We start from the raw sequence: 51,025 nt of genomic DNA, 5'->3' as shown, positions 1-51,025 counted from the left end.
CGCAAGACGGCAGCAAAACTCGGGCGAATCAAGCCGCGAGAAAGCGAAGGTGCGTGTGCACCACACACTCACCGTCATCGCCCGCGAAGGCGGGCGATCCAGTATTCCAGAGACCATCGTGATTGAACCGATAAGCCGCGGCGTACTGGATTCCCCGCCTGCGCGGGGAATGACAGCGTCCCTTGGAATTGCTTCCGCTGTCGCTCGCAATGACGGTGCGTGAACAACGGCCGCCCCTCAGGGCCGCGCGATCACCCCGCCCGTCATCGGCATCGGCACGCCCGTGGTCGCGGGATAGGACAGCGGCAGGCCCTTCAGGCCGCGAGCGGCGAGAAAGCCAAAGGCCTGGGCCTCGATGGCGTCGGAGGCCCAGCCGAGCGTCTCGGCGGCCTCGACGGTGGCCGAGCCCACCCGCTCCCGGAGCATCCTGAGCATGGTGAGGTTGCGGGCGCCGCCGCCGCAGACGATCCAGCTCCGCGGCCGCCGCGGCAACAAAGGGATGACGCGCGCGATCGCCGCCGCGGTGAAGGCGGTGAGCGTCGCCGCGCCGTCGGCCGGCGCGACGTCGCCGAGCCTCAGCGCCGCAAAATCGTTGCGGTCGAGCGATTTCGGCGGAGGCAACGCAAAGAACGGCAGCTCCAGCGCGCGAGCGATCCAGGCTTCGTCGATCTTGCCGAGGCTCGCGAACTTGCCTTCCGCATCGAACGCCTGGTTCATGGTGCGGTACATGAAATCGTCAAGCAGCGCGTTGCCGGGGCCGGTGTCGCAGGCGATCAGCGTGTCGTTGCCGTCGATATAGGTGATGTTGGAGACGCCGCCGATATTGACCACGACGATCGGCCCTTCGCGGTCCAGCGAATTAGCGAGCGCGCGGTGGTAGACGGGTACGAAGGGCGCGCCCTGCCCGCCGGCCTCGACGTCGGCGGCGCGGAAATCGTGCATCACGGGAATATGGATCGCTTTGGCCAAGGCTGGCGCATCGCCGATCTGCACCGTCAGGCGCCGCTCGGGGCGGTGCAGCACGGTCTGGCCGTGGAAGCCGACGATGTCGATATCCTCTGGCTTCATTCGGTTTTGGGCGACGAAAGCCGCCACTGCCTCGGCATGGGCCCGCGTCACCGCGCGCTCGGCCTCGGCCAGGATGCCCGGCCGGGCATCGCGTTGCGGCAGGTGCACGGCCTCGGCAAGCGCCTGGCGCAGCAGATGGCGCTCAGCCGGGCTATAGGGTCGATAACCGGACGGCCCGAACGCCTTCACCTGCTTTCCGTCGGTTTCGATCAGCGCGACGTCCACCCCGTCCAGCGAGGTGCCGCTCATCAAACCGAGTGCCGTCAACATCATGGGATCAGCGTCCTCAAAGACCCTCTCCGGCATGCCGATCTTGTGCCAGAGGGACACATCTTATAATGCCACAGGCCAAAGTAGCGGGCGGCACGCGAGTTCCAACGTAAGACCTTTAAATTGCCCCCAAAACAGTAAACCAAGAATTGTCAGGCGCGCCGACAGATGACTGCATTTAAATCGGATTTCCTCAATATCCTGCAGGAACGTGGTTTCATCCACCAATGCTCCGATTTCGAGGGGTTGGACGCACTCGCCGCCAAGGGCGAAGCGACCGCCTATGTCGGCTACGATTGCACCGCCCGCTCGCTGCATATCGGCAATTACCTGACCATGATGATGCTGCACTGGCTGCAGCAGTCCGGCAACAAGCCGATCACGCTGATGGGCGGCGGTACCACCATGGTAGGCGATCCCTCCGGCAAGGACGAGACGCGCGCGATGCGCACCGTCGCCGAGATCGAGGCCAACAAGGAATCGATCCGCGGCGTGTTCGCCAAGGTGCTGCGCTATGGCGAGGGCAAGAGCGACGCCGTCATGCTCGACAATGCGGAGTGGCTGACCAAGCTGAACTGGATCGAGATGCTGCGCGACGTCGGCCGGCATTTCTCGGTCAACCGCATGCTGACCATGGACTCCGTGCGGCTGCGCCTCGAGCGCGAGCAGGAGATGAGCTTCATCGAGTTCAACTACATGGTCTGCCAGGCCTACGACTTCGTCGAGCTCGCCAAGCGCACCGGCTGCAAACTGCAGATGGGCGGCTCGGACCAATGGGGCAACATCATCATGGGCGTCGATCTCGGCCGCCGCATGGGGACGCACCAGCTGTTCGCGCTGACGACGCCGCTGTTGACCACGGCATCGGGTGCCAAGATGGGCAAGACCGCGCAAGGCGCGGTGTGGCTCAACGCCGACCAGTTCAGCCCTTACGATTTCTGGCAGTACTGGCGCAATACCGAGGATGCCGACGTCGGCAAGTTCCTGAAGCTGTTCACGACGCTGCCGATGGCCGAGATCAGGAAGCTCGAAACGCTCGGAGGCTCGGAGATCAACGAGGCCAAGAAGGTGCTCGCCACCGAAGCGACCGCGCTGCTGCACGGCCGCGACGCCGCGAACGAAGCCGCCGAAACCGCGCGCCGTACCTTCGAGGAACGCGCACTCGCCGAGAGCCTGCCGACCGTGGAAATTCCGCGCGGCGAGCTGGACGCCGGCCTCGGCGTGCTCAACGCCTTCGTCAAGGCAGGCCTCGTCGCGTCCAACGGCGAAGCCCGGCGGCAGATCAAGGGCGGCGGCCTGCGCGTCAACGACGAGCCCGTCACCGACGAGAAGATGGCGCTCTCGGCAGCCAATCTGACGCCGGAAGGCGTGATCAAGCTGTCGTTCGGCAAGAAGAAGCACATCCTGATCAAGCCTGCATAGGCGTATGAGCTTTTCCCTGCTTGTCAGGGCGCGCAGATGCGCGCTCCCTGATGGGCAATGGATCAGAACACGCCCAGGGAAACGTCAGCGGAAGCAAACAAGGAACACGGCTCTGCGTCGCAGCAAGGCGCTGTGCGCACCGCGCTCGTGGTGCTCGGGCTATGCTTCACGCTCGCGGTGCTCGGCCGCGGCCTCAGCGATAGCTTCACCGTCTTCCTCAAGCCAATCTCCGAGAGTTTCGGCTGGGACCGTGCACAGGTCGTCTCGATCTACTCACTGACCTGGCTGGTCAGCGGGCTGACCGCGCCGCTGGTCGGGCGCCTGTTCGATCATTCCGGACCGCGCATCGTCTACGCCCTTGGGCTGTTCCTGCTCGGCTCGGCCTTTCTGATCGCGGCGCACGCGCAATCGCTCTGGCAATTCCAGATCTCGATCGGACTCTGCGTCGGCATCGGCGTCGCCTTTATCGGCAACGTGCCGAACACGATCCTGCTCGGTCGCTGGTTCGGCCCCAAGCTGCCGACCGCGATGGCGGTGGTGTACTCGGCGATGGGCGGCGGCGTGCTGGTGCTGCTGCCGGCCTCGCAGCTGCTGATCGATCACCTCGGCTGGCGTGAAACCTATCAGCTGTACGGCTTCGCTGCGCTGGCCCTGCTGGTGCCGCTGATGTTGCTGCCATGGCGCATGTTCGCGGCCGGCTCACCCCAAATGACCAAGAGGACCGATCCCGACTTCATCGACAATGGCTGGACGCTCGCGAGCGCGATGCGCCACCACGCCTTCTGGGCGCTGTTTTCGACCTTCTTCTTCACCGCCGTCGGCATGTATGCGATCGCCGCCCAGATCGTGGCCTATCTGATCGATGCCGGCTTCCCGCCGCTGCAAGCTGCGACGGCCTGGGGCTTTTCGGGCGTCGTGCTCGTGTTCGGAATGCTCGGCGTGTCCGCGCTCGACGGGATGATCGGGCGACGACCGTCGGTGCTGCTCAGCTACGCGATCTCGATCGTCGGGATTCTCCTGCTCTGGCTCCTGCAGTACTACCCGAACATCATCCTCCTCACCGGCTTCGTCGTCTGCTTCGGCAGCATGATGGGCTCGCGCGGCCCGCTGATCACGGCGACCGCGATGAAGATCTTCCGCGGCAAGCGCGTCGGCACGATCTTCGGCACCATCTCGATCGGCAGCGGATTGGGCTCGGCGTTCGGCTCATGGAGCGGCGGCCTCATCCACGATGTCACGCACGGTTACAATCTGCTGCTGGTTTTCGCACTTGCGAGCGTGATCCTCGGAATGATCCCGTTCCTGATCGTCCCCGCCTTGCGGGAGTAAGTCTCCCCGACGTAACCTGCATCCCTCGATGTCACCGGGAAATTACGGACGGCATGCGGGGCACGGCGCGCGAAAAATTCGGACGTAACCGGCGTGAACGGGCGAACTGCGGTGTTTTGTCCGTCATGACAAAAATGTCAGCGCAAATTGACGCGGAGCCGCTTGCGGGGTCGAACTGAATGCGGTCCTAGTCGCAGCATTGGATGGAGGGCAAACCAATGAACTTTCCCTATCTCACTCGCTTTCAACCGGTTCTCTTGAGCCTGTTTCGCTTCATCACCGGCCTCTTGCTGTTCCAGTACGGCGTCGCCAAGATCTTCAAGTTTCCGGTGCTTCCCTACTTCGCGAACATCCCGCCGCTGATCTGGACGGCTGGCGCGATCGAGCTCGTGCTCGGCGCGCTCCTGATGCTCGGCCTGTTCACCCGCCTCGTCGCTTTCATCCTCGCCGGTGAAATGGCCTTCGCCTACTTCATGGGCCACATGTTCAAGGGTGAAACGCCGGTGTTCCTGCCGCTGCTCAATGGCGGCACCGCGGCGATCCTGTTCTGCTTCGCCTGCCTCTATCTGTCGGCAGCCGGCGGCGGCTCGGTCAGCGCCGATGCGGCGATGGGCAAGGACTAGCGGCGCGCACGCACGGCGCTGAGCGCTCGCGGATTAACCTGAAAGCAAGAGACGGCACCGGCGGATCTGCCGGTGCCGACTCAGCGCGTCCCCAGCACGTTCCAGATGAGAATGAGGGCCGCGACGAGCAGCACGGACATGATGATGCGGTGAACGAATCGGTTCATTGCCGCTCCGATGGCGCTCGATCAGCACCAAAGTCCGGGTCCGAGATCCTCCCGCAAAAATACGGGCGCGAGGTCATGCATGGCATTCTGCCTGCACGCTTGCGCATGAGGCTGCGGAGCGTCGCCCGCGCGGCCGGCACCGACAGGCCTATGTTCATGATTGGTAAGAACTTCATGCTACCCATGCGAGCAATAACAACCATTCCGTAGGGGCTGTGATGAAGCTGTTGAGCCATCTGACGATCCGCACCAAGCTTACCAGCATGGTCTGCCTTGCGGCTCTCACAGTCACGGCCATCATCGGCGTCTCGTCCGTTCTCAGCAAGAGCCGCATGATGGAGGACCGGGTCCAGCAGATGCGGACCGCCGTCGAGCTGCTCTACAACTACGCGCAATCGCTGCAGGAAGAGGTTACCGCCGGCAAGCTGGCATTGGCCGATGCCAAGGCCCAATTCCACCAGCGCGGACGCCGCATGAACTTCAACGGCAACCAGGGCTACCCGGTCGTCTACAACCCCGACACCTCCATCCTGGTGAACGGCGCCAATCAGCAGCTCGAAGGCAAGATCACCGGGGCCAAGGACTCCAACGGCGTCCTGATCGCCGACGCCATCATCAAGGCCGGCGCCGAGACCGCGCAGGGCGGCGTGACCTCCTATCTCTACCCCCGCCCCGGCCAGACCGAGCCCGTCCGCAAGACTGTCTTCGCGCGAAAATTCGCGCCCTGGAACGCGACCATCAGCTACGGCCTCTATGTCGACGACATCGACGCCGACGTCCGCGCGCTGACGCTGGAGCTCGCCGCGATCGGCATCGGCCTGATGCTGCTGATGGCGACGCTGTCCTGGCTGATCGCCCGCGACGTGCTCAGCGCGCTCGATCGCCAGAAGAACCGCATGCAGGAGATTTCCCAAGGCGCCATCGACAAGCCGGTCGAGGAAACCGACCGCGGCGACGAGATCGGCCGCATGGCCGAGACCCTCGAAGTGCTCAGGCAGACGGCGCTCACGGCGCGTTCGCTGGAAGCCGAACAGGCCGCCACCAAGACCCGCACCGAGCAGGAGAAGCGTGACGCCCTGATCGCGCTCGCCGACCGCTTCGACGCCTCCGTCGGCCAGCTCGTCGGCCTGATGGCCTCCGGCTCCGGCGAGCTCGAGCATACCGCCAAGTCGATGTCCGCGACCGCCGAAGGCACCAACCGTCGCGCCGCCGTGGTCGGCTCGGCCGCCACCGAAGCCAGTCAGCGCGTCCAGACCGTCGCGGCCGCCGCCGAGGAGCTCTCCTCCTCCATCACCGAGATCAGCCGCCAGGTCGCCCAGTCCGCTGAGGTCACCGGACGTGCGGTCGACAGCGCCCGCCGCACCGACACCATCGTCCGCGCGCTCTCCGACGGCGCCCAGCAGATCGAGCACGTCGCCGAGCTGATCTCCAGCATCGCCGCCCAGACCAATCTGCTCGCGCTCAACGCCACCATCGAAGCCGCGCGCGCCGGCGAAGCCGGCCGCGGCTTTGCCGTCGTCGCTTCCGAGGTGAAATCGCTGGCGAGCCAGACTGCGGAAGCCACCCGCGAGATCGGCGACAAGATCGCGCAGATCCAGGGTGCCACCAAGGAGGCTGTCGACGCGATCGGCGGCATCACCGCCACCATCGAGGAGGTCAGCCGTATCGCCACCTCGATTGGGGCTGCCATCGAGGAGCAAGGTGCCGCCACCGCCGAGATCGCCCGCAGCGTCTCGCAGACCGCGGAGGCGACCAAGGAAGTCACCACCAATATCGGCGGCGTCTCGGCCGCAGCAAACGAAACCGGCAACGCCGCCGGCATGGTGCTCGCCGCCGCCAGCAGCCTCTCCAAGCAAGCCGAGCAGCTCTCCGGCGAAGTCGGAACGTTCCTGAAGGGCGTGCGCGCGGCGTAAGCGGCGCGACGTCCGCACCGGTCAGAGCACGACGCATCGTCGGCGAATCAATGCGTCGACTGACGGCCTGAGCACGCACACGATCCATCTTTCCTCGGACACGTCGCCCCGCGCGACGGCTGTCGTTCTGCACATGCGTGCTCATGGCTGCGCGGGTTGCGCCGCGCCAGCACGCGATGTCCTGCGTTCAAGATTTGTAAGAACTTCCTGCTACGGCTGCGCGAGAACAAGCATCCTACAACCGTTCCCGAGGCCGTCATGTCGCTGCTCAGTCACTTGAAGATCCGCACCAAGCTCACCAGCATGGTTGTACTCGCAGCGCTGACCGTCACCGCCCTCATCGTCGCGTCGAGCCATCTCAGCAAGACCCGCATGCTCGAAGACCGTGCGCGCCAGATGCAGACCGCGGTCGATCTGCTGCACGGCTTCGCGCAATCGCTGCAGGACGAGGTCGCGGCCGGCAAGATGACGCTCGCCGATGCCCAAGCCCAGTTCAAGCTGCGCGGCCGGCAGATGAAGTTTGGCGGCGGCCAGGGCTATCCCGTCGTCTACACCGCCGATTCAACTGTCATGATGAACGGCGGCGCACCTCAGCTCGAAGGCAAGAACAACGGGATCAAGGATGCCAATGGCATCGTGATCAGCGATGCCACCGTCAAAACGGCCAGGCAGGCCGCTGAAGGCGCCATCCTGTCCTATCTCTTCCCGCGTCCGGGCGAGACAGTGCCGGTCCGCAAGCTGGTATTCGCACGCTACTTTGCACCCTGGAACGTCGCGATTGCATACGGCCTCTATGTCGACGACATCGACGCCGATGTGCGCTCCCTGACATTGGAGCTCGCCGCGATCGGCATCGGCCTGATGCTGCTGATGGCGACGCTGTCCTGGCTGATCGCCCGCGACGTGCTCAGCGCGCTCGATCGCCAGAAGAACCGCATGCAGGAGATTTCCCAAGGCGCCATCGACAAGCCGGTCGAGGAAACCGACCGTGGCGACGAGATCGGCCGCATGGCCGAAACCCTCGAAGTCCTCAGGCAGACGGCGCTCACGGCACGTTCGCTGGAAGCCGAACAGGCCGCCACCAAGACCCGCACCGAGCAGGAGAAGCGCGACGCCCTGATCGCGCTCGCCGACCGCTTCGACGCGTCCGTCGGCCAGCTCGTCGGCCTGATGGCCTCCGGCTCCGGTGAGCTCGAGCATACCGCCAAGTCGATGTCCTCGACCGCCGAAGGCACCAACCGTCGCGCCGCATTGGTCGGCTCGGCCGCGACCGAAGCCAGTCAGCGCGTCCAGACCGTCGCGGCCGCCGCGGAGGAGCTCTCGTCCTCCATCACCGAGATCAGCCGCCAGGTCGCCCAGTCAGCCGAAGTGACCGGACGCGCAGTCGACAGCGCCCGCCGCACCGACACCATCGTGCGCGCGCTCTCCGACGGCGCCCAGCAGATCGAGCACGTCGCCGAGCTGATCTCCAGCATCGCCGCCCAGACCAATCTGCTCGCGCTCAACGCCACCATCGAAGCCGCGCGCGCCGGCGAAGCCGGCCGCGGCTTTGCCGTCGTCGCTTCCGAGGTGAAGTCGCTGGCGAGCCAGACCGCGGAAGCGACCCGTGAGATCGGCGACAAGATCGCGCAGATCCAGGGCGCCACCAAGGAAGCCGTGGACGCGATCGGCGGCATCACCGCCACCATCGAGGAGGTCAGCCGTATCGCCACCTCGATTGGGGCTGCCATCGAGGAGCAAGGCGCCGCCACCGCCGAGATCGCCCGCAGCGTCTCGCAGACCGCGGAGGCGACCAAGGAAGTCACCACCAATATCGGCGGCGTCTCGACCGCCGCCAACGAGACCGGCAATGCCGCCGGCATGGTGCTCGCCGCCGCCAGCAGCCTCTCCAAGCAGGCCGAGCAGCTCTCCGGCGAAGTCGGAACGTTCCTGGCGGGCGTGCGCGCGGCGTAAGCCTTTACGCGCAAATATCCCCACTTGCGTCATGGCCGGGCTTGTCCCGGCCATCCACGTTCTCAGCGCTGACGAAAAGAAAGCCGTGGATGGCCGGGACAAGCCCGGGCATGACGACCTCACTTACCTACGCGCGAGGCTGCATCCGCTCGAGAGCTGGCGCGTCGAGCCGGTCGAGCCGTCGTTCGACTGCGAGGGGAATTCCTCGAACGGCGAGTTCTGCTTGCCGGTGTTGAATTCGAAGATCTTGCGGAACAGGCCGGGCGCCATCGCCGAGATCGGATTGACGCGCATCACGGGCGCCGCCGGCGTGCCGACCACCTCATAGGTCACGCCGATCAACCCTTCATTGTTGCCGCCGCCGAGGAAGATGCCGAACAGCGGGATCTGGCCGAAGATATTGTTGACGCCATACATCGGCACGAAGGTGCCGCTCATGCACACCTGGTTGCCGGGATAATCGATCGAGCCCTCGATGGTGGCGCCGATCATCGGGCCCTTGACCACACCGTCGCGGATCGTGAGCGCGCCGTTCTGCCGGGTGAACTCGGCGCGCAGCGCGCTGAACGAGACGCCGTTTCCGGTGCCGTTGGGTGCGCCTGCGGCGACGCGCTCGAGCTGCGCCTCGCCCTTCACGGTGAAGTCACGGACGTTGATGAGACCCTCGCGTGAGGTGTTCGGCTCCGACGTCGGCGGCTCCATCGCCACCACCATCTGGCCGCCGACCGCCTTGGTGTAGGTGTCGGTGAAGCGCAGCAGCGCGCCGGCATCGTTGGTCTGAAGGTAGATCACCTCGCGGCTGCCCTGCGCACGCCCGCCGCGCAGATCCGCCGCCACTGGCGTATCGCGGCCGATCTTGCCGCTCAGGGTAAAGGCCTTGATGGCGCCGTTGCGCTTCGACATTTTGGCATCGACGCTGCGCATCGCCTCGCCGTTGAAACCGGCGACAGCCCCGAGCTTCACGTCGATGTCGAAATCGACGTTTTTCATCTTGTTGTTTTTGTCGTCCTTGGAATTGCCTGAGATCGCCGATTTCAGGAAGCCGCGGCCGTCGAACACGTCGCCGCGCATGGTGCCCCTGATGACGCCGTCCTGACCACGCTCGGCTTTCAACGAGGTCTTGTCGCCGTCAGAGGGCGAATAGGTCGGGAAGTTCACGTTCATGAGGTCGCCGTTCGCATCGACCTCGAGCGAGCCCTTGATCGAGGCGCCGCCGCCTTCGATGACGATGTCCTCCAGGCGCGTCGATTGCGCCGTCGGCACCACCTTGAAGCTGGCCTTGCCTGATTTGCCCGGAAGCTTGACCCAACCCGGCAGGACGTTGTCGAGCCTCACCGACGTCAGGTCGGCCTCGACGCCGAGTTTCGTCGTCTGCTCGGGACCGCCGGCGATCTTGCCCGACAGCTTGATCGGCAACGATCCGCTGACGGCGGGACCGAGATCGAATCCCAACCGCGCCCGGCTCGCATCATCCAGCGTCGCCTGCAGCCTGACATCGGCATCGCCTTCGGCCGGCTTGCGGTAATCGAGCGAGGCCGCCTGGCCGTTGATCTTGACGTCGCCCTTGACCTGATAACCCGCGTTGTTCGCGGCGATCTTGAGGTTGTTGGCCTCCAGCTTCTGGTTCATCACAAGCTTGTCGGCTGAGAAGCCGTTGAGGTCGGCGGTGACGGCATAGGTGGTGTCGGCCTTGGTCAACTCACCCTTGACCGGCAGGCCGAGCTGGATGTTCGCCGTGAATGTCCCCTTGCTGGTGTTGGGATCGACGACTGTCGACGACAGATCGCTCAGGCGATCATTGGACAGCATCTCAGCCGCCGCGGGCACCGGACCGTCAACCCGGAATCGGGTCCGCGACGGCGACGGCTTGGGCGCCATGTCAGGCACTTCGAACACGAAATCGGAAATCGTGACCTTGCGGCCGGCGGGCGTATCGGCAATGCCCTGGCCGATATTCACGGTCGCGGTGCGGCCGGTCACGCGCGCCTTCAAATCGGCATCGTGCACGACGGGCATGCCGTCCACGGGACGGACCGCGACGCCGCTCGCCACGATGTTGACCGACAGGCCGTCATCGGGAATGGGCGGGCCTTTGCGCGGAAGGTTCTTCGTCGGCGAATTGATGCCGATTTCGATGCGTTGAAGCGTGCCGCGCTCGATCCGCTCGATCACCCATTCGCGCAGCTCGGGAACGACGAGCGTCGGCCACATCCGCTTCAGCGCAGAGGCCGACATCGGCGTCCCCGCAAAGCCCAGCGTCAGCCGCGGCTCGCCCGAATAGTCGATGGCCCCCGTGCCGGCGACGCCGATCTCGCCGTTGCTGACGTCGGCTTGCGTCAGCAGGAAGCGTTTGTGATCGGTGTCGAAACGGAAGCCGATCGCGATGCGGTTGAAGACGAGCGGCGGTTCGTTGTCGATGCCGCCGAGCAGGATCGAACCGCCGCTGAAGCCGAGCTGCCAGTCATTGACGGTGCCGTTGGGCGGCTCCAGATGGGCCAGAAGGGTCAGGCGGTTGGCGCCCGCCAGGATCTTGAACGGTGCAACCAGCACCCGGCGATTGGCGTCCCATTCGAGGTTGATCTCGGCCTGATCGATCGCCATCGGATAATCGGGCGTGTCGGTATCGATGATACTGCCGGCGCCGATCGCGATCATGCCGCGGAAGAATGTCGGCACGCCATCGCGGCCGAGCTCGCCCTTGAGCTCGCCCGTCAGCGGAAGATCGGCTGTGTAAGTGAGGTCCTTGACCCGCAACGCCAGCAGGATGTTGGAGGTCGAGACCTTGTCGGCCTTGATATCGACCGAGCGTACGCCGTTCTCGGCCGGCCCGATCGTGGCCCGCAGCATCCACGGGCGCGCGCCCTCCTCGCCCAGGCTGAGCGTGACGCCGCCGCGGCTCGGCCGGCGCAGGCTGAGGGTGATGTTCTCGAACGACCATTTGCTGCCGCGCTGCTGATCGTCGACGATCAGATTGCCGTTCTTCAGACCGATCTCGTTGAGATTCTGGCCGTCGAGACCGGTCATGCTCAGACTGTCGAGCCAGTCGAGGCCCTGAAGGATGCCGCTCTGTGCGGTCGCCTGAGGCGCGGCCTGAGAGGCATCAGGACTCGTGGGCGCGGTCGCGAATGGCGGCGGCGGGACGCCATTGCGAGGGAATGTCGGCGGCAGCCCCGCGTCCTTCTTCGAGGCGACGCCGGTCGCCAGCGGCTTTGCGGTATCGCCGGCGGACACGGTGACGGTGCCGTCGGGCGCAATGCGGATTGCGAGCTCGGCATCGACGAGATTGAGGCTTTCGGCGCGCAGATGCCCCATCAGAAGGCCCGCCCCCGACAGCTTCACCTCGGCCTTCGGCGCGCTGGCGACGATGGCGTGATCGCGGTCGCGGACGATGATGTCGCGGATGCGCACAGCGATGCGGATCCGCCCGGCCCGCTCGATCTGGGTGCCTCCGATCTCAACCGTGTTGCCGTGACCGATATTGTCCTCGATCGCGGCCGCCAGCCATGGCGTCGCGATGTCGAGATTGATGGGACCGGCACCGAGCCGCCACCACAGCGCACCGAAACAGCCAACGAAGATGACGGCGAGAGTCCCGGCGACAAGGACGAAGCGCTTCAGCCAGCGATCGGCGGCCAGCCAGCGTCGCAACGCCCCAAACCCGTCACCGAAGCGATGAAGGCCCGAATTGGAACGCGACAACAGCCGGCGCGCGCGATAGCCCGCGGCCGCCTCCTGATCCGGGTCCCAATCGGCGTCGTCCCATTCCTGCGGCTGTTGTTCACCGCCGCGCCGATCGAAGTCCCGATTGTAATCCTGGGGCGACTTATTCCTTGCCATTGCCTCTCGATACAGGCGCCCGTCGTAGGATTGAGCGCCGCCGGGACCGCAGCCGTCCACCGGAAGCGAAGCTCCCTGCGCCGGCATTGCAGCCATACCTCGAATATTCCTGCTGTTCGTCATTTCGCCCCGGGAGCGCGTTCAACGAGCAGTGGGGTGGTACGTGGAATTCCTTGTAACCATACTCCGGCGTCGCCAGACTTGCCCAGCCGAGGGCGCGATTCCGGCACGCCGGACGAGAGCTGCAATACCGTTTCGGTTGACCCGCCGAAAGCGTCGAAAGGAAGGCGTATGTCCAAGAAATCCCGAACGAAATCGTCCAAAACGCCCTCCGGCAGCGCGACGGCTAAAAAGAGGCCCCTGAAAACGCGGGCATCGACTGAAACCAAGTCCGCGAAAACGCAGCGGACACCGGCGAGCAAATCAACCGGGAGCGTAGCAAAAGCAGGATCACATAAGGCCGCGTCGAAACAGTTAAATCCCTCCAAATCGCCATCCGCCCCCGCGAGGTCCGGTCTGACCGAGGGCCACAAGGCCCCCGCCTTCCGCCTGCCCCGCGACGGCGGCGAGGTCGTCACACTGGCGGATTATGCCGGCCAAAAGCTGGTCCTGTTCTTCTACCCCCGCGCCGACACGCCCGGCTGCACCCGGGAAGCGATCGACTTCACCCGCCTGGCCGGCGCCTTCGCGGCCGCCGGTACCGCCGTGCTCGGGGTCTCCGCCGATCCGTTAAAGGCCCAGGAGAAGTTCCGCGACAAGCACGCTCTCGGTGTCCCGCTCCTTTCGGACGCGCAACATGAGATGCTGGAAGCTTATGGCGCCTGGGGCGAAAAGTCCATGTATGGCAAGAGCTTCCTGGGGATTCTTCGCACCACGATACTGGTCGGCGCCGACGGTCGAGTGGCCAGGATCTGGCGCAATGTCCGGGTCGACGGCCATGCCGACGCCGTGCTGGAAGCGGCAAGAAGTCTTTAACCAATCCCTGGAATTCGCCTGTTCCCGTTTCCGGAAAATTAACCATGACCGGCCCAGATTGCTGCGGCAATTAGGCCGTACGGACTCATCCGACCGGCGCGGGAGTGCCGATGTCGAAAAGTTCTGCCCAATTTTCGCAGTACCCCCAACATCATCCTCATGACCACGGACGCGCCTTCCAACGTCGTCCCGCCGTCGCGGCAGCCGCAGCGATCCCCCTTCCCGCAACCGACGACGCTTACACCATCGTCCACGCCGGCAAGCAGGTCCGCTTCGGGCCCGTGGTGTTCTGGATCGTGGTCGGAACGGTGGTGCTGCTCGGTCTGTGGTCGGCGGCAACTGCCACTTATTTTGCTTTTCGTGACGACGTCCTGACCCGGTTGATCGCCCGCCAGGCCGAGATGCAATACGCCTATGAGGACCGCATCGCCGAGCTGCGCGCCAAGGTCGACCGCACCACGAGCCGGCAGCTGCTCGACCAGGAGCAGTTCGACCAGAAGCTCGACCAGATCATGAAGCGGCAGACGGCGCTGGAGTCCCGGGCCACGGCGCTCGGGGCCATGCCCGACGTGACCGGCTCGATTCCCCGCGCGCTCCCACAGCGCGGCGATTCGAGCCAGATCACGCCAAAACCCTCGCCGATCAGCGACACCGTGATCTTCGTGGCGCCGCCGGATCGCGAGGCGCGGCTCGAATCGCGAGCGCCGGCCGTCGCGGCACCGCCGACCAGCCAATTCGCCAAGAACCAGGGTTTTGACAACGTCCTCGTTCGGCTCACCAGCTCGCTCGACCAGGTCGAACGTCGCCAGATGGCGACGCTCAGCGCGGTCGAGGAAGGCATGGATTCACGTATGCGGCGGATGCGCGGCGTGGTCAGCGATCTCGGGCTGAATCTCGCCAATCTCGAAGCCGCCGTACCGCGCACCGCGATGGGCGGGCCTTTCGTACCCGTCAAGCTGACGGCGAATGCCGGACCGTTCGAGAAGCAGCTCAATCGCATCAACATCACGCGCGCCGAGATGGATCGTCTCAACCGCACGCTGGCGCTGGTGCCTTACCGCAAACCGGTCATCGGCGAGGTCGAGTTCACCTCCGGCTTTGGCGTGCGCAGCGATCCCTTCCTGGGCCGGCCCGCGATGCATACCGGGCTCGACTTCCGCGCCGCCACAGGCGATCCGGTTCGCGTCACCGCCAACGGCAAGGTCGTGTCAGCCGGCTGGTCCGGCGGTTACGGCCGCATGGTCGAGGTCGACCACGGCAATGGGCTCTCGACCCGCTACGGCCATCTCTCCGAGATCAACGTCAAGGTCGGTGAGTTCGTGAAGATCGGCCAGGTCGTCGGCCTGGTCGGCTCGACCGGGCGCTCCACCGGCCCGCATCTGCATTACGAGACCCGCATCGAGGGTGAAGCCGTCGATCCGCAGAAGTTCTTGCGCGCCGGCGTGCGCCTGAGCGCGGGCTAGAGCTGGCGCCTGCCTTCATGAATCACGCGCGAGGGCTTCAACCGCGGGGCTGACACGCCTTCAGAAAGAAATTAAGTCCCGCCTCGATCTCCCGTTCGATCATTTCCTCCGTGAGCTCGTTGAGACCCAACACGATCAGCAGCGGTAGCTCGCCCCGGATCAGGCTCAGGAATTGTTTGGCGGCTCCAATCGAGTCGTCCAATTCCAGGAGCTTCGCCGCCCGCGCCTCTTCAAGGAATTGAGAGAGCCGCAGGATCGTCGCCTCAGGTCCGCTTTCATAGAACAACCGCGCGAGCGCCGGAAACCGTCCGCTTTCGTTGGCGATGATGCGGACAAAGGCGACGTCTTTCCGGTGGATGAACGTGCGGATGTATTGCCTGGCGAACTCCCGCAACGCCTCGGATAGTCCGGCCGACAATCTGGGTATCGGCAGGTCGTTTTGCAGGCTCTCGCATTCCGCCACGATCAACGAGGCGAACAGGGCTTCCTTGCTCGGGAAATACGCATAGAGCGTTGCCTTCGACACACCGGCGGCTTTCGCGACAGCGTCCATGCTGGTTGCGGAAAAGCCGTGGTCGAGAAACAGCTGCCATGCCGCGCGGATGACGGTGTCCATTTTGCGGCCCGCCGGCGCGCTCGGCTGCTCGGAAACGGGATGGGCGATCGTGTCGATCAATGGTGGCACTCCGTCGGCTCGCGAATCGATGTCGCTGGTGTCAGCGCACAATGACGGCACATCAACGACTTGAAAGAACAAAGAACCCGGTCCTGATTGCAGGCGTGGAAACCAAAGTGCTTCACGCCGCAATAAAACTAAACAGTTCAGTACCATTGACAACCTTAGCCGAGTCCGTCAAGTACTGAACGGTATAGTTCAATGCAGGCGGCGGATGTCGATCAGAACCTTGGTCCGGAGAGGTGTTTTGATACCTCTCATTCAGACTGCCCTTTCCCTTGGGGGCTGCGCAGTCGGTCCTGATTTTGAGTCGCCGGCCGCGCCGGCGGTAAGCGGTTACACGGCGGGCCGACTGGCCGCGACGCAAGGCGCGGACGGGCCCGGCGGCATCGCGCAGCGGTTCGCGTACGGTGCCGACGTGCCCGCGGTCTGGTGGCAAGTGTTCCGTTCGCGGCAGATCGAGGCCTTCGTCCGGGAGGCGATCGACAACCATCCGGATCTCGCCGCCGCCCAAGCGGCGCTGCGCCAAGCCCGCGAAGTTGCGGCGGCGGACACCAGCGCACTCCTGCCATCGATCACCGGGGACAGCAGCGCGACACGCAACGAAGTGCCGCTGGCACAATCCGGACAAGCCGGACCATCATCGCTGTACACCCTCTACAAGACCTCGGTTCCGGTTTCATTCACGCCGGACATCTTCGGTGGCAAGGCGCGCGGCATCGAGGCAGATCTCGCCAATGCGGACTACCAGCGCTTCCAGCTCGAGGCGACCTATCTGACATTGACCGCAAACGTCGTGACGACGGCAATCAGCGATGCGTCCTATGCGGCGCAAATTCGCGTCACCCAGGAGCAGATCGAGGGTCAGCGTCAGCTCGTCGCGTTGCTCGAACAGCAGTTCACCCTCGGCGCCGTCGCCAACAGCGATGTCCTGACCCAGAAGGCCCAACTGGCGCAGACACTTGCGACGCTGCCGCCGCTGCAAAAGTCGCGCGCGCAAAATCGCAACCAGCTGATGGCTTATCTCGGCCGGCTGCCGAGCCAGGACCGCGGTGAGGCGGTGCCGTTGGCAAGTCTGCGTCTGCCGCGCGACCTGCCGGTCAGCGTGCCGTCGTTGCTGGTGCGACAGCGCCCCGACATCCGTGCCGCCGAAAGCCAGATGCATCAGGCCAGCGCGAACGTCGGTGTCGCCACGGCCAACATGCTGCCAAGCGTGACGCTGTCCGCCTCGGGTGGCAGCTCGGCGTCGGCGCTGTCGGGACTCTATGGTCCGCAATCGGCAGCGTGGAGCGTGGCGGCGAGCGTCACCGGCCCGATCTTCGATGCCGGCTCCCTCTTCCACACCAAGGAGTCCAAGGTCGCAGCCTTGGAGCAGAGCGGCGCAAAATATCGCTCCACCGTGATCACCGCGTTCCAGAATGTCGCCGACGCGCTCCGAGCGATTCAATCGGATGCCGATCTGCTGAAGGCCCAGCTCGAGGCGGAAAAGACCTCCGCTGAAAGCCTGAAGATGTCCCAGGCCCAATTCAAGGCCGGCTCCACCACCTTCATCTCCGTCATCAACGCCGAACAGACGCTGCTGACGGCACGGATCAACCGCGTGAAGGCGCAGGCCTCGCGCTATGCCGACACCGTGGCGCTGTACCAGTCGCTCGGCGGCGGCTGGTGGAATCGTGTCGATGAAACTCCGGCAGCCGCGGCAAAGCCCGCAGGCATTGCCGCGATATTCGCTCCCGCAGGCGCCTTGCCGGCGCAGCCGGCCCCGCCAGCCAACTGATCCGAGAGTCCGAAGCCATGTTGAAGCGCATGATGATCATGCTGGGTGTCGTCGGTACGGTGTTCGCCGCGCTGGCGTGGTTCGTCAATTTCCGTGCCGGCATGATCCGGCAGGCCATGGCCGCCCTTGCCGATCCGCCGCAGACGGTGTCGACCACGACCGCGGTGCTCAGCGACTGGCAGTCGGCCCTGACCGCCATTGGCACGTTTCGCGCGGTAAACGGCGCCGATCTCTCGCTCCAGCAATCCGGCATCGTGGATAGCGTGCACTTCGAGTCGGGCAAGGATGTCGCCGCGGGTGACGTGCTGCTTGACCTGCGCAAGGAGGACGATATCGCCAAGCTGCAATCCTTGCAGGCCACCGCCGACGGCTCCGCCATCACGTTGCGGCGCGATCAGGGCCAGCTGAAGATCAATGCGGTCAGCCAGGCGACGGTCGACAGCGATCTCGTGAACGAGCGCAACGCGTTGGCGCTGGTCGCTCAGCAACAGGCGCTGTTGGAGCAGAAGACCCTGAAGGCACCGTTTGCAGGACGTCTCGGCGTGCGGCAGGTCGATGTCGGCCAATATCTCACCGCAGGCACCGCCATCGTCACGCTGCAAGCGCTCGACCGCCTCTTTGCCGACTTCACACTGCCGCAGCAGACGATCGACCAGGTCAAGGTCGGGCAGGAGGTCGTCGCCCGCATCGACGCGTTTCCGGGGCACACCTTCAAGGGCGTCGTGCAGGCGTTCAATTCCAAGGTCGATCAAGCAAGCCGCAACGTTCAGGTCCGCGCGATCTTCGACAATCCGGATCGCAAGCTCCTGCCCGGCATGTTCGCGCGGATCAATCTCAGCATCGGTCACCCCACGAGCTACGTGACGTTGCCGCAGACCGCCATCGTCTACAACACCTACGGAGATTCGGTGTTCCTGGCAGTCAAGGGTGAGGCCGCGGGCAAGCAGGAGCTGGTCGCCCGACAGACCTTCATCAAGACCGGCGCCACCCGCGGCGATCAGGTGGCGGTGATCTCGGGCCTCGACCAGGGCGTGACAGTCGTCACTGCCGGCCAGATCAAGCTGCGCAACGGCACCCTGCTGAAGGTAGACAACTCCATTGCCGTGGCGAACGACCCCAATCCGGCACCCGCAGATCAGTGAGGAGCGAGAACGTGTCCTTTACCGACCTCTTCATCCGTCGGCCGGTGCTTGCGATCGTCGTCAGCCTCATGATCCTTGTGCTGGGTCTCAAGTCGATGACTGCGCTGCCGATCCTGCAATATCCGCGCACCCAGAATGCGATCGTCACCGTGACCACGACGTATTACGGCGCGGATCCGGCGATCGTCGCCGGCTTCATCACCACGCCGCTGGAAAATGCCATCGCTCAGGCCAACGGCATCGACTACATGACGTCGAACAGCCAATCGAGCACCTCGACCATTACCGTCAATCTCCGTCTGAACTTCGATTCCGGCAAGGCGCTGACCGAGATCAACACCAAGGTGAACTCGGTACTCAATCAGCTTCCGAGCGGCGCGCAGCAGCCGGTGTTGACCGTCAAGGTCGGTCAGACCATCGACGCCATGTATCTCGGCTTCAGCAGCGACGTGTTGGCGCCGAACCAGATCACCGACTACCTGATCCGGGTGGTGCAGCCGAAGCTCCAGGCCGTATCGGGCGTGCAGACCGCGGAACTGCTCGGCAACAAGACCTTCGCGCTACGTGCCTGGCTGGATCCGATCAAGCTCGCGGCGTATGGGCTGACCGCGTCGGACGTTTCGACCGCGCTGTCCGCCAACGACTATATCGCCGGGCTCGGCACCACCAAGGGCCAGATGGTGCAAGTCAACCTGACGGCCGCGACCAATCTGAAGTCGCTGCAGGAGTTTCGCGATCTGGTCGTGAAGCAGGCCGGGGCCTCCAACGTCAAGCTGTCGGACGTGGCCAACGTCACCCTGGGCTCGGAAGATTACGATTCGTCAGTCGGCTTCAACGGCAAGCGTGCGGTCTATGTCGGCATCCAGGTGGCACCGAACGCCAACCTGCTCGACGTCATCAAGGGCATCCGCAAGGTCTATCCCGACATCAAGGCGCAGCAGCCGGACGGGCTGAATTCCGAGATCATCTACGACTCCACCGAATTCGTGAACAGTTCGATCGACGAGGTGATTCATACCCTGGTCGAAGCGCTGCTCATCGTCACGGTGGTCGTCTTCCTGTTTCTCGGCTCTTGGCGCTCTGTGCTGATTCCAGTGATCGCGATTCCGCTCTCGCTGATCGGCACCTTCACCCTGCTGCTCGCGCTCGGGTTCTCGATCAACCTCCTGACGCTGCTGGCGCTGGTGCTCGCGATCGGTCTTGTGGTCGACGATGCCATCATCGTGGTCGAGAACGTCAACCGGCATCTGGCCGAGGGCGCAAAGCCGTTGCAGGCCGCGATCGCCGCCGCGCGCGAGCTTGCGGGTCCGATCCTGGCCATGACCGTCGTGCTGATCGCGGTCTACGTGCCGATCGGATTCCAGGGCGGCCTGACCGGAGCGCTCTTCACCGAGTTCGCCTTTACCCTCGCCGGGGCCGTCGCGGTCTCGGCCGTCGTGGCACTGACGCTGACCCCGATGTGCTGCGCCTACATCCTCAAGCCGCCGACGACCGGCAAGCCGACGCTCGACGATCGCATCGTCGCGTTCATCGATGCACGCATGGAGACGTTGCAGCATGGATACCGGCGCCTGCTCGCCGGCAGCCTGACGACGATCCCGGTCACGGTCCTGTTCGCGGCCCTGGTCCTGAGCAGCATCTACTGGCTCTATACGAACTCGAAGAACGAGCTGGCGCCGGAGGAGGATCAGGGCGCGATCCTGATGCAGTCGACGCTGGCGCCGAACGCAACGCTGCAGCAGAAGCTGTTGTATTCGGCCGAGGTCTACCGGCGCATTTCCGCCTATGCCGAAACCGCGGGCGTGTTTCAGCTCGATCTCGTCGGCAGCTCGATTGCGGGCTGGGTCCTGAAGCCCTGGGACAAGCGCGACAAGACCGCGGCGCAACTGCAGCCGGTGCTGCAGCAGGAGATGGCCGGGGTTGCCGGTGCCAAGATCGTGGCGTTCCAATTGCCGCCGCTCCCCGGGGCGAGCGGACTTCCGATCCAGTTCGTGATCCAGACCACCGACCCGTTCGACCGGCTCGACGGCATCGCCAAGGCGTTCACCGCCGAAGCGTTGAAAAGCGGCAAGTTCATCTTCCTCGACAACGACCTGAAGGTGGACCAGCCGCAAACCACGGTGCAGATCGATCGCGAAAAGACCGCGCAGCTCGGGTTGAAGCTCAGCGATGTCGGCGGCGCGCTCAGCAACATGCTGGGCGGCGGATACGTCAACTATTTCGGCCTGGACGGACGCTCCTACAAGGTCATCCCCCAGGTCGAGCAGCGCCAGCGACTGAACGCCGATCAGGTGCTGAACTACTACATCAAGACCTCCGACGGCACGTCCGTTCCGCTGTCGACGGTGGCATCGCTGAAAACGACCACGGTTCCGCAGTCCTTGAACCATTTCCAGCAGGTCAATGCCGCCACCATCTCCGGCGTGGCCATGCCGGGAGTGATCACCGGCGAAGCGCTCGCGACACTGAAGGAGATCGCGGACCGGAGCCTGCCCAAAGGCTACAGCATCGACTATGGCGGACAGTCGCGGCAGTTCATCCAGGAATCATCCGGCTTCGCCGCCACCTTCGGGTTTGCGCTGATCATCATCTTCCTGGCGTTGTCGGCACAGTTCGAAAGTTTCCGCGATCCCCTCATCATCCTGGTCTCGGTGCCGATGTCGATCGCAGGAGCCCTGATTTTCATCATGCTGGGCATCAAGGGCGCGAGCCTGAACATCTACACCGAGGTCGGACTCGTGACGCTGATGGGATTGATCAGCAAGCACGGCATTCTCATCGTCGAGTTCGCCAACGAGTTGCAGCATGCCGGCCGCTCCAAGCGTGATGCAGTCATCGAAGCCACCGCGATCCGGCTGCGCCCGATTCTGATGACGACAGCGGCAATGGTGATCGGCGTGATGCCATTGATCAACGCTTCCGGTGCGGGCGCAGCGTCGCGCTTCAACATGGGGCTGGTGATCGCCTCCGGACTTTCGATTGGCACGCTGTTCACCCTGTTCGTGGTGCCCGCGTTCTACGTTCTGCTTGCGGCCGATCATTCCGCGACGACCGGCGACGATGCGGTGAAACGCGATGCGGCCGGGCTCGGAGCGAACGGCGAGCTGCGCGCCGCCCGATGATGGAAACACGTGACGAACACGGATCACCAGCCAATGCGACCGACCTGGTCGGCTCCCCTGACGCCGGCCGCCGCCCATCCCGCCTCCGGGGCCGCCGAAGCCACGAAAGGCGAAGACCGTCAGCCGGCCCTGACTACTGGCTGCGCTCGTGGCCGACCTCGCCGGTGATGACGTCGCCAAACAGTTCCCAGGCCTGCCCGTTGAAGCGCATCAGCTGCATCTGCTCGATCGGGAAGTAGTCGTCCGGCGAGGTGTTGACCATGATGCCTGGCAGCATCAGATCGGAATGGAAATCCTTGAGGTTTGCGGCCTGTTTCATGACGTTCTCACGCGTGAGATTGTCGCCGCACTGCTTCAGCACTTGCGCCATCGCTTCGGCCTGGACGTAGCCATAGATGTTGTTGGAGTTGGTCTTGTCCCCGTCGGCGTAGTACTTGTCCATGAACGCCCGCCATTTCACCACGGCCGGATCCTTGTCCCAGGTCGGATCGGTCGGGTCTTTCAGATAGACCGTCGAGATGATGTCCTTGGCATAATCGAGCCCGGCGGGCTTGAGCACCGAGGCCACCGAGGTCGCTGTGTTGGCCAGGAAGAATTTCGGCTTCCAGCCGAGCTCGCCCACTTTCCGGATCGCCTGCGCCGATCCCTTCGGCGCGGCCCATGAGAAGAAGATATCGGCACCTGAATCGTGAAGGGCGACGATCTGCGAGTCGATCGAGGGATCGCTGACCTCGTAGGATTTGTCGGCGATGATCATGTTCGCCTTGTCGCCGAGCCCGTCTCTCAGGCCCTTGAACTGATCCTTGCCGGCATCGTCATTCTGCCAGAACACCGCGATCTTGCTGTTGGGAAAATGATCGCGAATGTATTTCGCGTAGATCCGTCCCTCGCTCTGGTAGTTCGGCTGGAAGCCCATGGTCCAGGGGAAGTTCTTGGGGTCACCGAACTTGGTGCCGCCGGAGGCGACGAAAAGCTGCGGCACCTTCTTGGCGTTCATGTATTTCATGATCGCGGAGTTCGAGGGCGTGCCGAGCGGCTGGAAGATCAGCAGCACCTCGTCGCTCTCGACCAGCTTGCGCGCCTGCTCGATCGCCTTCGGCGGCGAATAGGCATCGTCATAACTGATGAAGTTGACCTTGCGGCCGTTGATGCCGCCCTGCTCGTTGATCATCCTGAAATAGGCGGCCTCGGTCTTGCCGATCACGCCATAGGACGACGCCGGCCCGCTATAGGGCATGATGTTGCCGATCTTGATGTCGGTATCGCTGGCGCCGGGATCGTATGTCTTCTGCGCCAAAGCCGGTGTCGTGACGAGCACGCCGGCAGCAAGCATGGCGAGGGCAGCAAGGCTTTCGCGACGACCCGGCATTGGTCTCTCCCCTATGTTTTGTAGTCTTGTTTTGCCGGGAGTGTCGCAAGGCGGATTACGCCTGGCAAGCGCCGCGATTTTCCGCAAGGTGAAACAGCGGATGCGGAACTACGCGTTGCGCCGCAGCAGGTCCAGAGCGCGTCCGTCAATCACCAGCAACGCGCTGCCGATGACGATGGCGCCCGCGATCTCACGCGCGGAGATTGGCTCCCCCAACGCCAGCCATCCCAGCAGGATGGCAGTGACAGGAATGAGCAGCGTCACCAGCATGACGTTGCTCGCGCCCGAGCGCCGCACGATCTGAAAGAAGACGATGTAGGCGAGTGCGGTCGACAGGGCGGCAAGACCGATCACGGCGGACCATGTCGCAAGGCCCGGCACTGTAAGGCGCCAAGGCTGCTCCACCGCGCCGGCGACGATCGCCATCATCACCGTCGACACCATCAGTTGAAACGTCGCCGTGCCCAGCGGGGCTGCGTCCTTGAGCAATCGCCGCGCTGCCAGTGCGGCGAATCCATAGCTGAGCGCCCCGCCCAGGCAGAGCAGGATGCCGAGCCCCTGCCCCGGCCTCGTCTCGATGCCCCATCCACGCAGGATGACGACGCCGACGAGGCCCAGCGCCACGCCGATGACGCGGCGGATATGCAGGGTCTCCTCGCCCGCCGCTGCCATCACCAGCACCGTGAACAGCGGCGTCGTCGCGTTCAGGATCGATGCCAGACCGCTCGGGATGAAAGTCTGGCCGATCACGATCAACGAGAACGGGATGACATTGTTGAGCAGACCAATCGCAATGAACGGTTTCCACCCCGTCATGCCCTTGGGCCAGCCGATCCCCTGCATGCGTAGCAGCGGCAGCAGAATGGCCGCACCGAGCGCGACGCGCAGGAACACCAACGTCAGCGGCGGCAATTCCCGCAACGCCGCGCCGTTGAAGAAGAACGAGCCACCCCAGAGGATCGAGAGTACGGCGAGCAGCGACCAGTCGCGCGCGTGGATCCGGCTATCGTTCGGCGACATGAGTTCTCGCATCGGCGGCCAAGCCGTTGGCCTAGAGCAACGCGGCGAACAGCGCCACCCGATTTCCGATGAAAGGCCGATCGCTAGAAGCGAATGCCGAGACGAGTGGAACGATCGAAATTGCCTGTGACGATACAGCCGCCTAGGACGGCTTCTTCGGCCGCGACACCAGCTCGATCATCTTGCCTTCATCGTCATCCGGCATCGCGGCCTTGGCCTGCGCGTATGCCTCGACCGCGGCGCGCGAGACCAGCGGCTTATCGGCCAGCAGGCTCTCGGCGAGCTTCACGGCATAGGCGGCATCCTTGTGCCGCAGCGCCGCCGTGAACGTTGCACCGGAAAAATCGCGGGCGACCATGCGCTTGGAATGACGCTGCACCTGCGGGCTGGCGGCCACGCCCGCCTGGATCGAGTCCAGCACCAGATTCATGTCGAGCCCGGCCTGCTCGGCGATCGCAAGGGCTTCGGCAAGGCCGGCGATCTGGATCGCGCCCATCAGATTGTTGACGAGCTTGTAGACGGTGCCGGAGCCGACCGCGCCGAAATGGCGGATGGTCGAGCCGATCGGAGTTAGATAGGGCCGTGCGCGTTCGAGATCGGCGGCGTCGGCGCCGATCAGCAGCGTCAGTTTCCCGGCGGCCGCCGCGTCCGGCAATCCGGTCACGGGGCAGTCGATGTAGATCAGCCCGCGGGCATTCAGCTCGCGGCCCATCTCGCGGGCATGGTCATAGGAGACGGTCGAGCATTCGATCGCGATGGTGCCGGCCTTGGCGGTCTTGGCCGCGCCCTTGGGCCCGAGCCAGACCGCGCGCGAGGCTTCGTCATCGGCCACCATGGTCACGACGGCGTCAGCGTCGATCGCGGCGTCCTCAGGCGACGTCGCCCAATGCGCGCCACGCGCGATCAGGTCCTCCGCCTTGGCCTTGCTGCGATTCCACAAGCTGACCGTGAAGCCGGCATCGAGATAACGGCCGGCCATGCCGTGGCCCATCCGTCCAAGCCCGATGAAGGCGACGCGGGGCATGATCAGTCCACGTCCTCGATGTCGGCACCCGGGGTCCCGAAGGCGCGCTGCGCCAGGGTCGCGGCCATGAACTCGTCGAGCTCGCCGTTGAGAACGCCCGATGTGTCGGAGGTCTGCACGCCCGTGCGCAAATCCTTCACCATCTGGTAGGGCTGCAGCACGTAGGAGCGGATCTGGTGGCCCCAGCCGATATCGGTCTTGGCGGCCTGGTCGGCGGCGGCCTTCTCTTCGCGCTTCTTCAGCTCCATTTCATAAAGTCGAGCGCGCAGCATGTCCCAGGCCTGCGCGCGGTTCTTGTGCTGAGAGCGGCCGGCCTGGCAGACCACGGCAACGCCGGTCGGGATATGCGTGAGGCGTACTGCGGATTCGGTCTTGTTGACGTGCTGGCCGCCGGCGCCGCCCGACCGCATCGTGTCGACACGGACGTCGGATTCCTTGATGTCGATCTTGATGCTGTCGTCGATGACCGGGAACACCTGCACGCTCGAAAACGAGGTGTGCCGCCGCGCGTTGGAATCGAACGGCGAGATGCGCACGAGGCGGTGCACGCCGGCTTCGGTCTTCAGCCAGCCATAGGCGTTGTGGCCCGAGACCTGGATGGTCGCCGACTTGATACCGGCCTCTTCGCCCTCGGACTCTTCGAGATATTCGACCTTGAAGCCGTGCGTTTCGGCCCAGCGCGTGTACATGCGCAGCAGCATCTGCGCCCAGTCCTGGCTCTCGGTGCCGCCGGCGCCGGCATGGACTTCGAGATAGGAATCGAAGCGGTCCGCCTCGCCCGACAGCAGCGCCTCGAGCTCGCGCCGCGCCACTTCCTTCTTGAGGGTCTTCAGCGCGGCCTCGGCCTCGGCGACGACACCGTCATCGCCCTCGGCCTCGCCGAGCTCGATCATGCCGATATCGTCTTCGAGCTCCTGCTCGACCTTGCCGATGCCGGAGAGCGAATCCTCGAGCGAGGTGCGCTCCTGCATCAACTTCTGGGCTTTCTGGGGATCGTTCCAGAGATTGGGATCTTCTGCGAGCTTGTTCAGCTCGGCGAGGCGCGCCGTCGATTTCTCGACGTCAAAGATGCCTCCTCAGCAGCCCGACTGACTGCTTGATCTCTTCTACCAACCGTTCGATTTCGGCGCGCATGTCGTTCTCTGATCTCGCGGAATCCCGCGTACATTCGAGATCGGGATGTAGCGGCGGCAGCCGCAAAGCGCAACCGCCGGAACTGCGATCGTCAGCCTTATCCGCTACCACAGACCGCCGGTGCCCGGCCGCATGAGAAAACCGGAATCCGGCTGCTGCTGCTGCGAGGCCGGCATGCCGCCACGCATGTCAGCGTCAGCAACGCCGATAACCGAGTAATTGTCCGGCGGCGCCGTGCCCGGCTTGAAGGCTTCGAGGATGGTTCCGCCGGTCTCGCCGGGACCGGCGCGCATGCCGGTCTTGGAGACGACTCGCACGAGCTTGATGCCGGCCGGCACCTTGAACGGAACCGCCGGCTTGTCGGCGAGCGCGAGCTTGAGGAAATCGCGCGCGATGGGCGCCGCGAGATGGCCGCCGGTCGCGGCATTGCCCTTACCCAGCGGACGCGGCTTGTCGTAGCCCATATAGATGGCGACCGCGACGTCGGGCGAGAAGCCGACGAACCAGGCGTCCTTGGCCTCGTTGGTGGTACCGGTCTTGCCGGCGACGGGCTTGCCAACCTCCTTGACCACGGTCGCGGTACCGGCCTGGACCACGCCCTCCATCAGCTCGGTGATCTGATAGGCGGTCATGGAGTCCAGCACCTGCTCGCGGCGGTCGATCAGCTGCGGCTCGGGCTGGTTCTTCCAGCCGCCCGGCGCGTCGCAGCCACGGCATTCGCGCTGGTCGTGCTTGAAGATGGTGTGGCCGTAGCGGTCCTGAATACGGTCGATCAGCGTCGGCTTCACCCGGCGGCCGCCATTGGCGAGCATCGAATAGGCGGTGACCATGCGCATCGCCGTCGTTTCGCCGGCGCCAAGCGCATAGGAGAGATAGTTCGGCAGTTCGTCATAGACGCCGAAGCGACGGGCATATTCGCCGATCAGCGGCATGCCGATGTCCTGCGCCAGGCGCACCGTTACGGTGTTGAGCGACTGCCGCAGCGCATTGCGCAGCGTCACCGGTCCCTGGAACTTGCCCGAGGAGAAGTTTTCCGGCCGCCACACGCCGGCCCCCTGCCCCTGGTCGATTTCGATGGGCGCATCGAGCACGACGGTCGAGGGCGTATAGCCGTTGTCGAGCGCAGCCGAATAGACAATCGGCTTGAACGACGAACCGGGTTGCCGATAGGCCTGCGTGGCGCGGTTGAACTGGCTCTGGTCGAACGAGAAGCCGCCGACCATCGCGAGCACGCGGCCGGTCCAGGGATCCATCACCACCATCGCGCCGGACACTTCGGGTATCTGGCGCAGCCGGTATTGGCCTTCGACCGGCTGTCCCTCCTTGCTGTAGAGCGGATCGGCGTAAATCACGTCGCCGGGGGCAAGCACCTGCGCCACCGACGTCGGCGTCTTACCCTTGGTGTTGCCCTGAGCCGCCCGTGCCCAGCGCACGCCATCGAGTGTGACGAGGCCGGTCTCGCGCTGCTTGCTGACGGCGCCACCGAGTTCGCGGCTCGGCTGGAAGCCGATGCGCGCCGACTGGTCGCTGGTCTCCAGCACCACCGCCATGCGCCAAGGCGAGATGTCGGATAGCGATTTGATCTCGGCGAGCTTCACGCCCCAGTCGCCCGAAATATCGAGCTTGCTCATGGCGCCGCGATAGCCCTGCTGCTCGTCATAGTTCACGAGACCCGAGACCATGGTCTTGCGCGCCATGACCTGGATCTTCGGATCGAGCGTGGTGCGGACGGAGAGACCGCCTTCGTAGAGCTTCTTCTCGCCATAGCGCTCGAAGATGTCGCGGCGGACTTCCTCGGCAAAATATTCGCCGGCGAAGGTGTGGGCGCCGTTGGAACGGTTGGTGACGGCCAGCGGCTCCTTGCGGGCCTTGTCGGCGTCGGCCTGCTTGATCCAGCCGTTCTCCACAAGACGGTCGATCACGTAGTTGCGGCGCTCGATGGCGCGGTCACGGTTACGGACGGGATGCAGCGTCGCCGGCATCTTCGGCAGCGCCGCCAGATAGGAGGCTTCCGCAACCGTCAGCTCATTCACCGACTTGTCGAAATAAACCAGCGAAGCGGCCGCGATACCGTAGGCGCCGAGGCCGAGATAGATCTCGTTCAGGTACAGCTCGAGGATCTTGTCCTTCGAGTAGGTCTTCTCGATCCGCATCGCCAGCAAGGCTTCCTTGATCTTGCGGGCGAAGGAGACCTCGTTGGTCAGAAGGAAATTCTTGGCGACCTGCTGGGTGATGGTGGAAGCGCCCTGCGGACGGCGATTGGAGCCGTAGTTCTGGATGTAGACAACGCCGGCGCGCGCCATGCCGGTGTAGTCGATGCCGCCATGCTCATAGAAATTCTTGTCTTCGGCCGCCAGGAACGCGTTGATCACGAGCTTGGGCACCGCCTGGATCGGCAAGTACAGCCGCCGTTCCTTGGCGTATTCGCCGAGCAGCGAACCGTCGACCGCGTGCACGCGGGTCATCACGGGCGGCTCGTAATCCTGAAGCTGAGAGTAGTCCGGCAAGTCCTTGGAGAAATGCCAGATCAGGCCTGCCACGGCCCCGACACCGACAAGGAACACCACGGTTCCCGCGGCGAACAGGAAGCCCATGAACCGCACCAGCAAGCGCATTATCTGTTTATCCGTTCAAACTCTGGATCAGCCCAGTATCAGCCCTTTGACACCCCAAACAGGCGCCAACCTCACGTCGCGAATTCACCGGCTTACGCAATACATCAGTGCCGGACTTAAGACGCTTGCCGAACAGGATTCTCGTCGATTCCGGAACCCCCTGCGGCGTTTTTATAAAGCGCCCGCTGTGGCCAAACTAGGGCTTTTGCGGTCGGACGCAAAAACCCTGTCAGTTTGACGATCCCGCCGTGGCCATCCGTTTGGTCAAAAACCCGTCGATGGCCTGCGCCATGGACCCAACGGCCTTGGACCGCCAGCCCTCCGAGACCAGATGCTCGAGGTCGCCCTTGTTGGAGACATAACCGATCTCGACCAGCACCGAGGGCACGTCCGGTGCCTTCAGGACCCGGAAGCCGGCCGACTTCAGGGGATGCTTGTGCATCCGCACCGTCGACTTCATTTCACCCATCAAAAGGCGGGCGAAACGGTTTGAAAAGGTGCGGGTTTCTCGCTGCGTGAGGTCGATCAGGATGTCGGCGACATCGGTCGGCTCCTCCGCCAGGTTGAAGCCGGCGATCGCATCTGCCCGGTTTTCCGCATCCGCCAGCCGCTGGGCTTCGGCGTCCGACGCCTTGTCGGACAGCGTATAGATGGTCGCGCCCTGCGCATCGCCCTCGGCCCGGGGCAGCGCATCCGCATGAATCGAGACGAACAAGGCCGCCTTGAGGTTGCGGGCGATCTTGGTCCGGTCATTGAGGGGAATGAAAGTGTCATCGTCCCGCGTCATGACCACACGATATTTGCCGGCTTTCTCCAGCCTGTCGCGCAACGCCAGCCCGAAGGCCAGCACCAGGTTCTTCTCGCTCTCGCCGCTCGACTGCGTGCCGTTGTCGATTCCGCCATGGCCGGGATCGATCACGACCACCGGGCGGCCATCGGCCTTCGGCTGTGTCGCGTCGGGGGTAGCTGTCGCGGAAGCCGTTGCAGGCTTCGCCTCGGCGATAGTGGGCCGCAGCTCGGGACGGTTTTCGGGCGCGAGCGACTGCACGAAGGCGGCACGGTCGACCTCCTCCAGCTCCAGCACAAGGCGGGCCGGCTGGCCGTTGGCCGCCTCCACCACGTAGGAATTGGCGATCCTGGCCGGTCCCGTCAGGTCGAATACGATTCGCGAGCCGCCGGGCATGACGAGCCCGTAGCGGAAGGCCTTGACCAATCCGCGCCCCCCGGCCCCGGCGCCCGCCGGCAGCTGAAAATTGACCTGCGGCACGTCGATAACCACCCGGTATGGGTCGGCCAGGGTGACGGCGCGGAAGGTAATGGCCTGATCGATGTCGAGAACGAAGCGGGTCTGCTTGCCGTCGCCGGCCAGCCGGGCGGCCGAGGCAACAGGGAAATTCGCTACCGCAACAGCGGGTTGCAGCTGGCTTTCCGCCGCCTTCAGGCGCGAGGAATCAGCGCATGGCAATGCTGCAGCGCACAGCAGCGCGCATGCCAGCAGGACTCGTTGTTTTGTGCGGCTCGCCACCGATTCCGTGCCTCCGAGCAGCCCTTTTAACGCAATAGAACCACAGGGTTAATCGATCCTTAATGACAAAAACGCGAAACTCGCTGACTGTGACCGCCGTGCGACGCTCCCTTGACGCTCCCTTGCACGGATGGCTCATTCCTCGTATGTACGGAATGCTGACGGCCGATATTTCCGGTTGTGTCGCATTCAGCCTCCCGGTGCAGCGCCGGAACTCTCAAGGTTTGAGAATTCCAGCGTTTTCCGTTCCCCTCTAAGACCAGCGCGGTGCGCGGCAGCGAGATGGAACGGGTCAAGCGCCGGCGGCGGACGGTCCTGAGTTACCACTCGCGTTACCGGGACAGTTCTGACAGCGACGTAACCCATTACCCGGTCCCTTGATCCCAAGGGAGCGGTTCGTGATCCCCAAGGCGAGCGCGCTCGCGCCATGCCTGGCCAGCAGCAACTGATTGAAGGGCGGCCTCGCCGCCCAATGTTTCATACGGGCCGACGCTTGATGCGCCAGACTGTGCCGACGAATTCTGAAGGACCATTCGCGACGCTGCGGAGTGAAAATCCCGCGCGCCGCCTTGGTCCTGAAGCTTCCGGTTCGGCAAGGCGCGAGAGACGGCGTTTCGGCCTTCCCCTCACCCCCGAATCAGGTGGACCGTCGCGTCACCCGGCGGCGCGATACGCGCCCACGGTGAATAGCGCCCGCCGCCGCCAAGAGTTAAGACATGCCCAACAAGATGTTGATCGATGCCACCCACCCGGAAGAGACCCGGGTCGTCGTGGTCCGCGGCAATCGCGTCGAAGAGTTTGATTTCGAGACCGCGCAACGCAAGCAACTACGCGGGAATATCTACCTCGCCAAGGTCACAAGGGTCGAACCCTCGCTCCAGGCCGCCTTCGTCGAATATGGCGGCAACCGCCACGGCTTCCTCGCCTTCAGCGAAATCCATCCCGACTATTATCAGATTCCGGTCGCCGACCGGCAGGCGCTGATCGAGGCCGAGGAACAGGCCCATCGCGAGGCCGAGGAAGAGAGCGAGAACCGCTCCCACGGCCGCCGCCGCTCGCGCCACCGCAACTCCCGCCGCCGCGGTCATGGCGAGCGCGTGCGCAGCGACATCGTCGAGGGCGCCGATCCCGCCGCCCAGCCGATCGAGGGCGAGACCCTGCATGCCGAAGGCGCGCCGCATGACGGCGAGCATCTGCACGCCGATGCGGAGCATCACGGCGAGCACGAAGGCCACGACCACGATCATGACGAGCATGATCACGACGATCATCATGCCCATGATGTCGAGCACGATCACGACCCTGGTCACGAGCACGACCACCAGCACGATCATCACGACCATGATCATGCCGACGAGACTCCCGCGCCCGTCGCAGCCGTCGGCGCCGAGCCCGTGGTCGCGACCGAGACGGTTGCCGAGCCGCAGGAGGCCGCCACCTCTGAAATGCACGCCGAAGCCTTCGCCGAAGCGGTGACCGCTGCCGCGGAACCTGCCGACGCCGTTTATGGTGAGAGTGGCGAAGCAGCACCTGCCCAGACCGCGGAAGCAACTGACGAAGACGACGAGGATGATGACGAGGACGGCGAGGACGCCGAAGAGGAAGTCGTCGAATCCGTCGGCGGCGACGATGTGCTGGAGGAAGTGCCGGAGCGCACCTTCCGTCCGCGCCGCCAGTACAAGATCCAGGAAGTCATCAAGCGCCGCCAGGTGATGCTGGTGCAGGTCGTCAAGGAAGAGCGCGGCAACAAGGGCGCGGCGCTGACGACCTATCTGTCGCTGGCCGGCCGCTACGCCGTGTTGATGCCGAACACCGCGCGCGGCGGCGGCATCAGCCGCAAGATCACCAGCGCCCAGGACCGCTCCCGCCTGAAGGAAGTGGTGCAGGATCTCGACGTGCCCGAGGGCATGGGCATCATCCTGCGCACCGCGGGCGCCGCCCGCACCAAGCCCGAGATCAAGCGCGACTTCGAATATCTGATCCGGATGTGGGAGACGGTGCGCGACCTCACGCTGAAGTCGCAGGCCCCGACCCTCGTCTACGAGGAAGGCTCGCTGATCAAGCGCTCGCTGCGCGACCTCTACAACAAGGAGATCGACGAAATCTCGGTTGCCGGTGAATCCGGCTACCGGGAAGCGCGCGATTTCATGAAGATGCTGATGCCCGCCAATGTCAGCGCGGTGAAGCAGTATCGCGACGGCCAGCCGCTGTTCTCGCGCATGGGCGTCGAGAGCCAGCTGGACGCGATGTTCTCGCCGACCGTGCAACTGCGCTCCGGCGGCTACATCGTGATCAACCAGACCGAGGCGCTGGTCTCGATCGACGTCAACTCCGGACGCTCGACCCGCGAGCACCATATCGAGGACACCGCGCTCAAGACCAATCTGGAGGCGGCCGAAGAGGTCGCCCGCCAGCTTCGCCTGCGCGACCTCGCCGGCCTGATCGTCATCGACTTCATCGACATGGACGAGAAGCGCAACAACCGTGCGGTCGAGCGCAAGCTGTCCGATTGCCTGCGGCAGGACCGTGCGCGCATCCAGGTCGGCCGCATCTCGCATTTCGGCCTGCTCGAGATGTCGCGCCAGCGCATCCGCGCCAGCGTGCTCGAGAGCTCGACCGATCCGTGCCCGCATTGCGGCGGCACCGGCCATGTCCGCTCGGTGTCCTCGGTGGCGCTGCAGCTGCTGCGCGGCCTCGAAGAGATCCTGATGAAGGGCGCGACCCACAATCTCGTGGTCCGCACTCGCACCGATGTCGCGCTCTACGTGCTCAACCACAAGCGCGGCCATCTGCGTGATCTCGAGAATGGCTTCAAGGTCACCCTCTCGGTGATCGCAGATCCCAGCGTCAGCGGGCCGCAGGCCTACCTCATCGACCGCGGCGAGCAGGTGCATACGCTGGAGGCCGCCAAGGCGCTGCTGGTGGCGCAGGCAGCCGCGAGCCCGCCACCCCTGCCCGAGGAAGCTTACGACGACGAAGAGTTCGATCCGGAGACCGAATCCGAGGTCGAGACCGAGGAGACCGAAGGTCTCGCCGAGGAGCAGACTGCAGGCGATGCCGCCTCCGAGCAGGACGGCCAGCGTCGCAAGCGGCGCCGTCGCCGCCGCGGCCGCGGTGGCCAGCGCGACGGCGAGTTGCGCGAGGATGGCGCCCCCACCCTTCCCGAGGCGGCCGTTGCGGCCGGCGAAGGCGAAGAGGATGCCGAGTCCGAGCAGGACGGCGAGGAAGGCGAAGAACAGGCAGCCCGTGGCGAGCAGCAGAGCAGCGCCGACCGCCGACGCCGGCGTGGTCGCCGCGGCGGACGCCGCCGTCGCGGTGGCGGCGAGGAAGGTCTTGCCGGCTCCATCGGCGATGAGCTCGGCACCAATCAACCGTCGGAAGCTGCCGACGCCGTTGCCGATTTCGACGGCTTCAGCAGCGAGGCTGCCCCCTCGATTGCGCAAGCCGAGCACAGCGCCGAACCCCACGTCTCGCAGCCCGAGCCGCGCGCCGAGGTGCAGACCGCGGCGCCGGCCCAGCCCGAGCCCGTTGCCCCGGAGGAAGAGCCCGCTGACGACAAGGCGGCACGGCGCCGCTCCACGGTCCGCGAAAAGGTGAGCTTCCTGTCGAGCAGCCCGAGCGAGCCGGCAGCGCCGGTCGCGCAAGCAGCCGAGCCGGTCACCGCGCCGACGCCGGCGGCTGAACCGGTCCCGGAAGCGGCTAGCGAAACGCCGGCCGCCCCGCGCCGCGCCGGCTGGTGGTCCCGCCGCTTCGGCGGCGGCGAGTAAAGCCGAACGACCTATGCAAGACACGACGCCCGGCACTGCCGGGCGTTTTCGTTTCGCCATTGTCCCGATGTGCTAAGCCGTTTTCGCAATCAGATTAGGGGACGGCATTGTCAGAGCTTTGCGATTCCGGCGCCGTCGAGCTGCGCCGCCTGTTGGCCGCGCGGGCGATCTCGCCCGTCGAGCTGCTGGATTCCTGCCTGTCGCGGATCGCCACCGTCAATCCCGCCGTGAACGCTGTCGTGACGCTCGACGAGCCAGGCGCTCGCGCCGCTGCCAGGGCGGCCGAGGCCGCCATCCAGCGCGGCGAGGATCGCGGCGCGCTGCACGGGCTTCCCGTTCTCATCAAGGACACCCAGGACACCGCCGGGATGCGCTCCACCTATGGCAGCCCGCTGCTGAAGGACAACGTCCCGGCCGCCGACCAGGGCTCGGTCGCGCGCCTGCGCGCTGCTGGCGCCGTCATCTTCGGCAAGACCAACACGCCGGAATGGGCCGCGGGCGGCAACACCCGCAATCCCGTGTTCGGCGCGACCGGCAACCCGTTCGATCCCGTGCGCTCGGCGGCCGGCTCCTCCGGCGGCTCGGCGGTGGCGCTCGCCTGCGGCATGGCTCCGCTCGCCTCGGGCTCGGACACCGGCGGCTCCTTGCGCAATCCTGCCGGCTTCGCCGGCATCGTCGGCATGCGTCCGTCCTACGGCCTCGTCGCCAGCGAAAAACGTGTGTTCGGCTGGTCCAATCTGTCGACCGACGGACCGATGGCGCGCGACGTCGCCGACACCGCGCTGATGCTCTCGGTGATGGCGAGCGACGATGTTCGCGATCCGCTCGCCTATACGCTGCCGGGCGAGCCCGTGCGTGGGCGCGCCGAACGCTGGGCCGCCCCGCGGCCTGCCGAGCTCGGCAGGCTGCGCCTCGCCTTCACCGAGGATTTCGGCTTCGCTCCGACCGAGCAGACAATAAGGCGGGTGTTTCGCGCGCGGGTGAAGAAGCTCGCGCCGCTCTTCGCAGAAGCCCGCGAAGCAACGCCGGACTGCTCCGGTGCCGACGATGCCTTTGCCGTGCTGCGCGCAGGCATGTTCCTGGCGACGCACGGCAAGAACTACAGGGAGCGTCCCGAGATGCTCGGCCCGAATGTCCGCGCCAATGTCGAGGAAGGGCTCGGCTACACGCTCGAAGACCATGCGCGGGCCTCGACGACGCAGACGCGGATCTATCGCGCCTATCAGAGCTTCTTCGAAACGACCGACGTGCTGGTCAGCCCGACCATCACGCTGAGCCCGCGGCCGTGGTCGGAGCCCCATCCGGCTGAGATCGACGGCGTGCCGACCAGATCCTACTTCCACTGGCTCGCGCTGGCCTACGCCGTCACGCTTGCAGGTCATCCCGCGATCAGCATTCCACTCGGGCTCGATGAAGCCGGCTTGCCCTTCGGCCTGCAGATCGTCGGTCCGCGCGGCGGCGATGCCATCGTGCTCTCGGTTGCCGCGAGCATCGAGGCCGCGTTCGCGCGCGATGCGCAGATGTGCCGGCCCGTGCCTGACCTGGCACGGCTCGCCGCAGCACCGGCCCTATCGTCCGCTCCCGGCTTCCTCACCTGGGAATAACCGACAGGAGAATTCTTCCGATGCAAAGCGCAATCGTTCTCGGCGGCGGCATGATCGGCGTGAGCGCGGCGCTGCACCTGCAGCAGCGCGGCTGGGCCGTTACACTCGTCGATCGCAGGGAGCCGGGCCGCGAGACCAGCTATGGCAATGCCGGAATGATCCAGGCCGAAGCGGTCCGCCCCTATCCGATGCCGCGCGATCTCACGACGCTGCTGAAGATCGCGACCGGCCGCACCAACGACGTGCGCTATAGCTTGTCGTCGCTTCACCTCCATGTCGAGCCCCTGCTCCGCTACTGGTGGCACTCGGCGCCGAAGCGGCATCGCGACGCGATCGAGGCCTGGGCGCGGCTGATCGCCTACGCGACTTCGGAGCACGACATCCTCATTCGCGAAGCCCATGCCGACAATCTGATCCGCCGCGCCGGCTATCGCGCGCTGTACCGCAACGCCGCGGACCTCGATCTCTCGATCAAGGCCGCGAAGGAAGACCAGCGCGAATTCGGCGTGAATTTTCGCGTGCTCTCCGGCAGCGAGCTTGCCAAGGCCGAGCCGATCCTGCGCGACGATCTCCCCGGCGCGATCCACTGGCTCGATACCTGGACCGTCTCCGATCCCGGTGCGCTGGTCACGTCCTATGCCGGGCTGTTCGAGCGCCGCGGCGGCCGCATCGTGCTCGGCGATGCGCAATCGCTGCGGCAGACCGCGACCGGCTGGTCCGTCGATACGGACCAGGGCCGCCTCGACGCCCCCCATGCCGTCGTGACGCTCGGGCCGTGGTCGCCGGATCTGCTGCACAAGTTCGGCTATCGCATTCCCCTGGTGCGCAAGCGCGGCTACCACATGCATTACAGCGGCGGCGCCTCGCTCGACCTGCCTCTCGTCGACAAGGGCGGCGGCTACGCCATGGGCCCGATGGCGAAGGGAATCCGCATCACCACCGGCGCGGAATTGACCGGCATGGACGCTCTCGCGACGCCCGTGCAGCTCGCCAGTGCGGAAGGCTCCGCGCGCGAGCTGATCGACCTCGGCAAGCGCGTCGAGCCGGAGCCGTGGTTCGGCACCCGTCCCTGCACGCCCGACATGCTGCCGGTGCTCGGGCAAGCTCCGCGCCATCCGGGCCTCTGGATGAATTTCGGCCACGGCCACCAGGGCTTCACGCTGGGACCGGCGACCGGACGCCTGCTCGCCGAGATCATGAGCGGCGAGACGCCGGCGATCGATCCAGCACCCTACCGGCCGGAGCGGTTTTAGGTCCAAACAAAAGGGCTGATCGAGGATCACGACCAGCCCTTCACATTTCCATGCCTGAAGGCGCTATCAGTCCGTGGTGATCGCCGTCTCCATGTCGGTCGGGTCGATCCGCTTGGCGAGGTTGGCGTTGAGCTTGTCGCGGTCGAGCTCCCCCTCCCACCAGGCGACGATCACACAGGCGACGCCGTTGCCGCACAGATTGGTCAGCGCGCGGCACTCGCTCATGAACTTGTCGATGCCGAGCACGATCGCCATGCCCGGCACGAGGCGCGGATCGACCACGGCGAGCGTCGCCGCCAGCGTGATGAAGCCCGCGCCGGTGATGCCGGAGGCGCCTTTCGACGTCAGCATCGCCACGACCAGGATGGTCAGCTGCTGGCTGAAGCTGAGATCGTAGCCGAGCGCCTGCGCGATGAAGAGCGTCGCCAGCGTCATATAGATGTTGGTGCCGTCGAGGTTGAACGAGTACCCGGTGGGCACCACGAGGCCGACCACCGATTTGGAGCAGCCGAGCCGCTCCAGCTTTTCCATCAGCGACGGCAGCGCGCTTTCCGAGGACGAGGTGCCGAGCACGATCAGCAGCTCGTCCTTGATGTAGGCCAGGAACTTGAAGATCGAGAACCCGGCCAGGCGGGCGATGATGCCGAGCACGACGAACACGAACAGCGCCGCGGTGACGTAGAACGTGGCGATCAGCCCGACCAGGTTGAGGATCGCGCCGGTGCCGAACTTGCCGATCGTGTAGGCCATCGCGCCGAACGCGCCGATCGGCGCGGCACGCATCACGATGGAGATGACGCCGAACACGGCATGCGCGGCGTCGTCGATGAAGCTGCGGATGGTGTGACCGCGCTCGCCCAAGCTCATGATGGCGAAGCCGAACAGCACCGAGAACAGCAGCACCTGGAGGATTTCGCCTTGCGCGAAGGCGCCGACCACCGTGTCCGGAATGATGTGCAGCACGAAGTCGACGGACTTCTGGCCGGCGGCCTGCTTGGCGTAATTGGCAACGGCCGCCTCGTTGGCCGCTCCGCTGCCGAAGCCCGCGCCCGGCTTCACCAAATTGCCGATGATCAATCCGATCACCAGGGCGAAGGTCGAGACGACCTCGAAATAGACCAGCGCCTTGACGCCGATGCGGCCGACCTTCTTGGCGTCCTGGATATGGGCGATGCCGGAGACGACGGTGCAGAAGATGATCGGCGCGATCACCATCTTGATCAGCTTGATGAAGCCGTCGCCGAGCGCCTTGATCCATTCATTGGTGGCGACCTGTGGCCAGAGCCAGCCGACGATGGCGCCGAGCACGATGGCGATCAGCACCTGGACATAGAGAACCTTGTACCACGGCTTTGCTGCGGGCGGCGCGATCGGCGCCCCCGCCATCGTTGTCGTCGTCATCGTTTCACTCCCCCTCAAAACGCTGGGCCAGCCAAGATCAACTTGGCCGGCCCTGTCAATTGGAACCGCGAATTCTTGGCGCGCTTTATCGGCGGCGCTCGATCAGTCTGCGTGCGGCCGGCATCAACGTCGCGCCAAGCGCGTTCTTGACCAGCGAAGCCGCAACGAACGGCATGATGCCGACCTGCCAGGCCTTCGCAACGCCGAGCCCAAGGCCGAACGCCAGCCAGCTGAAGCCGGCGGCCAGAATGAGGATATGGCCAACCGCCATCGCTGCGAACAGCCGCATGACGCTGCGATCCCAGCCGCGCTCGGCGAGCCAGCCAGTCACGAAAGCGGCCGCGATGAAGCCGAACAGATATCCCGCGGTCGGGCCGAGCAGCGGTGCAATGCCACCCACCGGTCCGGCAAAGACCGGCGCGCCAAGTGCGCCCTCGGCGAGGTAGGCAACCATGGTTGCGCTGCCAAGACGCCAGCCATAGGCGGCACCGATCATCAGCACCACCAGCGTCTGCAATGTCATGGGGACATAAGGCAGCGGCAGGTTCACCTTGGCAGACAGCGCCATCAAGGCAGTGCCGAGCGCGATCAGCACGACAGCGCGCACCGCACCAACGGTTTCGCCCGGTCGGGTCGGCCACATCAATGCGGCGAGAGAAAAATGCGGCGCGGCAGCGGTCGGGACAGATCGGTCAGACAAGATGAACTCCAGGTGGCTCGAAAACTGGCGGCTATTTAAGCCAGTGAGCGATCCGGTCAACTGCCTCCCGCATCTCTTCTGCCGAACGGGCATAAGAGAACCGTATGAACGAACGGCCGTGAACGGGATCGAAATCGAGCCCGGGCGTGGCCGCAACCTTCGCCTGCTCCAGCATCTGCTTGGCGAACTCGAAACTGTCGGAGGTAAAGTCCGAGACGTCGGCATAGAGATAAAATGCACCATCGGCCGGGAGAAACTTGGCCAGGCCTGCTTTCGGCAATCCCTCGATCAAGATCCGCCGGTTTTCCTGATAGCCGTGCTTGATCGACTCCATCTCAGCCGCTCCGTCGAAAGCCGCCTCTGCCGCGATCTGCGACAGCGACGGCACGGAGATCGACAGGTTCTGTTGCAGCCGCTCGATCGGCCGCACCAGGATTTCGGGCACGACCATCCAGCCAACGCGCCAGCCCGTCATGCAGAAATACTTCGAGAACGAGTTGATCACGAGCGCGTGCTCGGAGAGCGTGGCGGCGGTGGCGGCCGGAAACGCATAGTCGAGCCCGTGATAGATCTCGTCCGAGATGAAGCGGATGCCCGCGTCTTCGGCCGCAGCAATCAGGCTGGCGAGCGCTTCGCGGGACATCATCGTCCCCGTCGGATTGGCGGGGCTGCCGACCAGCACGCCCTTCAACGGCGCCTTGCGATGGGCCGCGAGCAATGCCTCGCCGGTGAGCGCATGGCGCGTTTCATTGCTGGTCTCGATCAGCACCGGCTCGCAACCGAGCGCCTTGAGGATATGACGATAGGGCGGATAGCCCGGCACTGTCACGGCGACGCGGTCGCCCGGCTCGAACATCGACAGGAAGGCCAGGATGAACCCGCCGGAGGAACCGGTTGTCACCACGATCCTGTCAGCGCTGACGTCGCAGCCATAGGCATCGCGATAATGCCGTGCGATGCGCTCGCGCAGACTGGGGATGCCGAGCGCGGAGGTATAATCGATCCGCCCCGCCTCGAGCGCCGCATGGGCCGCCGCGATCGCGGTCCTGGGCGCGCCGGCCGCGGGCTGACCGACCTCCATGTGGATGACATGGCCGCCGGCGGCCTCGATTCGGGCCGCCGCGGCCATGACGTCCATCACCATGAACGGGGGAACATCGCTCCGGCGGGAGGGCTCGAGCCACTGCCCCAGCCGGTTCCTCAATGTCGCATCGTGCATCGATTTCTGCTATTTCGCTGGCGGACCGGTGTCTCCGGTCCTGGAACGGGGCGCTTGCGCCCCAGACTGGCCGCATTGTACGGCTCATAAGGGGAACGGCCCGCAAGGGCATATCGCGTATCCGGTCCGCCGCCAATCGCCAAAACCAATCACGAAACTGCTTGATCAAGACCGTTTGACCCAGACCGCCTGATGTCGTTCCAGATCGCATTGCGCAAGAAGGCCTCCGCCCTCACCGCCCTCGTCACGGCTGCGGCGGTCTCGCTGACGCCGTTCTCGGCCGCGCACGCGCAAGCCAAGGGGCCGCCGGTCCTGCGCGACACCGAGACCGAGCAGCTGCTGCGCGAATACACGCGCCCGATACTGCGCGCCGCGGGTCTGGAGAAGCAGAACATCCAGATGGTGATCCTGAACGACAGCTCGTTCAACGCGTTCGTCGCCGATGGCCGCCGCATCTTCGTCAATTACGGCGCGATCCTTCAATCGGAAACGCCGAACCAGATCATCGGCGTGCTCGCGCACGAGACCGGGCATCTGGCCGGCGGCCATCTGTCGAAGCTGCGCGAGCAGCTCGCCGCCGCCCAGACCCAGATGATCATCGCGATGCTGCTCGGCGCCGGCGCGATCGCCGCCGGCAGCACCCAGCGCAGCAGCGCCGGCAACAACGGGCTCGCCAATGCCGGCGCCGCCGCGATCTCCGCTCCGCAGGAAGTGATCCGCCGCACGCTGCTGTCCTACCAGCGCCAGCAGGAGGAAAACGCCGACCGCGCCGGCGTGAAATTCCTGACCGCGACCCAGCAATCGCCGAAGGGCATGTACGAGACCTTCAAGCGCTTCACCGGCGAGAGCCTGTTCGCCGCGCGCGGCGCCGATCCCTATCTCCAGTCGCATCCGATGCCGGCCGAGCGCGTCGCCGCGCTCCAGGAATTCGCAAGCACCAGCCCGTATTGGAACAAGAAGGACGATCCCGCGCTCCAGCTCCGCCACGACATGGTGCGCGCCAAGATATCCGCCTTCATGGAGCGGCCGGAGACGGTATACCGCCGCTATCCCCAGACCAACGACAGCATGCCGGCGCGGTATGCGCGGGCCATCAGCACCTATCTGCACGGGGATCTGCGAAGCGCGCTCACTCAGATCGACGCGCTGATCCAGGTCCAGCCGAACAACCCGTACTTCTACGAGGTGCGCGGCCAGGCTCTGTTGGAAAGCGGCAAGCCAGCCGAGGCGATTCCTGCCCTGCGCAAGGCTGTCGCGCTCTCGAACAATTCGCCCCTCATCGAGATGTTACTTGGGCAGGCGCTGGTTGGAACCGATAATAAGGCCTACACCGACGACGCCGTTCGGATTCTCCGCTCAGCGGTGGCACGAGAGCCTGAGGCGGCGCTCGGCTATACCCAGCTCGCGATGGCCTATGGCCGGAAAGGCGAATATGCCGAGGCAGATCTCGCCTCGGCCCAGGCCGCTTATCTGCGCGGCGACAACAAGACCGCCCGCGAGCTCGCCACGCGCGCGAAAACCCGTTTCGCCGTCGGCACACCCGGATGGGTCAAGGCCGACGACATCGTGGCGGCGAAGCCGCCGCGCAACTGACACCACGACGCCTGACACCACGACGTCACGACCTTCGCTTTGAGTCCGCCGGGACGTATTCCGAAACCTGCTTTGGATAAGAGGATTTGCCTATGCCTTCGCTGCGCCTGCTTGCTCCCGCGTTGTTCGCGCTCGCTCTGTTGGGCGCAGCCGCGCCCGCGTCGGCCGACAGCTTCTCCGACACCCAGCGCACCGACATCGAGAAGATCGTCAAGAACTATCTGATCAGCCATCCCGAGGTGCTCGAGGAGGCCATGGCCGAGCTCAGCAAGCGTCAGGCCGCAGCCGAGACCCAGAAGCACGAAGCCAGCATCGCGCAGAATTCGGACGCGATCTTCAACTCGCCGCGCCAGGTCGTGCTCGGCAACAAGGACGGCGACGTCACCTTCGTCGAGTTCTTCGATTACAATTGCGGCTACTGCAAGCGCGCGATGGACGACATGCTCACGATCATGAAGGGCGATCCGAAGCTCAAGGTCGTGCTGAAGGAGTTTCCGGTGCTGAGCCAGGGCTCGGTCGAGGCGGCGCAGGTCGCGGTCGCCGTGCGTATGCAGGACCCCACCGGCAAGAAATATCTCGACTTCCACCAGAAGCTGCTCGGCGGCCGCGGCGCCGCCGACAAGGCCCGCGCGATGCAGGCTGCCAAGGAGGCCGGGCTCGACACCGCCAGAATCGAGAAGGACATCGCCAGCCCCGAGGTGCGCGCCACCATCGAGGAGAACTTCAAGCTCGCCGAGGCGATGGGCATGAACGGCACGCCGAGCTACGTCATCGGCAAGCAGATCGTGATCGGCGCCGTTGGCGTCGAAGGCCTGAAAGAAAAGATCGGCATTGCCCGCTGCGGCAAGGCAACTTGCTGATCACCCTTTTTACGATACTGGAAACACGAAGAGGCCGGCTGAAAAGCCGGCCTTTTTCGTTGGGCGAGAGCCCAGGAGGAATGGGGCGCGAATCCGGCGCGCGCATTCATCTCGCGTTTAAGAAACAAATGCCGCAAAGCGGCTCATGTTCCGGAACAACTCAAATCTCCTTTCGTTGTCGGCGTGGGCAATGACGCAAAGAAACACGTGAGGAGAATTTTAGATGTTGAACCGCTTTATGATCTCGGTTGCCGCACTCGCGCTGGTCGCGGGTACCGGTGTGGCGAACGCGCAGGGCACCATGGGCCGCGACAGCGGCGGCGGCGCCGGTGGCGCGCAGACGCAGCATTCGCAGCCTTCCGGCGGCGCCGCCGAGCGCGGTGGCTCGATGGGCCGCGATTCCATGAGCCACGACAAGGGTACTGTCGGCCAGGCCGGCGGCGCGATGAAGCCCGGCGGAGCCGCGGACGAGAAGTCGTCCGGTGCGATGGAGAAGTCGGGCGCGGCAGACAAGTCCGGCATGGACAAGTCCGGCTCCGGCGCGATGAACAAGAACGCGGCTGACGAAAAGGCTGGCGCGAAGGGCGAGCATGCTCAAGGCCAGATGGACAAGTCGAAGAGCATGAGCTCGGACTCCACCAAGTCCGATTCCACCAAGTCCGGCGCCAAGGACATGAAGGCCGAGGACAACAAGGCCGGCAGCGCCACCAAGAGCAACAACGCCGAGAACCGTCCGGCCACCACCGACACCAAGTCGTCGCAGACCACGACCGGTAACGCGTCGGCCACCGCCGCTGCCCCGCCGGCCGAGAAGCGGACGGAAATCTCGACCGCGATCAAGTCGACCAAGATCGAGGAGACCACGAACGTCAACTTCAACATCTCGGTCGGCGCCGCGGTCCCGGCTTCCGTCCACTTCCACCCGCTGCCGCCCCGGATCGTCGAGATCTATCCGCAGTGGCGTGGCTATGAAGTCATCTTCGTCCGCGGCCAGTACGTGATCGTCCGTCCGCAGACCCGCGAGATCGTCTACATCATCGAAGGCTAACCCGCCTCGCTGAACCCCAGATCAGCCCCTGCCGAGAGATCGGCGGGGGCGTTTGGCGTCCTGGCCGCCCCCTCCCATCCGGCTTGGCCGGCAGCCCATGCTTTGGACTGGTTAACAAGCAATTTCCGTAGCTTCCGCACAGGTTTTTGCACCTGGGATGAGGTCGTTGAAGCCCGCTGGGAGGCCCTTCAAGGCTTCCCCTCACGCGCTTTGTTACCTATAACCCCGCCACGCCGACGCACCTCTTTGCGGGATTGGAATGGCCGAACCAGCAACCGACACGATCCTCGTCCTGAACGGGCCGAACCTCAACATGTTGGGGACGCGCGAGCCGGAAAAGTATGGCCATGCGACGCTGGCCGACGTCGAGGCGCTGTGCCGGGAGACGGCGGCAACGTTTGGCCTCAAGGCCGATTGCCGGCAGTCCAACCGCGAAGGCGAGTTGATCGACTTCATCCACGAGGCGCATGCGCGCAAGATGAAGGGCATCATCATCAATGCCGGCGGCTATTCGCATACCTCGATCGCTCTGCACGACGCGCTGCTCGCGGTGCAGATCCCGACGGTCGAAGTGCATGTGACCAACATCCACGCCCGCGAGAGCTTTCGTCACCACTCCTATACCGCACGCGCGGCCTTCGCCTCGCTTTGCGGTTTCGGCATCGAGGGTTACCGCCTCGCCATCCAGGGCCTTGCCGCCAAGCTTGCCATCAAGCCCAAAGCCTGAAGTCTCCCTCATCAAACAGAACATTCGGATCAAAGAACATGGCGCGCCAGCCAGACGACAAAGCAGCCGCAAAGTTTTCCAGCGAGGATTCCGCGCTCGTCCGCGAGCTCGCACTTCTGCTCGATGAGACCAGTCTCACCGAGATCGAGATCGAACGTGCCGGCCTGCGCCTGCGCGTCGCTCGCAACATCAGCGTTGCCGCGACCATGCCGGTGCCGATGGCAGCGGCTCCCGCCGCCCTGCCGGCAGCCTCCGCCGCGCCTGCCGCCGCCGGGCCCGATCTGTCGAAGCATCCTGGCGCCGTCAGCTCGCCGATGGTCGGAACCGCCTATTGGGCGCCGGAGCCCGGCGCCAAGCCGTTCATCGAGGTCGGAGCTAAGGTCTCGGTCGGACAGACGCTGCTGATCATCGAAGCCATGAAGACCATGAACCAGATCCCCTCGCCGCGCGCCGGCACGGTGACGCAGATCCTGGTCGAGGACGGCCAGCCGGTCGAGTACGGCGAGCCGCTCGTCATCATTGAGTGAGGGATTGGCGAACAGCTGGTAGCGAATAGTTGCTCCTGCCTGTTCGCCATTCGCTATTTCCCGTTCGCCCCCGAGGCACCATGTTCGACAAGATCCTCATAGCCAATCGCGGCGAGATCGCCCTTCGCATCCTCAGGGCCTGCAAGGAGCTCGGCATCGCGACCGTCGCCGTGCACTCCACCGCCGACGCCGATGCCATGCATGTGCGCCTGTCGGACGAGAGCGTCTGCATCGGACCGCCGGCATCCAAGGACAGCTATCTCAACGTCCCCGCGCTGCTCGCGGCCTGCGAGATCACCGGTGCCGATGCCGTGCATCCGGGCTACGGATTTCTGTCGGAGAATGCCCGCTTCGCGGAGATCCTCTCCGAGCACAATCTGCATTTCATCGGTCCCAAGGCCGAGCATATTCGCCTGATGGGCGACAAGATCGAGGCGAAGAAGACCGCCAAGAAGCTCGGCATCCCCGTGGTGCCCGGCTCCGATGGTGCGGTCGGTCCCGATGACGACGCATTGGGGATCGCCAGGAAAATCGGCTTTCCCGTGCTGGTGAAGGCGGCGGCCGGCGGCGGTGGCCGCGGCATGAAGGTCGCGCATGGCGAGGCCGACCTCCAGGTGGCGCTGTCGACGGCGGCCAACGAGGCCAAATCAGCCTTCGGCGATGCTTCCGTATACCTCGAAAAATATCTCCAGAAGCCGCGCCATATCGAGATCCAGATCCTCGGCGACGGCCGCGGCGGCGCGATCCATCTCGGCGAGCGCGACTGCTCGCTGCAACGCCGCCACCAGAAGGTCTGGGAGGAAGGCCCCTCGCCCGTCCTTTCCGCCGCCGCGCGGGCCAAGATCGGCGAGACCTGTGCGAAGGCCATGCGCGAGATGAAATATCTCGGCGTCGGCACCATCGAATTCCTGTTCGAGGACGGCGAGTTCTACTTCATCGAGATGAACACCCGCATCCAGGTCGAGCATCCCGTCACCGAGAGCATCACCGACATCGACCTCGTGCTGGAGCAGATCCGCATCGCCGCCGGCGGCGACCTGCCGGCCAAGCAGGAAGAGATCCAGGTCATCGGCCATGCGATCGAGTGCCGCATCAACGCCGAGAATCCCGAGACCTTCCGTCCCTCGCCCGGTCGCATCCTGCAATACCATCCGCCGGGCGGCCTCGGCGTCCGCATCGATTCCGCCGTCTACCAGGGCTACATGATCCCGCCCTATTACGATTCCCTGGTCGGCAAGCTGATCGTGCACGGCAAGACCCGCGCCGAATGCCTGATGCGGCTGCGCCGGGCGCTGGACGAGATGGTTGTGGAGGGCATCGAGACCACGCTGCCGCTGTTCCGGGCGCTGGTACGTGAAGACGACATCATCAACGGCGATTACCACATCCACTGGCTGGAGCAGTACCTCGCCGGCAAGGCGGAACCCGCCCCGCGATAAAATTCATCGCCTTGTGGAACCCTTTGGCTTCAATCGCGTTCTGGACGGTTGGGGCTAGTTCCAAGGGGGCGTTTTGAAATCCACTGAACGTAAACAGGTGAACCGTCGTGACGGCTGAAGCCCAACGACGGCGGGCATTCTGGCAGATCCTGCTGATCTCGGCGGGTCTTCTGGTGCTGACCGTGATCAGCGCCGGCTCGGTCTACCTCGTCAACAAGGCCCGCGAGGACAACAAATGGGTGGTTCACACCATCGAGGTGGAGAACCAAATCAACAGCCTCCTGCTGGAAATCCGGCGCGCGGAAAGCTCCGCCCGTGGTTTCCTGCTGACCCAGGCAGAGAGCTTCAAAATCGACCACGAAAAGGCCGTGGCGGGGGTCATTCCGGCACTGGACAAGCTGACACGCCAAAGCGGCGACAATCCCGCGCAACGCGAAAACATCGAAAAGCTGAGTGCAGCGATCGAGATGCGCCTCGGCCAGTTCGCGCAGGAAATGGAGTTCATCCGCCAAGGCCAGCCCGATAAGGCGGCGGCGTTGATCCGCGAAGTCGTCTCCACCGACGCCACGACCGCCATCACCAGGGTCGCGACCGGCATGATCCAGGAGGAGGAACGGCTGTTCCGGATCCGAACGGAAAACTCCGACCGCAGCCAGACGCTCGCGGCGTCGATGACCGGGATCGGCTCCGGCCTCGTCGTGCTGCTGGCCCTGATCTCGACTTGGCTGGTGCGGCGCTCGGCGCGCGCCCGTGACGAGGCGGAAGCGCGCCTGCGCGATGCCAACGTCAATCTGGAATCCGTCGTCGACGAGCGCACGGCGGACCTGCGCGAGGCCAACGACGAGATCCAGCGCTTTGCCTATATCGTCAGCCATGATTTGCGCTCGCCGCTCGTCAACATCATGGGCTTCACCAGCGAGCTCGAAGAGCTCGGTGGCGACATCTTCCGCCGCATCGGCGGCCTCGCCCAGGTTTCTGCGAACGGGGCGCCGCTCGCCCCCGCCGGACCGGGCGAAATCGTGCTCGATGGCGCCGACAAGCAGCTCTCGGAGGATTTTTCCGAAGCGCTCGGCTTCATCAAATCGTCGATCGCCAAGATGGACCGGCTGATCTCGGCCATCCTCAACCTCACCCGCGAGGGCCGGCGCGAATTCCAGCCCGTGAAGATCGACACCAACGAGCTGATCGAGGCCATCGTGTCGACGCTGGCGCACCAGGCGGCCGAGGCGCAGGCCGAAATCCACCTTGAAGCCCTGCCCAACGTCGTGAGCGACCGGCTCGCGCTCGAGCAGATCTTCTCCAACCTGATCGACAACGCCATCAAGTATCTGAAGAACGGCGTGCCCGGGGAGATCAGAATTCGCGGGCGCACCAAGCTCGGTTACGCTATTTTCGAGATCAGCGACAACGGCCGCGGGATCGACCCCAAGGATCACCAGAGGATTTTCGACCTGTTCCGCCGCGCGGGAACCCAGGACAAGCCTGGCCAGGGTATCGGTCTTGCGCATGTGCGTGCACTTGTGCGTCGTCTTGGCGGCACCATGTCGGTATCATCGGAACTGAATGCGGGCAGCACCTTCACGATCACGCTGCCGATCGCCTGGAACGTAAGCAACCGGAACAGAGATTGATGACCCAGCCTGTCACCATCATCATGATCGAGGACGACGAGGGCCATGCCCGCCTGATCGAGCGCAACATCCGCCGCTCGGGCGTCAACAACGAGATCGTCTCGTTCAAGAACGGCACGGACGCGATGCAGCACCTGTTCGGCGCCGACGGCTCTGGGCTCGTGCAGAAAGGCAACGCGCTCTTGATCCTGCTCGACCTCAATTTGCCCGACATGACCGGGATCGACATCCTCCGGCAGATCAAGGAAAACAAATATCTGAAGGCTTCGCCCGTGGTGGTGCTGACCACCACCGACGATTCCCAGGAAATCAAGCGCTGCTACGAGCTCGGCTGCAACGTCTACATCACCAAGCCCGTCAACTACGAGAATTTCGCCAATGCCATCCGGCAGCTCGGCCTGTTCTTCTCGGTCATCCAGGTCCCGCCCGCCGCCCCATGAACCAGCGCACGCCCACCCTACTCTACATCGATGACGACGGTGCGCTCGCGCGCCTGGTCGATCGCGGCCTGACGCGGCGCGGCTACAGGGTCGTCCATGCCGCGAGCGGCGAGGAAGGCCTGGAGCACATCCGCCGCGCGGGTGCCCAGGGAAGCATCGACGTGGTCGCGCTCGACCAGTACATGCCCGGCCTCGACGGCCTGGACACGCTGGAGCAGATCATGGCGATCCCGGGCGCGCCGCCCGTGGTGTTCGTCACGGCCTCCCAGGATTCCAATATCGCGGTCACCGCGCTGAAGGCGGGCGCTTCCGATTATCTCGTCAAGGACGTCACCGGCGATTTCATCCCCCTGCTCCATGTCGCGTGCGAAGGCGCGCTGCGCCAGGCCGAACTGCAGAAGGCGCGCGAGGAAGCCGAGGCCGAGATCCATGCCTCGCGCGACCGCTACGCGGCCCTTGCCGCCGAACGCGAGATGCTGCTGCGCGAGGTCAACCACCGCGTCGGCAACTCGCTCCAGATCATTGCTTCGCTGCTGCATCTTCAGGCCAGCTCCGCCGCGCAGGACGAGGTCAAGGCGGCACTGACCAATGCGATGGGCCGCGTCGCCGCGGTCGCACAGGTGCACCGCCGCCTCTACACCTCGCAGGATCTGAAGAGCGTGGTCCTGAACCAGTATCTGGACTCCCTGCTCGAGGATCTCCGCCGCTCCGCCGAAGGCAACCGGATGTCGCGCCTGACGCTGAAGGCCGAGCCGGTCGAGATCGATCCGGACCGCGCGGTCGCCGTCGGCATCATCGTCAACGAGCTGGTGATGAACGCGGTGAAATACGCCTATCCCGATGGCGCCGGCCCGATCCATGTCGAGCTGACCTCGCAGGGCGAGGATCTCCAGCTCACCATCACCGACGACGGCGTCGGCGACAACGTCAAGGCCGATCCGCGCTCCACCGGCATGGGCCAGCGCATCGTCGCGGCCATGGCCTCCAAGCTCGACGCCTCGGTCGAGCGCGATCCCGCGCATTCCGGAACCCGGATCATTCTGAAGTTCGGTCGCGTGCCGGCAAGCCCCGGCAAAACCAGCACCGCTGCAGCGGGCTGACGTCGCGGCCGGCTGCCCCATCGCAACTACATTGCGATCCTGCTATGATTGCGAACCATGACTTCGCGCGACTCCGCCTCGTCTGAAATCACACCGGCCGTGCTGCTGCGCGCCTATGCCTGCGGCATCTTCCCGATGGCGGAGAGCGCTGATGATCCGACCCTGTTCTGGGTCGAGCCGGAGTTGCGCGGCGTCATTCCCCTCGATGGATTTCGCGTCGCCTCGCGGCTCGCGCGCACCGTGCGCTCGGATATGTTTCGCGTGACCGTCAACACCGCGTTCAAGGCCACCATCGCCGGCTGCGCCGCGCCGCAGCCCGGGCGCGAGGACACCTGGATCAACAAGCGCATCCGCGACCTCTATGGCGGCCTGTACGAGCTCGGCCATTGCCACAGCGTCGAGGCCTGGCAGGGCGAGGATCTCGTCGGCGGCCTGTACGGCGTGAGCCTCGGACGGGCCTTCTTCGGCGAGAGCATGTTCCACACCGCACGCGATGCCTCGAAGGTCGCGCTGGTGCATCTGGTCGCGCGGCTGATCCATGGCGGCTTCGAGCTGCTCGACACGCAATATGTCACGGAGCACCTGAAGAGCTTCGGGGCGGCCGAGATCTCGCGGCGGCGCTACACCGCCCTGCTCGACAAGGCGCTGGCCGGCGAGCCCGGCGATTTTCTCAGGCTCTCACCGGGCGAGCCGATCCCGGGCGCGCGCGCGCTCGAGATCATCGCTTCTCGACAATAATCCAGATTTACCGGCTGCCGAACCCAGGGATACCGAACAGGCCCGGCCGCTGCTCCGGCGGCGGGGGCGGCGGTGGTGGTGCCGGTTGCTGCGGCTGGATCGGCGGCAGAGGCTGCGGCGGACGCTGCTGGACCTGCTTGGGCGCGGCCTTCTTCTGCGCGGGCGGCGGCGGAGGTGCGGGCTTGGTCGCAGGATCCGGCGCGGCGGTCGCAATGGTCTGCTGCGGCTCTTTGCAGTCGGTCAGCCAGATGTCGTAGATCGGGTGCTCGACGCCGTGCAGTCCCGGGCTTGCCGCATACATCCAGCCCGAGAAGATCCGCTTCACCTCGCCTTGCAAGGTGATCTCGTCGACCTCGACGAAGGCGTCGGTGTTTGTGGCCTCGGTCGCCGGCCGCGTATAGCAGGCGTCGGTCTTGACGCGCAGCGCGCCGAACTGGACGGTCTCGCCGATCTCCTCGTCGAAATTGATGATGCGCCCGGTGATCTTGTCGAGGCCGGAGAAGGTCGCCTTCTTGTTCACGATCTTCTGGGCCGGAGGTTCGGTGACGACCTCG

General features: G+C 64.9%; 37 protein-coding genes. 24 read left to right on the top strand and 13 right to left on the bottom strand.

Annotated features, from left to right (window positions below):
• Positions 1 to 223, top strand: a 223-nt coding sequence (locus SE92_RS36995; RefSeq protein ID WP_210183123.1) for a hypothetical protein, incomplete at its 5' end; no start/stop codon positions are given.
• Between the two features lie 14 nt (positions 224 to 237).
• Here SE92_RS36995 and SE92_RS02410 read toward each other — a convergent pair.
• Positions 238 to 1,341 (bottom strand): anhydro-N-acetylmuramic acid kinase, encoded by a 1,104-nt coding sequence (locus tag SE92_RS02410; protein ID WP_063203303.1) that lies wholly within the window; start codon positions 1,339 to 1,341, stop codon positions 238 to 240.
• 165 nt (positions 1,342 to 1,506) lie between these two features.
• Here SE92_RS02410 and tyrS point away from each other — a divergent pair, with 165 nt between their 5' ends.
• The 5 genes from tyrS (at position 1,507) to SE92_RS02385 (ending at position 8,745) form a co-directional block, all read left to right on the top strand.
• Complete coding sequence (gene tyrS / locus SE92_RS02405) at positions 1,507 to 2,760, top strand: tyrosine--tRNA ligase (RefSeq protein ID WP_063194303.1); 1,254 nt, start codon at positions 1,507 to 1,509, stop codon at positions 2,758 to 2,760.
• Positions 2,761 to 2,817: 57 nt separating this feature from the next.
• Positions 2,818 to 4,089 (top strand): MFS transporter, encoded by a 1,272-nt coding sequence (locus SE92_RS02400; protein WP_063194302.1) that lies wholly within the window; start codon positions 2,818 to 2,820, stop codon positions 4,087 to 4,089.
• Positions 4,090 to 4,307: 218 nt separating this feature from the next.
• The gene (locus SE92_RS02395) at positions 4,308 to 4,712 is read left to right on the top strand and encodes a DoxX family protein (RefSeq protein WP_063194301.1); all 405 of its coding nucleotides are present in this window, start codon (positions 4,308 to 4,310) and stop codon (positions 4,710 to 4,712) included.
• A gap of 385 nt (positions 4,713 to 5,097) precedes the next feature.
• Positions 5,098 to 6,792, top strand: coding sequence for a methyl-accepting chemotaxis protein (locus tag SE92_RS02390; RefSeq protein ID WP_063194300.1), 1,695 nt, complete (start codon positions 5,098 to 5,100; stop codon positions 6,790 to 6,792).
• A 258-nt stretch (positions 6,793 to 7,050) separates the two neighbouring features.
• On the top strand, positions 7,051 to 8,745 hold the full coding sequence (locus SE92_RS02385; RefSeq protein WP_063194299.1) for a methyl-accepting chemotaxis protein: 1,695 nt from the start codon (positions 7,051 to 7,053) through the stop codon (positions 8,743 to 8,745).
• A 123-nt stretch (positions 8,746 to 8,868) separates the two neighbouring features.
• Here the strand turns inward: SE92_RS02385 and SE92_RS02380 are convergent, their stop codons facing one another.
• Complete coding sequence (locus SE92_RS02380; protein ID WP_063194298.1) at positions 8,869 to 12,669, bottom strand: YhdP family protein; 3,801 nt, start codon at positions 12,667 to 12,669, stop codon at positions 8,869 to 8,871.
• Positions 12,670 to 12,873: 204 nt separating this feature from the next.
• On the opposite strand from SE92_RS02380, the gene SE92_RS02375 reads away from it, so the two are divergent.
• A complete protein-coding gene (locus SE92_RS02375) occupies positions 12,874 to 13,557 on the top strand; it encodes a peroxiredoxin (RefSeq protein ID WP_084251732.1) in 684 nt (227 codons plus the stop codon).
• Between the two features lie 110 nt (positions 13,558 to 13,667).
• Complete coding sequence (locus SE92_RS02370) at positions 13,668 to 15,020, top strand: M23 family metallopeptidase (protein ID WP_198172529.1); 1,353 nt, start codon at positions 13,668 to 13,670, stop codon at positions 15,018 to 15,020.
• A gap of 37 nt (positions 15,021 to 15,057) precedes the next feature.
• Here the strand turns inward: SE92_RS02370 and SE92_RS02365 are convergent, their stop codons facing one another.
• The gene (locus SE92_RS02365; protein WP_245324795.1) at positions 15,058 to 15,705 is read right to left on the bottom strand and encodes a TetR/AcrR family transcriptional regulator; all 648 of its coding nucleotides are present in this window, start codon (positions 15,703 to 15,705) and stop codon (positions 15,058 to 15,060) included.
• A 205-nt stretch (positions 15,706 to 15,910) separates the two neighbouring features.
• On the opposite strand from SE92_RS02365, the gene SE92_RS02360 reads away from it, so the two are divergent.
• Genes SE92_RS02360 through SE92_RS02350 form a run of 3 tightly spaced genes read left to right on the top strand, consistent with a single transcriptional unit; the run spans position 15,911 to position 21,737 of the window.
• A complete protein-coding gene (locus SE92_RS02360; protein WP_063194295.1) occupies positions 15,911 to 17,473 on the top strand; it encodes an efflux transporter outer membrane subunit in 1,563 nt (520 codons plus the stop codon).
• A gap of 17 nt (positions 17,474 to 17,490) precedes the next feature.
• Positions 17,491 to 18,615 (top strand): efflux RND transporter periplasmic adaptor subunit, encoded by a 1,125-nt coding sequence (locus SE92_RS02355; protein WP_063194294.1) that lies wholly within the window; start codon positions 17,491 to 17,493, stop codon positions 18,613 to 18,615.
• Between the two features lie 11 nt (positions 18,616 to 18,626).
• Complete coding sequence (locus SE92_RS02350) at positions 18,627 to 21,737, top strand: efflux RND transporter permease subunit (RefSeq protein WP_063203301.1); 3,111 nt, start codon at positions 18,627 to 18,629, stop codon at positions 21,735 to 21,737.
• 133 nt (positions 21,738 to 21,870) lie between these two features.
• Here the strand turns inward: SE92_RS02350 and SE92_RS02345 are convergent, their stop codons facing one another.
• From SE92_RS02345 to SE92_RS02320, 6 genes are all read right to left on the bottom strand, one after another.
• The gene (locus SE92_RS02345; RefSeq protein WP_063194293.1) at positions 21,871 to 23,106 is read right to left on the bottom strand and encodes an ABC transporter substrate-binding protein; all 1,236 of its coding nucleotides are present in this window, start codon (positions 23,104 to 23,106) and stop codon (positions 21,871 to 21,873) included.
• 108 nt (positions 23,107 to 23,214) lie between these two features.
• The gene (locus SE92_RS02340; protein ID WP_063194292.1) at positions 23,215 to 24,126 is read right to left on the bottom strand and encodes a DMT family transporter; all 912 of its coding nucleotides are present in this window, start codon (positions 24,124 to 24,126) and stop codon (positions 23,215 to 23,217) included.
• Positions 24,127 to 24,268: 142 nt separating this feature from the next.
• The gene (locus tag SE92_RS02335) at positions 24,269 to 25,150 is read right to left on the bottom strand and encodes an NAD(P)-dependent oxidoreductase (RefSeq protein WP_063194291.1); all 882 of its coding nucleotides are present in this window, start codon (positions 25,148 to 25,150) and stop codon (positions 24,269 to 24,271) included.
• 2 nt (positions 25,151 to 25,152) lie between these two features.
• Positions 25,153 to 26,284 (bottom strand): peptide chain release factor 2 gene (gene prfB, locus SE92_RS02330; RefSeq protein WP_157094998.1). Its coding sequence is split into 2 segments (ribosomal slippage): positions 25,153 to 26,214 and positions 26,216 to 26,284, totalling 1,131 coding nucleotides; the frame shifts between segments, so codons are not numbered across the junction.
• A 104-nt stretch (positions 26,285 to 26,388) separates the two neighbouring features.
• Complete coding sequence (locus tag SE92_RS02325; protein WP_063194289.1) at positions 26,389 to 28,899, bottom strand: penicillin-binding protein 1A; 2,511 nt, start codon at positions 28,897 to 28,899, stop codon at positions 26,389 to 26,391.
• Between the two features lie 229 nt (positions 28,900 to 29,128).
• Positions 29,129 to 30,424 carry an N-acetylmuramoyl-L-alanine amidase gene (locus SE92_RS02320; protein ID WP_063194288.1) on the bottom strand — a complete coding sequence of 432 codons (1,296 nt, stop codon included), beginning with the start codon at positions 30,422 to 30,424 and terminating at the stop codon, positions 29,129 to 29,131.
• Between the two features lie 716 nt (positions 30,425 to 31,140).
• On the opposite strand from SE92_RS02320, the gene SE92_RS02315 reads away from it, so the two are divergent.
• The 3 genes from SE92_RS02315 (at position 31,141) to SE92_RS02305 (ending at position 37,048) form a co-directional block, all read left to right on the top strand.
• Positions 31,141 to 34,191: an Rne/Rng family ribonuclease gene (locus SE92_RS02315; RefSeq protein ID WP_063194287.1), complete on the top strand. Its 3,051-nt coding sequence runs from the start codon at positions 31,141 to 31,143 to the stop codon at positions 34,189 to 34,191.
• A gap of 107 nt (positions 34,192 to 34,298) precedes the next feature.
• Positions 34,299 to 35,795: an amidase gene (locus SE92_RS02310; protein ID WP_063194286.1), complete on the top strand. Its 1,497-nt coding sequence runs from the start codon at positions 34,299 to 34,301 to the stop codon at positions 35,793 to 35,795.
• Positions 35,796 to 35,815: 20 nt separating this feature from the next.
• Positions 35,816 to 37,048 carry an NAD(P)/FAD-dependent oxidoreductase gene (locus tag SE92_RS02305; protein WP_063194285.1) on the top strand — a complete coding sequence of 411 codons (1,233 nt, stop codon included), beginning with the start codon at positions 35,816 to 35,818 and terminating at the stop codon, positions 37,046 to 37,048.
• 66 nt (positions 37,049 to 37,114) lie between these two features.
• Here the strand turns inward: SE92_RS02305 and SE92_RS02300 are convergent, their stop codons facing one another.
• The 3 genes from SE92_RS02300 to SE92_RS02290 all read right to left on the bottom strand — a co-directional run bounded on the left by SE92_RS02300 (position 37,115) and on the right by SE92_RS02290 (position 40,368).
• Positions 37,115 to 38,449: a dicarboxylate/amino acid:cation symporter gene (locus SE92_RS02300; protein ID WP_063194284.1), complete on the bottom strand. Its 1,335-nt coding sequence runs from the start codon at positions 38,447 to 38,449 to the stop codon at positions 37,115 to 37,117.
• Between the two features lie 85 nt (positions 38,450 to 38,534).
• Complete coding sequence (locus SE92_RS02295; protein ID WP_063194283.1) at positions 38,535 to 39,092, bottom strand: biotin transporter BioY; 558 nt, start codon at positions 39,090 to 39,092, stop codon at positions 38,535 to 38,537.
• A gap of 88 nt (positions 39,093 to 39,180) precedes the next feature.
• On the bottom strand, positions 39,181 to 40,368 hold the full coding sequence (locus tag SE92_RS02290) for a pyridoxal phosphate-dependent aminotransferase (protein ID WP_063194282.1): 1,188 nt from the start codon (positions 40,366 to 40,368) through the stop codon (positions 39,181 to 39,183).
• A 192-nt stretch (positions 40,369 to 40,560) separates the two neighbouring features.
• Between SE92_RS02290 and SE92_RS02285 the strand changes: the two genes are divergently transcribed.
• The 10 genes from SE92_RS02285 to aat all read left to right on the top strand — a co-directional run bounded on the left by SE92_RS02285 (position 40,561) and on the right by aat (position 50,471).
• Positions 40,561 to 41,961 carry a M48 family metalloprotease gene (locus SE92_RS02285; RefSeq protein WP_063194281.1) on the top strand — a complete coding sequence of 467 codons (1,401 nt, stop codon included), beginning with the start codon at positions 40,561 to 40,563 and terminating at the stop codon, positions 41,959 to 41,961.
• Positions 41,962 to 42,053: 92 nt separating this feature from the next.
• A complete protein-coding gene (locus SE92_RS02280; protein ID WP_063194280.1) occupies positions 42,054 to 42,821 on the top strand; it encodes a DsbA family protein in 768 nt (255 codons plus the stop codon).
• 223 nt (positions 42,822 to 43,044) lie between these two features.
• Positions 43,045 to 43,869 (top strand): DUF1236 domain-containing protein, encoded by an 825-nt coding sequence (locus tag SE92_RS02275; RefSeq protein WP_063194279.1) that lies wholly within the window; start codon positions 43,045 to 43,047, stop codon positions 43,867 to 43,869.
• Between the two features lie 259 nt (positions 43,870 to 44,128).
• Positions 44,129 to 44,596 (top strand): type II 3-dehydroquinate dehydratase, encoded by a 468-nt coding sequence (gene aroQ / locus SE92_RS02270; protein ID WP_063194278.1) that lies wholly within the window; start codon positions 44,129 to 44,131, stop codon positions 44,594 to 44,596.
• A 38-nt stretch (positions 44,597 to 44,634) separates the two neighbouring features.
• Positions 44,635 to 45,123 carry an acetyl-CoA carboxylase biotin carboxyl carrier protein gene (accB, locus tag SE92_RS02265; protein ID WP_063194277.1) on the top strand — a complete coding sequence of 163 codons (489 nt, stop codon included), beginning with the start codon at positions 44,635 to 44,637 and terminating at the stop codon, positions 45,121 to 45,123.
• Between the two features lie 80 nt (positions 45,124 to 45,203).
• Positions 45,204 to 46,562, top strand: coding sequence for an acetyl-CoA carboxylase biotin carboxylase subunit (gene accC, locus SE92_RS02260; protein WP_063194276.1), 1,359 nt, complete (start codon positions 45,204 to 45,206; stop codon positions 46,560 to 46,562).
• 107 nt (positions 46,563 to 46,669) lie between these two features.
• Complete coding sequence (locus SE92_RS02255; RefSeq protein WP_063194275.1) at positions 46,670 to 48,193, top strand: sensor histidine kinase; 1,524 nt, start codon at positions 46,670 to 46,672, stop codon at positions 48,191 to 48,193.
• Positions 48,193 to 48,633 (top strand): response regulator, encoded by a 441-nt coding sequence (locus SE92_RS02250; protein WP_063194274.1) that lies wholly within the window; start codon positions 48,193 to 48,195, stop codon positions 48,631 to 48,633. Before SE92_RS02255 ends, SE92_RS02250 begins: the two co-directional genes overlap by 1 nt.
• Positions 48,630 to 49,733, top strand: coding sequence for a sensor histidine kinase (locus SE92_RS02245; protein WP_063194273.1), 1,104 nt, complete (start codon positions 48,630 to 48,632; stop codon positions 49,731 to 49,733). Before SE92_RS02250 ends, SE92_RS02245 begins: the two co-directional genes overlap by 4 nt.
• A gap of 57 nt (positions 49,734 to 49,790) precedes the next feature.
• Positions 49,791 to 50,471: a leucyl/phenylalanyl-tRNA--protein transferase gene (aat, locus tag SE92_RS02240; RefSeq protein WP_063194272.1), complete on the top strand. Its 681-nt coding sequence runs from the start codon at positions 49,791 to 49,793 to the stop codon at positions 50,469 to 50,471.
• A gap of 7 nt (positions 50,472 to 50,478) precedes the next feature.
• Here the strand turns inward: aat and SE92_RS02235 are convergent.
• On the bottom strand, positions 50,479 to 51,025 hold a 547-nt coding region (locus tag SE92_RS02235; protein ID WP_157095824.1), incomplete at its 5' end, for a DUF2155 domain-containing protein.

Origin of the sequence: Bradyrhizobium sp. AT1, from assembly GCF_001590795.1 — a bacterium.
GTDB lineage: Bacteria > Pseudomonadota > Alphaproteobacteria > Rhizobiales > Xanthobacteraceae > Bradyrhizobium.
The sequence above is the reverse complement of the archived record's forward strand: the minus strand, read 5'-3'. Positions and strand labels throughout refer to the sequence as shown.

What these genes read in the sequence shown, in the direction of transcription:
- SE92_RS02410 (WP_063203303.1), bottom strand. Translation starts at nt 1,341, where the DNA reads ATGATGTTGACGGCACTCGGTTTGATGAGCGGCACCTCGCTGGACGGG.
- tyrS (WP_063194303.1), top strand. Translation starts at nt 1,507, where the DNA reads ATGACTGCATTTAAATCGGATTTCCTCAATATCCTGCAGGAACGTGGT.
- SE92_RS02400 (WP_063194302.1), top strand. Translation starts at nt 2,818, where the DNA reads ATGGATCAGAACACGCCCAGGGAAACGTCAGCGGAAGCAAACAAGGAA.
- SE92_RS02395 (WP_063194301.1), top strand. Translation starts at nt 4,308, where the DNA reads ATGAACTTTCCCTATCTCACTCGCTTTCAACCGGTTCTCTTGAGCCTG.
- SE92_RS02390 (WP_063194300.1), top strand. Translation starts at nt 5,098, where the DNA reads ATGAAGCTGTTGAGCCATCTGACGATCCGCACCAAGCTTACCAGCATG.
- SE92_RS02385 (WP_063194299.1), top strand. Translation starts at nt 7,051, where the DNA reads ATGTCGCTGCTCAGTCACTTGAAGATCCGCACCAAGCTCACCAGCATG.
- SE92_RS02380 (WP_063194298.1), bottom strand. Translation starts at nt 12,669, where the DNA reads ATGCCGGCGCAGGGAGCTTCGCTTCCGGTGGACGGCTGCGGTCCCGGC.
- SE92_RS02375 (WP_084251732.1), top strand. Translation starts at nt 12,874, where the DNA reads ATGTCCAAGAAATCCCGAACGAAATCGTCCAAAACGCCCTCCGGCAGC.
- SE92_RS02370 (WP_198172529.1), top strand. Translation starts at nt 13,668, where the DNA reads ATGTCGAAAAGTTCTGCCCAATTTTCGCAGTACCCCCAACATCATCCT.
- SE92_RS02360 (WP_063194295.1), top strand. Translation starts at nt 15,911, where the DNA reads ATGTCGATCAGAACCTTGGTCCGGAGAGGTGTTTTGATACCTCTCATT.
- SE92_RS02355 (WP_063194294.1), top strand. Translation starts at nt 17,491, where the DNA reads ATGTTGAAGCGCATGATGATCATGCTGGGTGTCGTCGGTACGGTGTTC.
- SE92_RS02345 (WP_063194293.1), bottom strand. Translation starts at nt 23,106, where the DNA reads ATGCCGGGTCGTCGCGAAAGCCTTGCTGCCCTCGCCATGCTTGCTGCC.
- SE92_RS02340 (WP_063194292.1), bottom strand. Translation starts at nt 24,126, where the DNA reads ATGTCGCCGAACGATAGCCGGATCCACGCGCGCGACTGGTCGCTGCTC.
- SE92_RS02335 (WP_063194291.1), bottom strand. Translation starts at nt 25,150, where the DNA reads ATGCCCCGCGTCGCCTTCATCGGGCTTGGACGGATGGGCCACGGCATG.
- SE92_RS02325 (WP_063194289.1), bottom strand. Translation starts at nt 28,899, where the DNA reads ATGCGCTTGCTGGTGCGGTTCATGGGCTTCCTGTTCGCCGCGGGAACC.
- SE92_RS02315 (WP_063194287.1), top strand. Translation starts at nt 31,141, where the DNA reads ATGCCCAACAAGATGTTGATCGATGCCACCCACCCGGAAGAGACCCGG.
- SE92_RS02305 (WP_063194285.1), top strand. Translation starts at nt 35,816, where the DNA reads ATGCAAAGCGCAATCGTTCTCGGCGGCGGCATGATCGGCGTGAGCGCG.
- SE92_RS02300 (WP_063194284.1), bottom strand. Translation starts at nt 38,449, where the DNA reads ATGACGACGACAACGATGGCGGGGGCGCCGATCGCGCCGCCCGCAGCA.
- SE92_RS02295 (WP_063194283.1), bottom strand. Translation starts at nt 39,092, where the DNA reads ATGTGGCCGACCCGACCGGGCGAAACCGTTGGTGCGGTGCGCGCTGTC.
- SE92_RS02290 (WP_063194282.1), bottom strand. Translation starts at nt 40,368, where the DNA reads ATGCACGATGCGACATTGAGGAACCGGCTGGGGCAGTGGCTCGAGCCC.
- SE92_RS02285 (WP_063194281.1), top strand. Translation starts at nt 40,561, where the DNA reads ATGTCGTTCCAGATCGCATTGCGCAAGAAGGCCTCCGCCCTCACCGCC.
- SE92_RS02280 (WP_063194280.1), top strand. Translation starts at nt 42,054, where the DNA reads ATGCCTTCGCTGCGCCTGCTTGCTCCCGCGTTGTTCGCGCTCGCTCTG.
- SE92_RS02275 (WP_063194279.1), top strand. Translation starts at nt 43,045, where the DNA reads ATGTTGAACCGCTTTATGATCTCGGTTGCCGCACTCGCGCTGGTCGCG.
- aroQ (WP_063194278.1), top strand. Translation starts at nt 44,129, where the DNA reads ATGGCCGAACCAGCAACCGACACGATCCTCGTCCTGAACGGGCCGAAC.
- accB (WP_063194277.1), top strand. Translation starts at nt 44,635, where the DNA reads ATGGCGCGCCAGCCAGACGACAAAGCAGCCGCAAAGTTTTCCAGCGAG.
- accC (WP_063194276.1), top strand. Translation starts at nt 45,204, where the DNA reads ATGTTCGACAAGATCCTCATAGCCAATCGCGGCGAGATCGCCCTTCGC.
- SE92_RS02250 (WP_063194274.1), top strand. Translation starts at nt 48,193, where the DNA reads ATGACCCAGCCTGTCACCATCATCATGATCGAGGACGACGAGGGCCAT.
- SE92_RS02245 (WP_063194273.1), top strand. Translation starts at nt 48,630, where the DNA reads ATGAACCAGCGCACGCCCACCCTACTCTACATCGATGACGACGGTGCG.
- aat (WP_063194272.1), top strand. Translation starts at nt 49,791, where the DNA reads ATGACTTCGCGCGACTCCGCCTCGTCTGAAATCACACCGGCCGTGCTG.